The following is a 57081-nucleotide window of genomic DNA, read 5'->3' on the forward strand; positions in this document are numbered from 1 at the left end:
GCGATCGAGGTCAGCACCGTCTCGACGCGCCTGTAGGAGTCTTCCGTGCCGCCGACCATGATCGACGGGCCGTGGCGCGCGCCCTCTTCACCGCCGGAAACGCCCATGCCGATGAAGGTCAGGTCCGACCCCTTCAGCGCGTCGAAGCGGCGCATCGTGTCGCGGAAGTTGGCGTTGCCGGCATCGATCAGGATGTCGCCCTTGGCGAGGTAGGGCTTGAGGATTTCCATCTGCTGGTCGACCGGCTCGCCGGCCTTGATCATGATGATGATCGGGCGCGGCGGGCGGATGGCGGCGACGAACTCCTCGATGGTGTCGCAGGGCACGATCTGGCCCTGAAGCGCGCCGGCTTCCGCGTAGAATTTGTGCGTCGCCTCGACGGTGCGGTTGAAGACCGCGATCTTGTTGCCTTTTTCAGCGATGTTGAGCGCCAGGTTCGAGCCCATGACGCCGAGACCGATAAGGCCGATTTCCGCCTGTGACATTGCAAATCTCCTGTCCTGATCGCTCAGAAGCTCAACTGCACCTTCATGGAGCGATTGCGGTCGCCGGCGGTCTCAAAGGCAGTCACCGCCTCCTCGAGCGGGAAGACGCCAGTGAGAAGCGGCTTGAGGTCGACACGTCCCGCATTGATGAGATCAACGGCCAGGCCAAACTCCTCATGGAACCGGAATGTCCCTCGCATCTCGATCTCCTTCGCCACCACCAGGTTCTGCGGGATGGAAACGTCACCTCCAAGGCCGAGTTGCACCAGTACCGACCGAGGCTTCAGAACTTCGAGGCCAGAACGCACAGCCTGCGCATTTCCGGAGGCTTCGAAGTGGACGTCGAAATAGCCTTTGTTGGTAGCGTAGGCTGCGAGCTGATCGGGATTGCTGGCGACGTTGATCACCCGGTCGGCGCCGATGGACTCGGCCTTTTCGAGCACGCCATGCATGACGTCGGTCGCAACGATCTCACGCGCGCCGTGAACACGGGCGGCGATGATCGCGAGCGCGCCGATCGGGCCACAGCCGGTAACGAGCACCCTTTTTCCGAGCAGTGAGCCTGCACGCGCCACGGCGTGCAACGTGACGGCGAAAGGCTCGGCAAGTGCTGCCTCATTGATCGATACGCCGTCAGCAACTTTATGGCACTGCCACGCTTCGGCAGCCAGACGTTGCCTGAACGCGCCCTGGATATGCGGCATCGGCATGGCGCTGCCGTAAAAGCGCATGTTCAGGCAATGATTCTGTTGGCCGCGCTGACAATAGTCGCATGTCCCGCAGGGACGGCTCGGCGACACGGCCACCCGGTCACCGACAGAAAGCCCGGAGACGCCTTCGCCAAGCGCCCTGATCGTGCCTGCGACCTCATGGCCGAGGATCATCGGCTCGCGCAAGCGCACCGTGCCGAAGCCCCCATGGTTGTAATAGTGGAGATCCGATCCGCAGATACCGCCGGCCTCGATCTGAACCTCGATTTGACCAGAGCCCGGAACCTGGTCTTCCCGTTCCTCGATCCGCAAGTCCTTGGCGGCGTGAATGACGACAGCCTTCATGGCGAACCTCAAACAACAGGCGTGACGAGCGCAGCACCGGAGAAGTGCGCTGCGAGGTTTTCACGAACGAGCCGGCCCATCGCCTTTCGGGTTTCGATCGTGCCGGAGGCGTGGTGGGGCTGCAGCAGGACGTTGTCGAGCTTCAGGAACCGCGGATTGAGCATCGGTTCGCCTTCGAAGACATCGAGCGCCGCCGAACCGAGCGCACCGCTTTCCAATGCATCGAGCAAGGCATCCTCGTCGATGTTGGACGCGCGGGAGATGTTGATCAGCATGCCCTCGGGTCCAAGCGCCTCGATGACATCCTTCGAGACGATGTGCCGCGTGGCGGCGGAGGCTGCGAGCGTCACGAACAGGACATCGGAGCGTTCCGCAAGCGCAACCGGATCGGAGACGAAGGTCATGCCTTCCGCATAGGGCTTCTCGGAAACGTCGCTATAGGCGATGTCCATGTCGAAGCCGCGCAGACGCTTGGCTACTTCGAAACCGATGCGTCCGAGGCCGAGCACGCCGGCCCTTTGACCCCAGACACGTCTCTTTAGCGGATAAAGACCCTTGGCGGCCCAGCTGCCATCCTTGACCCAGCTTTCGGCGCCGATCATTCCGCGCGATTGGCAGAGCATCATCGCCACACCGAGATCGGCAACATCGTTTGTCAGGACGTCAGGGGTGTTGGTAACGCGAATGCCGCGATCACGGCAGGCGGCGAGATCGACGGCGTCATAGCCGACACCATAGACGGAGACGATTTCGACCTGGGGGAGCCTGCCGATCAGGTCAGCCGATGCGCCGAGTTCGCCGCGGGTCGCGATCGCCCGGACGCGGGCCCCATGCGCCGCGAGGAACGTATCTCCATCCTCGGCCTCGTAGATCTTGTGGACCACGTAGCGCGCTTCGAGATCCACCAGGTCCCAATCCGGATAGGGGCCCATCAGCAGAATTTCCGGCTTCGTCATCATTTTCCTCCCGTGGGTTCTTCATTGGCCGCGCGATCCGCACGAATGGCCAGCGTGTTCATCGCCAGCGCAACGATGCGCTCCAGCGACTGATCGATTTCGATGGTTATGACGTCCGCCTCCCCCGAGGGAAGCTCGAGAACGGCGAGTTGGCTGTCGAGTAGCGACAGCGGCATGTAGTGGCCCTTTCGCTCCGCCAGGCGTGTCGCGAGCATGGCCCTGGTACCCTGCAGAAAGACGAAGGTGACTGGCTGCCAGGCGCCATCCCGAAGCCGCTCGCGATAGGACCGCTTCAGGGCCGAGCACGACACGACGGTGGCAGTCGGGCTTGCCAGCCGTGCACCGATCTCATCCAGCCAGGGCCAGCGGTCGGCATCGGTCAGCGGGATACCGCTGCGCATCTTCTCGACGTTCGCCGCCGAATGCAGGCTGTCGCCCTCGATGAAGCTTGCGCCCAGATAGGTGGCAAGCCGTTCGCCGACCGTCGATTTCCCGCAGCCCGAGACGCCCATGACGACGACCGGACCGAAGCCGCGGCGGGCCTCAAAGGCTTGTTGTGATACCGCCGTCGACATAGAGCGTGTGTCCATTGACAAAGGAGGAAGCGTTGCTGGCCAGGAAGACGGCGGCGCCCACCAATTCTTCGACCTCACCCCAGCGCGCCGCCGGCGTGCGTTTTTCCAGCCAAGAGGAAAACTCCGCACTGTCGACCAGAGCCTGGTTCAACGGCGTCTTGAAGTAGCCAGGGGCGATCGCGTTCACCTGCAAGCCGTACTTCGCCCAGTCGGCGCACATGCCGCGCGTGAGGTTCCTGACAGCACCCTTGGTCGCCGTGTAGGGGGCGATCGACGGGCGAGCGAGCTCGCTCTGCACCGAGGCAATATTGATGATCTTGCCCGCGCCGCGGCCGATCATGTGTCGGGCCACTGCCTGGCCGACATAGAAGACGCTGGAAACATTCGTCTTCAGCAATTGCTCCCAGCGATCGGCGGGAAAGTCCTCGAGCGGCGAGCGGAACTGCATGCCGGCATTGTTGACGAGGATGTCGATGGCGCCGACATCGTGTTCTATCGCGTCGACACCGCGCTTCACCGCTTCCGCGTCCGTGACGTCAAAATCGCTGACGGCAACCTCGTACCCGAGAGTGCGGAGCGACCTTGCAGCATCGTCGAGCTTGCCGCGGTCACGACCATTGAGAACGATCGATGCGCCGTGCTCGGCAAGGCCCCGCGCAAGCGCGAAGCCAATGCCCTGGGAGGAACCGGTGATCAGCGCCCGCTTACCCTCAAGACTGAACAGTGAATGTGCCATCGTGGCTTCCTTTTGAGAATGATATCGTTCGTGCTCCCTCGCGCTTGTTCGGGAGCACTGACATCATAGACCGACGACCAGGCCCTTCGCCTTAAGAACCGGCTCGAGGTTGCTGACTTCGATGACGGATTTGCCTTGTTTATAGGCTGCGATGTAGCCGGCCTCGGCATCTTCGCGGGCCTGCGAAAGCCTTGCGACCTCCCTGACTTCGTTCCGGCGCACCACGACCAGGCCGTCCGCATCGCCGACAATGACGTCGCCCGGGTTGATCAATTCGCCGCCGACGATGATCGGGTCATTGGTCGCTGTCAGCGTCTCCTTGACGGTTCCCTTGATGCAGACGCTCAGAGAAAACACCGGGAAGCCGAGTTCTCGCAGCTGAAGGGTGTCGCGGACACCTGTGTCGGTCACAAGCCCGCCGATACCCTTGGCGAGGCAGGCGTTGGCGAGCACGTCGCCGAACGAACCGGCCTCCTCATATTCGCCGGCCGACACGACGATGATGTCGCCGGGCTGGGCGTAATTGATCGCAAGCTGGAGCATGATGTTGTCGCGTGGAGCGCATTTGACGGTAAATGCGGGACCACAAAGCTTCATGCGATAGTCGACGGGCTTGAGGCGGGACGAAAGCGCCCCGCGGCGCCCCTGCGCTTCGTGGATGGTCGCCGGCGAGAACTTCGAGATCGCCTCGAGGTCTCGCGCTGACGGACGTTCGGCAATGTTTTTGATATGGGTCATGAAGAGCCTCAAGGTCGTGACGGTGCGATGGCGGCAGTGGTCCCACCGCCCTCAGTGTCGAAATTGTCTGAAAGAAAGCGCGGTAGCCGCTATCCAATCACGGGATCGGATCGAACTTCAGTTCGCTGAGCGGCACGACCTTGTCGGTCCGTGTCATCTTGTATTCGGTGCCCTGGCCGAGCCACTTTTCCCAGATCTTGTTGATCTCGCCATCGGCATCGAGTTTATGCAGGACTTCGTTGACCTTGGCGACGAGCGCTGGTTGATCCTTGGGCATGCCGATACCGATCGGCTGGAACAGCATCGGTTCCTCGATCATCCGCATTTCCTTTCCGCGCGACTTCGATTCGTTGACGAGCTTCGTCGTCGTCATGGTGTTGGCCACCATCCCGCGCGCCTTACCCTGCTGGACTGCGAGGTATGCGGAGGCAGTGTCCTGGAAAGTCAGCGGCTCGGACTTGTTGAGCTTGATCGAAAGCTCGGACGTCGAACCCTTCGCCGACGCGATCCGCACCCCGGCAAAATCGGCCTTGGTCTTGCCCTCGTCCGAGGCGGGGACGATCAACATTTCCTTTGCGAGGTAGTACGGATCGCTGAAGTCGATCTGCTCGGCACGCCCAAGCGTGTAAGCGAGGTTGGCGACGGTGATGTCGACCCGACCGAGTTTGACCTCCGGTACCCGTGCCTCGACAGACACCGGCTTGACTTCGGCTGCAACACCCAGCGCCCCAGCGATCGCCTTGCAGAGATCGACGTCGAAACCGACCATTTCGCGGGTAGCCGGATCGGGCGCAGCAAATGGCGGTACATCGGCAAACGTGGCGCAGCGAAGGGTCTTGGATGACATGATCTTGTCCAGCTGATCAGCTTTCGCGGGCGCAATGGCGCTCGCTCCGGCAAGGACAACGCCCAGCGTGATGCATTTCCATTTCATTGCTGTTCTCCTTTGTTGATTTGGTTAGTGCCGCAAGTCCGCGAGGAAACGCTGCGCACGCGGGTGCTGCGGATTCTTGAAAAACTCGTCCGGGGTCGCAGTCTCGATGATCTGGCCGGCATCGATGAACCAGATGCGATCTGCAACATCGCGGGCAAAGCCCATTTCGTGGGTGACGCAGAGCATCGTCATGCCTTCAGCCGCCAGGCTCTTCATCACGCTCAGAACCTCGCCGACCATTTCTGGATCAAGAGCGCTGGTCGGCTCGTCAAACAGCATCACCGGCGGCTCCATGGCCAGCGCGCGGGCAATTGCCACGCGTTGCTGCTGGCCACCCGACAGTTGGCCCGGATAGGCCGTCTGCTTGTCGGCGAGACCGACGCGCTCGAGCAGCTTGACAGCCCTGGCGCGCGCCTCCGCCACTGGGACGCCTTTCACGCGGATCGGCGACATCGCCACGTTTTCGAGGACGGACAGGTGCGGAAACAGATTGAAGTTCTGGAATACGAAACCGATCCGGCTGCGCAAAAGATTGAGTTCCTTGGTGCGCATCGAGGCGTGAATGTCGTGGCCGTTGAAGGAAATGGACCCGCTGTTGATCTCTTCGAGGCGGTTCACGGTCCGGATCAGCGTCGACTTTCCCGAGCCGGACGGGCCGCAGATGACGACGACCTCGCCACGCCCGACTTCAGCATTGATGTCCTTCAGAACCTTGTAGTCGCCATAGCTCTTGCAGACATTGGAGATGCGGATTGCCTGCGGGTCGCGTTGCTCGATGACTGAGGTGCTCATGGCTGCTCCGTTATGATCTTGGTTGCCGGCGTGGTCTCAGCGATCGCGGCACTGACGGTACCCGCCCGGCGGCGTGCGATGCGCCGTTCCACCCGGTTAGCGACATAGGTCAGGCTCCAGCAGAGCACGTAGTAGACAAGGGCGAGAATGAGGAACACCTGGAACGGCTGTGTCAGCAGTTGGTTGTTCACCTGGCTCGCGGCAAACGTCAGGTCTGGCACGTTGATCACGTAGCCAAGCGTCGTGTCCTTGATCGTCGACACGAAGGTCGAGATGATACTCGGGATCATGTTGTAGAGCGCCTGCGGCAGGATGATGAAACGCATCGCGCCGAGGTAGCTGTGCCCAAGCGCTCGCGCCGCATCCATCTGGCCATGGCTGAGCGAGACAATCCCAGCCCGCACAACTTCGCTCAGGAAGGCGCCCTGATAAATCACGAGCGTCGTCAGCATGATCACGAAGCTCGGGACGTCGGTACCCGTCACGAGCGGCACGACAAAGTAGCACCACAGGATCAGCATCAGGAGGGGCACGCCGCGCGTCACGTAGACCAGCACGGTGACCGGCCAGCGCAACAGCGGCCATCTCGAAAGACGCGCCAGCGCGAAGATGATGCTGACGGGGAATGCAAACCCGATGCTCAACGCCGAAAGGATCAGCGTGTTTGCAAGGCCACCCAGAGGTCCGTTCGGGTATTGACCGATCAGGAGCAGAAGCCAGTAGTCGCGGATGATGGCGATGAGGTCGGTGATCATGCGCGCCCTCCTACCGCCGGGTTCGCCCGCATCGACAGATAGGCGCCGCCCGCCATGATGAGCAGGGAGATGAAGAGGTAGATGAGCGTCCCGATCAAATAGATTTCGAAGGTGCGGAAGCTCAGGTTCTCGATCTCCTTGATCGCATGCGTCAGTTCCGGCGCACCGATGACAAGCGCGAGGCTGCTGTTCTTGAAGAGTGAAACGCTGTGATTGATGAGCGGCGGCAAGGCGTTGCGCACGCCCTGCGGCATGATCACGAAACGCATGGCCGAGAGATAACCATGCCCCAGCGCCTGCGCCGCTTCCATCTGACCGGGACTGACGGCTCTCAGACCAGAGCGCAAATCCTCGCTGAAATAGGCAGCCTGGCAAAGCCCAAGGCCAATGATCGCAAAGATGACTTCGGCGTTGTGGCTGGTGAGCCAGCCGGTCAGCCAATCCGGCATCAGGGTAAAGATGCCGAAGTACCAGAGCATCAACTGAACCAGTGTCGGGACATTTCGATGGTAGGAAACGTAGGCGGCCACGACCCGGTCTCCGGCCGGCAGCGGCGAGAAGCGTATGGCGAGCAGCAGGATCGCAAGCGACATCGCGAGTGTCCAGGAGCCGACATAGATGATGAAAGTCGCCTCGATGCCGTGCGCGAGCATCGACATGAATTCCGGATTCGTCAGGATCACGGAAAGGTCAAACCCGTTCACGGCTTCGTCCCTTTCGCGCGGCTCGCGGGAATAGCAGGCCCTTGCGGCTTTGCGGTTTGCAGACCACCCATCACCTGAAGCGTGGGCGTGATCTCTATGTGTCCGACATTGACGGCCACAGGTGCGGCGACGGCAAAGGCGATGGCTTCGGCTATGTCGGTGGCTTGAGGCAGTTCGAAGCCATCGATGAAGCGCTCCCGAATAGATGGGTCGTCGCCGTGGACATGGGCGAAGATGTCGGTCGCGACCCGGCCGGGGCAAATCTCCGTCACCCTCACCCGCTTTCCGAAAGCGTCGATGCGCAGCTGGTTCGACAGCATGCTGACGCCTGCTTTGGTGGCATGATAGGTCGAGTTTCCGCCGAAATTATAGGCGCCCGCAATCGACGATATATTGATGACATGGCCGCGATCGCGCTTGACCATTCCGGGCACGACCATTCGGCAAAGGTGCAATACTGCACGGAGGTTCACATCCACGAGCAGGTCGATGTCGCCGTCGTCGGCCTCCAGGAACTTTTTGGGGCGATCGACACCGGCATTGTTGACGAGGATGTCGAATTCGACCTCCTTGGCAAGTGCCGAAAGCGCGTCGCGATCGGTGACGTCGATGGCATGCGGCACGCAGCCGGTGCGTTGGGCGAGCTGTTGAAGCGCATCCAGACTGCGAGCGACGGCATGGACCTCGAGACCTTCACGGCAAAATCGCTCCACCACGGCAGCACCGATTCCGGAGGATGCTCCTGTCACCAAAGCGGTCTTGTAATCTGAAAACGGCATCGCGCTCCCCTTTGTTTTGATAACCCTAGCGAAGCTTTGAGGGCTTGCCTAAGACCGATTATCTCTGGAGCAATAAGCAAGCCTTATGGAGCCCGACGGACCCCTGCTCACGGGCACTCTGGCGCCCTCCGCGCTCACGCGTGACGGCGTCCTTACCGGCAAACCGCGGGCCCGCGCGGTTGCAAAACGGCATCCAGCTTGTAACATGCTAAAAAACTTAGAAATGATCCGCGCGGGCCATGGACATCAGGCGCCTAAAATCCTTCATTGTCATCGTCGACAGCGGCAGCATCACGCGCGCCGCTGACATCCTTCACGTTGCCCAGCCCGCACTCAGCCAGCAGCTTGCGGCACTTGAAGATCACTTCGGACAGAAGCTCCTGATCCGCAGCCAACAGGGCGTGAGCATGACCGATGCCGGTCATGCGGTGTATCGCCACGCTCAGATCATCCTGCGGCAGATGGAGCAGGCCCAAGCCGACGCGGCGGCCGCGGGCAACTCTCTCGCCGGCCGTGTCTCCGTGGGTCTTGTGCCGTTCAGTAGCGCTGCAACGCTTTCTGGCGACCTTCTAGCAGAAACCAGAAAACGTCATCCGGGCATTCTTTTGCATCTGACCGAAAGTGTCGGCCAGACCTACAGCCAGATGATCATGAACGGCCGCCTGGAGATGGCGCTCCTGCATGGGACGGGACCGATCAAGGGGGTCCGCTTCGAGCCGTTACTTAGCGAAGAGTTCTTTCTCGTCGCTCACCGGGATTTTGCGATCGAGGATGGCGACAAGCCGGTCCCGGTCGCGGCCCTCGACGGCCTCCCATTCCTGCTGCCGCCTGCGTACAATTTCGTGCGTCGTGCCGTCGACACGGCCTTCACTCGGACGCGCACCAATCTCAAGGTTGTCGGTGAGGTGGAGATCGTGCGAACGCTTGCCCATGCGGTTGCCGGAGGCCTTGGGGCAACAATCATGCCCAAGGCAATCGCTGACCGGATCGTGAAAGAAACAAGTGAACCGTTGATATGCCGCGTGGTGACGCCGAGGATCGAGGAGACGCTTTCGCTCTGCGTCTCCGATCACACCCCGCTTTCGGAGCCGGCGGCAGCCGTGAAGGATATCCTTCTCGAGCTCACCGCCAGGCTCAAACCGTAGTTACTGATAGCCCTTCTGCCGTCTATCTCATCTCGGCGCAGAACTCGGCGATGCGAGCGCAGCCTTCGGCGAGTTGCTCCATGCTCGTTGCATAGGAAATGCGGAAATAGGGGCTCATTCCGTAGGCCGCACCCTGGACCGTTGCCACGTGGTGTTCGTCGATCAATGCCGTAACGAAGTCCACGTCAGTCTCGATCTGTCGGCCGCCCTTGGTCGTCTTGCCGATGAGCCCGGCGATGTTCGGAAAGATGTAAAAGGCTCCATCCGGTTGATGGCACCGCAGACCTTCGATCTCCGCAAGCTTCTTCAAAACGAAATCCCGGCGGGCTCTGTAGATTCTTGCCCGCTCGCGAAGAAGGTCCTGAGGGCCGTCGAGTGCTGCGACCGCCGCTGCCTGCGTCAGCGTTGAAATGCCACCGCTGTTCTGGCCGTTGACGTTGCTGATCGCCGAGATCAGGTCTTTCGGCCCGCCGCAGAAGCCAAGCCGCCAGCCGGTCATCGCGTAGGCCTTGGAGACACCGTTCATGGTCAGCACACGATCGTAAAGCCGCGGCTCGACCTCGGCGATGGTACAGAACTCGAAGTCGCCGTAGACGAGATGCTCGTAGATGTCGTCGGTCAGGATCCACACATGGGGATGGCGCAGCATGACCTCGGCGATCGCAGCCATTTCGTCACGCGAACACGCGGCACCCGTCGGGTTGTTCGGAAAATTGAGAATGAGCCACTTGGTGCGGGGTGTGATCGCGGCATTGAGATCCTCGGCGCGCAATTTGAAGCCCGTCTGTTCCGGGCATGAAACCGGAACCGGCACTCCGCCAGCGAGCTTGACGATGTCGGCGTAGCTCACCCAGGACGGGGTTGGGATGACCACTTCGTCGCCGGGATTGCAGGTGGCGAGGATCGCATTGAAAATCACCTGCTTGCCGCCGCCGGAAACCACGATCTGGCTCGGTTCATAGTCGAGATTGTTGTCGCGCTTGAACTTGCGCGCAATCGCCGCCTTCAGCGCCGCAGTGCCGTCCATTGGCGGATATTTCGTATCGCCGGCAAGGGCGGCGGCATGGGCCGCTTTAATCGCATGATCGGGCGTTGGAAAATCAGGTTCGCCCGAGGATAGGCTTATGACCTTCACTCCACGGGCGGCAAGCTCTCTTGCGCGCTGGGTCATCGCCGCGGAAGCGGAAACGGCGACGTTCTTCAATCGGTCGGCGGTAGCAGGCATGATCTCTTCTTTCGAGTGGTGGACGAATTGAGCTGGAGGCCGAGCAGGCCTGTCACACGACCTCGGCGGCCGGTGCGAGCACGCCGCCGGCGGCCTCGACTTCGCTGCGGACGATCCTGGCAAGCTCCAGGGATCCAGGCGTGTCGCTGTGGACGAGGATCGATCGGGCGGGAACGGCAATCGTGGCACCGTCGATGGTCTTCACGGTTCCTTCGACCAGAAACCGGCGCACGCGGACGCGAACGGCTGCCTCTTCCTTGACCAGGGCTCCCGGCTCGCCTCGCGCGACAAGGCGACCGCTCGCATCGTAGGCGCGGTCGGCGAGAAAAAGAGCGAGGGTCTTCAAATGGGCTCGTTTGGCGGCGGCCTCGATTTCGCTGCCGGGCATGGCAAAGACGATCAGTTCGCTATCCACCGCCCGGATTGCGTCCATCATCAGATCTGCAAGATTGGGATCCCGGCTGACCATGTTGCCCATGGCGGCATGAAAGCTGAAATGGGACACGCGTTGTCCCTCGCTACGCGCAATCGCGATCAGCGCCCCGAGCTGGTAGAGCATCTGCTGACGCAATTCGTCGGCCTGGTACGGCAGTTCGCGGCGGCCGAAGCCCGCGCGATCCGGCAGGCCCGGATGTGCTCCGATGCCAACACCATTCGCCTTTGCAAGGCGGACCATGCGCGCCATCGTGTCCGGATCGCCCCCATGGAAACCGCAGGCGATGTTGGCCGAGGACACGACCTTCATCATCGCTTCGTCGTCACAGAGCCGATAGGGCCCGAAGCCTTCGCCCATATCGGAATTCAGATCGATCTTCATTGATCACTCCTCTTGGCCGACAGATTGTCGTCAGGCCATGATGTTCAGAGCCCGGGTCACCATCGCCGAAGTGACACGGACATCCTCGAGAAAGCGCGCCATCGCCCTTTCGACATCGAGTGCTTCGCGATGCGTCGCCCGGACAAATCTCAAACGGCTGCCGATGCGCGCCTGACCCAGACGCCAGAGATCGGCATCAATGACGCCGGCGATCTTCGGGTAGCCGCCAGCGGTATTGGCATCGCTCATCTGAACGATCGGCTCACCGCCCGGCGGGACCTGAACCACGCCGGGGACTACGCCATGTGAGCGCATCTCGACGGGCGTCGTCGGCCTGATCGGCTCTCCGGAGAGGCGATAACCGGTACGGTCGCTCTTCGAAGAGATCTTCCAGGTCTCAGTCCAGAAACGGTCCGCGTCGTTTCCAAAGAGATCGTGCTCGCCGGCTGGCAATGCACGGATTAGCAGAGACCCGTCATCGGAAACCGGCAGGTGGTCAGAAAGAGCGAACGCAGGATCCACGACGGAAATACCGGCACGCGCCCGATGTCCATCTGTCGCGGCACAAAGTGAGAGCGTGTCCCCTACCCGCAGGTATCTGCCGTCGTTGCCGCCGAACGCACCGCGCAACGACGTGCTGCGCGAGCCCATGACCGGTTCGACATCAACGCCGCCTGCGACACAAACATAAGCGCGTGCCCCAGTCCGGGGCTGGCCAAGGTCAAGCACCTGGCCCTTATCGGCAACATAGGTGCACAAGGCCAGGAGCGGATGCCCGTCGAGGCCGGCGCCACAGTCCGCGCCCGCCACTGTGAAAACGACCGCACCGGTAAAACGAAGCCGGAAAGGAAAGGTCTGAACCTCGATGGCGGCAGCCCCGGGTGCGTTACCGACGAGCAGATTACCAAGCTTGAGGCCTAGGGGATCCATGGCTCCGCTCGCGGTGACCCCGATCTTCCTGTAGCCAGGACGGCCGAGATCCTGGACGGTGTTGAACGGGCCGGTCTCGATAACCTCGATCATAGTTCCACCCTTACAGGCACGAAGCGCACCGTATCGCCCGGCGCCATGATGGCCGGCGTTGGCGACGACGGGTCGAACATCTGCAGTTCGGCAAAGCCGATCGAATTCCAGCCGTTCGGACCGGTCAAAACGGCAACACCCGTCTGCATGCCGCCGATCGTCACACATCCCCTGGCCATGTTGATCGAGGGAACGGTCTTGCGTGGCATGTAGATGCGGGGGTCAAGCCCGTGCAGATAGCCGAATCCGGGAGCGCTCCCCACGGCGAAGACCCGATACGTCGCCTCGTAATGGATGCGGACGACTTCCCGGTCGCTGAGACCGGAGCGGTCGCAAAGTGCGGCAAGATCCGTCGCATGTTCGCCGCCGTAGCAGACGTCGATCTCGATCGTCTTGCCGTCAAGGTCGATGCTCTGAGCACCCTCCCAGGCTTCCATGATACGTGTGACGACCGGTTCCGGATCCTCGGGGATGTCCTTGAAGATCACGAGAAGATTCGTCATCCCCGGAACGATCTCGGAGAGATCCTCCCACGCCTCGACGGCCCGCGACAAAGCCCAGATGCGACGCTGCGACGCGAGGTCGAACTCGCCCAACGCTTCAAGAAGGAAGGCGCGGGCTCCGATCGCTGAGACCCGCGCGCCGACACGGGTCAATTGCAGAGCTGCCGGCGAGGACGTGGGCATGGCAAGCGAAGCGTTCATGATCGAGGCTCGATTTCAAAGAGAGGGTCGCCGAAGCCGACGATCGCGCCATGCTCTGCCACATGCCGTACGATCTGGCCGGAAGCAGGTGCGGCAAGCGGAAGCAGGATCGGGCCGACTTTCACGAAGCCGATCACGTCGCCGCTCTCCACCTCTTGCGGGTGATCTTCCGGCGCGGCGGACCGCGAGATGTCGTGCGACAGGAATTCACCCGCCATCGGCGCCTTCACGGCCACGAACGATGCAGGAACAACGGCGGACCGATCTTCGGCCGTGCGACCGACAATAGGCGACCGTCCGCGTGCAAGGAGAATACGAACACCTTGGGTCGGGCGTTCGATCTCAAGACCGTCGACGCCGGCGGCTTCGAGAGCCGCTGTCAGCTCAGCGATCGTGGCGGGGTCCGTGAAATCCACCTGGCTCATGCCGCGCTCCGTTCCTTCAACCACTTTTCCAGGTAGTGGATGTCCGTTTCACCGCGCGCGAACCCTTGATCCTCAAGGAGAGTGCGAAGCAAAGGAAGGTTGGTGGCGATGCCCTCGATGCTTAGCTCGGCAAGCGCCCCGCGCATTCTCGCGATCGCCTCGGCGCGCGTTTCGCCGTGAACGATCAGCTTGGCGACGAGCGAGTCGTAGTAGGGTGAGATCCGGTAGCCTTCGAAGACGTGCGAATCGACACGAATTCCCACACCACTTGGAAGTCTCAGCCCGGTGATGACGCCGGCGGAAGGCATGAACGTCGTCGGATCCTCCGCATTAATGCGGCACTCGATGGAGTGGCCAACGCAGCGGATGTTCTCCTGCGCAATCGTCAGCGTCTCGCCGAGCGCCACCTTGAGCTGCGCCTGGACGATGTCGACCCCGCTCGTCATCTCCGTGACCGGGTGTTCGACCTGGAGGCGGGTGTTCATTTCGATGAAATAGAATGCGCCACCCTCGTACAGGAATTCGAAGGTTCCGACGCCACGGTAGCCGATCTGTTTGCAAGCCGCGACGCAGGCGCTGCCGACCGCATCAATAAGGTCGTCTGCAATGCCGGGTGCCGGCGCCTCCTCCACTACCTTCTGGTGACGGCGTTGCATGGAGCAATCGCGGTGGCCGAGCCAGACCGCATTGCCATGCGTGTCGCACAGCACCTGGATTTCGATATGCCTTGGATGCTGGAGAAACTTCTCCATGTAAAGCGCCGGCGAACCGAAAGCCTTGCGCGCCTCTTCGCGCGTGAGTGTGACGGCTTCCTCGAGCGCCGTCTCGTTCGCCACGACCCGCATGCCGCGTCCGCCGCCACCACCGGCGGCCTTGATGATCACGGGGTAGCCAATCTCAGTCGCGATTTTGCGGATCGCCGCCGGGTCGTTTGGCAGTTCCTGGTCAGGACCGGGTACGCAGGGAACGCCAGCGGCCATCATCGCGCTTTTTGCCGCGATCTTGTCACCCATCGTTGCGATTGCCGATGCATCTGGCCCGACAAAGACGAGACCCGCCTCCTCGACCGCCGCACTGAAGGCGGCGTTTTCAGACAGGAACCCGTAACCCGGGTGAACTGCTCCAGCGCCGGAAAGCCGAGCCGCAAGCAGAAGCGCGTCCTTGTTGAGATAGCTCTTCGTTGCAGCTGCGGGGCCAATACAAAGCAACACGTCCGCACTCTGGCCATAGAGCGCATCGCGGTCAGCTTCCGAACATACGGCCACGGTCTTAAGCCCGAGTGCGTGACAGGCGCGCTGGATCCTGAGCGCGATCTCGCCGCGATTGGCGATGAGAACCGTGTCGAAGCGACGTTGTGACTGGTCGGGCCGATCCTGCATCACGCGATCTCCGCAAGCAGTTGGCCGGCCTCAACCTCGGTTGCATCCGCCACTAGGATACGGGTGATACGGCCGGCACGGGGCGCAGCGATCCGGTTCAAAACCTTCATCGCCTCGATGATGAAGAGTGTCTGGCCCTCTTCGACTTCGTCACCTTCTTTGATGAAGGCGGCCTCGCCGGGAGCGGGCGCGACATGGAGCACTCCGAAGATCGGCGACGTGACGGTGGACAATGCACCGGACGCTTGGGAGTCCCCAGCCACGCCAACTGGCCGAGCACCGTGAGGAGAGGCAACGGTGGATTGGCCGGAGACGCTCTCGCTGCCCCGCTCTCGAAAGATCCGGACGGTTATGCCCTTCTCGGTCACGGTCAATTCCGTGACGTTTGATCGCCCGACAAAGTCGATCAGGGTTTTGATTTTCGAAAGGTCCATTCTTCAACTCGGCATTCGGAGGACGTTGCCGCGTGATCTCGTTCGAGCGCGACAACTTCTGTCCTTTGGTAACACGAGCAATGAACCGATGGGGTCAGACGAAGTTTTGATGGACTGGCCTGCAAGCCAAACGCCCAAAGAAATATGAGCGTAACAGGTTCAGGCAGCCGCGCTGCGAGAGCCTGTTCTCGCACGGCTTGACGGGTAAAAAATTGCCGCAGGAGGGCCAGCGTGAGCGGCCGCCCGGTGGACACCTGCGGGCAAGCAGCGCATTGGTTTTTTTCCACCGCCAGCAGGTAACGCTCGTGCGCGATCGAGAAGAAACGCAAACAGCCGATGTTTTCGACCGGCCGGATGAAGCCGAGATTGATCTGGCCGTTTTCAGTCCACGAATGATGTCGCCGGTCGGGCCGCTGGAGATATGCAGTTCGATATCGGGATACTTGCGGCTGACCTTGCCCCGTTGAAATATGAAACCCTCTTCTCGTCACTGGCCCATGCTCGATCAGCGCTTTCAACCTGGCGCAGCGACTACAACGATCACCGACCGCACTCTGGCCTCGGCTGGCTGACACCTGCCGAGTTCGCTCAGACCGTCAACCCGCGACGTGATGCGGTGCTGCGCAGCCGAAATGGCTCCGCACCGCAACCCGTCGCTACCGCCGCAAATGCAGCAACCAAAAACCGCTGGAGCGAACTCAAAACCGGATAAAACTTGGGGGCAAGGTCAGCGGTTCAGAACGTCAAAAAGCCCGCGGACATTGCTGTCTTGCGGGCTTTTTTTATGATCTGGTTGCGGGGCCTGATAGCACTGAGACTTGCACTTCCGCGCCGCATCTAGAACAGTTGACCGGACGGGGTCGCCATTCGAGAGACGATCCTACAATAGCGCCTAACTTGCAACGGCAGCGCGGCATGACGAAAGTATTTGCTCCCATTGGCGCTTAGCCCCTTTTCCGCTTACACGGGCGAATCGTTTGTTTCCTGATGCCTTGCGAACCGCAGACACGATCCTTTGAAAATCGGCGTCGTCTGTCGGCTCAAACCGGACTCCCAGCCGAGCAAGACGACCATTCACTGCCCCGATGATTTCTGCAGCACCGTCCCAATCCTCTTTCGCTGCGAGCACTCCGCTTATCGCTGCGACAGCGAGGTTCACTACCATCGGGTAGTCATATCTCTCGCCGATAGCCAGGGCCCGGCCGGCGAACGCCGCAGCGTTCCTCCAATCGCTGCTGTGCAGTCTGAAATGGGCGAGGTTCTGCAATAGGTGGCCATGCCAATAGGTGTCACCCAGTTTGTCGAGCAGTTTGAGGGCATCAAGATAGTAGGCTTCGGCAGCAGCCTCGTCCCCTTCGGCGCGTGTTCCTTCCCCAATTGCAATAAGCGCAAGCACGGTTCCATGGTCGTCGCCGATGAGCTTCGCCAGTTCGAGTGATTCCACGATCAAAGCGCCGCCTGCGTCAGGGTCACCCGAGGTGGCTTTGGCAATGCCGGCAATAATCCCGGCACTCGCAATTCCGGCCTTGTTCCCCAGCTCGGAGTAGATACGGTGACTTTCAACGCCGCTTTCGCGCGCTGTTTCAGGCTCACCAGACATGTACCGGATCAAGGCGGCTGAGTTCAAAATTCGCGCCCGCGGCTCTGGTTCACCTGTGGTCCGCGCGTGTTGCAAAGCTTTGTCCGACCATGTTCTCGCTTCCGAAAACTGGCCCCTCGATATCCAAAGCCACGTCAGCGCCTCGATGAGCTTGGCGGATTGAAGGGCGCTGGATTGCCTCATCCGCCATTCGAGTGCCACCCGAATGTTCCCAGACTCTTGCATCAGGTGCTCGACAGAATCGCGCTGATTGAACCTCATCACGTTTGGCGCGGCTGACAGAACAAGCTCGGTAAAATGGTCCGCCTGACGGTCACGGATAGTTTCGTACTCGCCCGACCCGCGCAGCTTGTCGAGCGCATAATCGCGAACCGTGTCCAGCATGTTGAGACGCGGATGGCCCAGAGCTGTCGTTCTGAACAATAGGCTTTTGTCCAGAAGAGCTTCTACCTGGTCAACGACATCGATCTCGTCCTCGAACAAGGATACGACGGCACGAAGATCGAAGCCGCCGTTAAAGACGGCCGATGCATAAAAAACCCGGCGCTGGCTTTCCGTCAGGAGATGGTCGCTCCATCCGATCATCAGACGAAGGGTACGGTGACGAGGATCACTATCCCGCGCCTTGCTTCGAAGGTCTTGCATACTGTATTGAAGACGGTCCTCCAGCTCCGCTACACTGAGGAGCCCTACATGCGAGGCTGCCAGTTCAAGCGCCAGTGGTAGCCCGTCAAGTCTCCGGCATATTCTGGATACCGGCCCCAGTGTGTCATCTCCCAAGCTGAAGTCCGGTCGTTCGCGGCGTGCGAACTTCTCAAAGAGCTGCACGGATGGATTCTCGAGAATCCGGTCGAAGCCCTCCCCTTCGTCCGGTACGCTGAGGGGAGGCACGACGAATTCCGTCTCCGAGCGCAATTTGAGGGGCTCGCGACTGGTGCTCAGAACGGTGGTCGCCGGACATGTTTTGCGAATGGCATTTATGACCGGCGCAGCTTCGACCAAATGCTCGAAAGTGTCGAATATCAACAACACCTCAGCGCCACCCAGCGAGTTGCACACCGTTTCGATGGCGGAGATACCGGGCACCTCCTGCAGGCCTATGGCCTTGCAGATTTCCGAACCGATCAGATCCGGATTGTCAATTTCTCTCAACTGTACGAAAAACACGCCCCGTGAAAAGAAGCTTAGCGCTGATCTGCCAGCGCGGATCGCCAAGCTTGTCTTGCCCACGCCGCCGGCGCCTGTCAGCGTAACAATACGGCTCTGTTTATCCGCTAGTATTTGATTTAGCCGGGCTAATTCCAGGCCCCGACCGTAGAGAACCGGCAAATCGGACGGGAGATTGGTGCGATTCGCGCCGATCGATGAGATAGGTGCAAATTCGCTTGGTAGTCCCGGGACCACCAGATCGAACAGCGCTTCAGGATATCGAAGGTCCTTGAGGCGATGGAATCCGAGATCGCGCACTTCTACGGTCGCTCCGATGAGGCCTTCTGCCAGCTCATCGCGGACGACGTTCGAAATGACGATCTGACCTCCATGTGCCACCGATGCAATACGAGCCGCACGATGCACCTCTATTCCGGTCACGGTTACATCATGTCTTCTCACAGTTCCGGAATGCAGACCCATCCGGACCAATGGCTTGCATCCTTGAGCCCATTCTTCTTTCTTGAGAGCAAGTTGGGCGTCAATCGCTGCCTGAACCCCTTGGGCGGAGCCAGGAAAGAGTGCGAAAACAGAGTCGCCAACAACGTTTATTTCCTCGCCACCATAGGATTGGATGGCGTTGCGCAGCAACTCATTGTGCCGAAGGAGCATCTCATCATAGAGGTCGGGATAAGAATCCACCAGGTTTGTCGAACCCTCAATGTCAGTAAAGAGCATGCAAACGCTGTTGCCTGGCGATTGAGTCTGGCTTTCTACCGGGGGTACCATAACAAAACCTCTCTCGGCTTCGTTGACGGAGCCGCTCCGAACAAGGATGTCCGTCGAAGGCATTTGGTCAGAGCAAGTTGAGTGCAATGTATGCTCAGGCGCTTGGAGAAAGACGAACCACTTCCTTTGCAATTGAGGAGCTCATTCCATGAGCCGGCACGATGGGCGTTGGCCAGTTGACTTTCAGCCTGCCGGAAGTCCTCGATTTCCGGCCGAAGGCCGCATCGCCGAGCTTCGGCGACGGCCCTGCAAAAGACGTTGAACCTCATCAGGTCGGCCTGCAGTTCGCTCGAGCCGTCAAGAATATTCCAAACCGACGCAGTCGGCACCTTCAATTCTCCGATGAGCCAGTCAATTTCATTGCCGAGCCGTGGATAGCCCCGCCCGGAACAGCAAAGCCACTCGATGAACTCGGCTTCAATCTGTTGCCGATCCGCGCCACTCAGCGCATCGGGGGCCCGTTCCCTGCCATCACCCAGAAGGCCAAACAACTGAGGTGATCTGGATGCGCGGGGCGGACCTCTATCAACCTCTAGTAATTTCAAGACCTTGTTAGCGGCCTGAACGGCGTCGGTGCGCTTCGTATCTATCGCCGTTAAAAAGTCGCGCAGTTCGCCCGAGAGGTGGCGCCCGGCTTTCTGATAGGCTCTGGGCCAGGTCCTGAGAGTAAAATGAAGCAATTGAGCTGCCGAGATAACTTCCTCGGCTTCGGCTGCTCCTACGAGACCGTTCCTTATGGCCCGCCGCAGCGCGATCCGCATATTGATCAAAGGCTCCGTAAGCGACGGATAAGCCCTGTCCTCGCGGTACAGGACTGCCACCTCGTCCTCCGCGGATATTATCCGGTCTTTGAACAGCCGAAATATGATCCCTGCGCCATGCACACCTGCAGGAGAGCAATCCGCCGCTCGGAGCGCCCCCATGCTGGAGGCACCGACCACGACCGCCCCGTCCTGGACAACGTCAACGACTTCCCGTGGCGAAATGGAAAGTACGTTGCCAAATGCGCCGTCCAGGACCAGAAAGAACTCGTACTTCAAGATGCGACAAGCATAAAGGTCCCCCCGCCTCGCTGGCGGTCTTATGATCGCACCTGGCAATATGGACATGATGTCCGAAGCGGGCGCACTTGGCCCCAAAAACACGACTGGCGGCATCCGCATCGTGCCCATTACAGTAGGTGCCTTGCACTTCGCCAGCCAACCCGGCGGTGGTCGATCGTAAAGAGCGATAGACCGGGTACGCGCACCCTCACAACGGGCAGGTCCAGCGACTTTCGGCTCATGTCAATCACTATGACCTGCGTAAGTCCGACGGACTTCAGCCTCTCCAGGACAAATTCGATTTCTGACTCAAGATCTGGCAAGTTTGCATTGGCAATGGTGGAGAAGTCATGCTCGGCTACAGGAATCCCGGGCTCGGATACGCTGGCCCGCCGCGAAGGGGGGACTTGGTTGTACGAGTCACGGGCACCGTGAATGACCCCGAGCCTTGATTGGAATGACTCAAGGATAGCGTGTGTAACGGCGGCGCCGGCCTGAAGGTCAGCGCCCCACCCCGCAACGACCAGCGGCATCGGCCCCGCGGCACTACAAAAGGACGGGTCTATCAACGTGCTCGATATGACTGGTATGTCAAGGTCGCTCGTCAGATCTTCCAGGATGAGTCTCAGCTTTGATTCCTTGGCGCGCTCGGCAAGCGCCTTGGGTATTGGAGGAAGTGAATCCAGATCAATCCTGCGTCCAGCAGGCCCGGCGTCCCCCGCATGTCCATACTGTTCAAAGAAGTGGTGCTGACTGACCGCATCCCGTTCGACAACCTCCAGAAGCGCGCTGCGTACCGCCCGGCCACGAGTGAACCCGGCGGCCAAGCCATTGGTATCGACCTGATCCAGTATACCTTCCTTTGCAGGAGACCGCGCCAGGTCGGCTGGAACCCAGATCGGACGAGCCCGGATGAATTCCCAACCCTCGACCCATTCAATCCGCGAATCTGGACGATAACTGGTCAGAGGGGGAAGATCGAAGGACAGAGGATCGGCAACGTAGGCACCGGAAGCTTTAAGCTCAAGATAAGTGGAATATCGAGACTCGCGCTCGAACTCCTCTGCGCAAACCCTCTCGATCGACTCCATGATGGCACTGATGCGAGCCGTTTCTTTGTCCACCCCTTTGCCCAGATGGGTGGTCAAATCTCGTGCCAGGGGAGTGACCGCTGCAAACACAGGAATGCCCAGGACGTCGAGTGGTGTGATGTCGGCTATGCGTGTTACCGGGACTTGCTCGATTGTTGATTTGAGGAGCAGCTTGTGTTTGGCTTCTTCTAAGGCGCTGTGCCCCTCATTGCGGCGGTCGTACAACGGCCACCGGTCCAGCAGAGCGGACGACACCACGAATTCAGAATCCACAGATGACCTGATGGTTATTGTTGAGGTATATGTGGGTCCCAGTCGAACTACTTATCTTTTCGAGAACCGTCATTTCGGCGTCGCCCAGGTTTGCGATCGCATCATGTACCGCTTTCGGGAGCAAATTCGCGTCCACATCGGGAATGACATTCGAATTCTTCAGCCTGTCGAAATTTGACTGGAAGTCCGCCATTTGTGATCTCCTCAGGCTCTGAGTAGTTTTCGATGCTTGCTAGATTGCTGTCAGTGATCTTGGGAGAGGATGCCTCTCAATAACAATAGGATGCCACCCCTTATCTGTCCAGTACTACTCTTTAATACTAAAGAGCTACTTATATTTTGACCATTCTGAACTTGAAAGGCATCTGGAATGAGTTAGGATTTCCCGGGTTTGTTTGTTGTTCATGGGCTGGTGTCGCTATGGGTATGTTTGAAAGACGAGCGAATAGTGTCGTTGTGAGGGGTAGAATCGAACTCTGCATGCCCGCTCTTAAGGCGGCTTTTGGCGACCTTTGGCGAACCGAGCCTCAACGGGAAATGACGATCGCTTTCCTCGTCTTGCTGCATCAGATCATGCGGGCGTCGGTCCCCCTCATGCAATCCGCCGCGGTCAGATGCGATCAACTGGAAGGAACCGATAAGCTTGCCGCCTTGCTGGGAGAGTACTATCGCCATCATACTTCCGAAGAACTGCACCACGATACCTGGGCACTCGAGGACCTTGAGGCTGCAGGGTGCGATCCCAGGCGGGTTCTATCCATCACCCCTTCCGTCGAAGTCGCGCGCTTGGTCGGCAGCCAGTATTATTGGCTTCAGCACCATCATCCTCTCATGCTTCTCGGATACATTGCGGTTCTCGAGGCTTTTCCTCCTGCCGACAGTGTGATCGATGAGATTCGAGATCGTTCATGCCTTCCGAACTCAACGTTCAGGACTTTGAGAATTCATGGGGACCTTGATCCAACCCATAGCGCTGAGATCGACCACACGTTTGATACGCTGCCGCTGGATCAGGAACACTTGGAAATGGTTGGTTTGAGCGTTCTCCATAGCTGCGATGCACTCGCGGCAAGCGTGCGAGCGCTGCGCCCACTCAACTTTCTTAGCGGATCGACATCCGAATGAATCTGCCATTTGCCGTCGGTTTGATACTCCCTTCAGAGACATTGCTGTCGCTAAAGTCAGTACCGCAACCCGTCGCTACCGCCGCAAATGCAGCAACCAAAAACCGCTGGAGCGAACTCAAAACCGGATAAAACTTGGGGGCAAGGTCACTTGGGGGCGCGGATTTGCGGGCTCCAGAACGTCAAAAAGCCCGCCGACATTTCTGTCTTGCGGGCTTTTTGTTTGATCTGGTTGCGGGGGCCTGATGCCACAGAGACTTGTAACCGAAGTCCATGTGAGTCCATAATGACGAGGACCCAGAAATTGTTCGAAACGCGATCCCGAACGCCGTATTTGGGCGAGAAGTTTGAACTGCGCCGGGTTCCTCCTCGATGCTTTGGAGCAGGCGCTTCATGATCAGCCTCCCGCTGGACGGGACGGCTTCGCGTTGTCAAGGTCGGCCGTCCGGAGGCAGGCTGCGGTCGCCCTGGTAATAGTAGAACTCGTTCTGGAAGAACAAGCCCGCAGGCGGCAGGATGGCCGCGCCGGGTCCGCGTGTCCCGAGCAGGTAAAAGCCGGCACCGCCCTCTGCCGCTTGCGTCGCTGTCGGCGCTGCGAGCATCATGACAGCGACAATGGCGCCAGCATGTTTCTTCATTTCAATCCCCTCTTCGCATTTCAATCGTGCATCCCACCGGCAGACATCGAGCAGACCATGTGGTGCGCCCCCTAAAGGGCATTGATCGTGCGCCCTGGCGCGCCGAAGCGCGCCAGGGAAATCGAAGCCGCCCTCAGGTCGGCTTGGCTTAGCCGATCGGCATCGCCACTACTGCGTCTGCTGAAGCCTCAGGATCTGCGACTGCACGCCCTCGATGGTCTTGCCGACGTCGGCGCTCATGCCGAGTTGGCGGATCGGGAACTCCTTGAAGCTTGCCAGGTGCTGCACGGCGATATTGACGATCGGCGTCAGTGCCCAGGTCTTGTGCTCGGAGAGCTGTCGGTTGATGTCGCCGTCCTGACGCTCAAACGGATCCATCCGCAGGTTGGTGATCAGCGGACGACCATAGCTCTGCAGGGGGCTGTCCCACTTGCCGCCTTCCTTGGCCGAGAAGGTCACCTTGTAGTAGCCGTAGCGGATCGCGGTCAGCACCGTCTCGTCATAGTAAAAGACGAACTTGCGGTTCGAATTCTCCTGCTCGCCGCGGAAGAAGGCGCCCTGGTCGAAACCGTCGAGGTGGACCTTATAGTCCTTGCCATTGAAGGACGCCCCTTTGGCCAGGCGCGGCGCGAGATCATCGACGCCCGCCGCCGCCGCTATCGTCGGCATGAGGTCGGTCATGTCGACGATCTCGGATGAGACACGACGTCCCGAAGCACCCGGCCAGCGGACAACGAAGGGCGCCCGCACGCCGCCCTCCCAGGTCGTGCCCTTGTCGCCGCGGAATGGCGTCGTGCCGCCCTCCGGCCACATGTATTGGTAGGCACCGTTGTCGGTCGTGAAGACGACGATCGTGTTTTTGGAGAGACCCGTCTTGTCGAGTTCGGCGAGGAGCTGGCCGACGTGATCGTCTAGCTCGGCAAGACCGTCGCCATAGACGTCCTGGCTGCCGGCGCGCGAAACACCCTTCCTTTCGTCCTTCAGGTGCAGGAAGACATGCATGCGCGTCGGATTGTGCCAAAGGAAGAAGGGCTTGCCGTCCTTCGCCCGGTCATCGAGATATTTGATCGACTTGCCGAGCGCCTCCTCGTCGAAGGTCTCCATACGCTCCGTCGTCAACGGTCCTTCGTCCTTCACAGGGCCGCCGGCGGTGCAGGAAACGACGCCGCGCGGATCATATTTTGCCCGGAACTCCGGATTTTCCGGGCGGTCCGGGTCCTCGAGATCCTCATTGGCGTTGAGGTGGTAGAGGTTGCCGAAATACTCGTCGAAGCCGTGGTTGCACGGCAGGTGTGCGTCGAGGTCGCCGAGATGGCTCTTGCCGAACTGTGCGGTCGCATAACCAGCCGACTTCAGCACTTCCGCAATCGTGATGTCCTCGGCCTGCAGGCCGGCGGGCGAGCCTGGCGTACCCACGGTGGTCATGCCGGTGCGCACCGGCAACTGCCCGGTGAGGAACGCAGCGCGACCGGCGGTGCAACTCGGTTGCGCATAGAAGGACGTCAACCGCAGCCCCTCCTCGCCGATGCGGTCGATGTTCGGCGTCTTAACGCCCATGATGTCGCCGCCGTAGGACGAGACGTTCATCCAGCCGATGTCGTCGGCCATGATGACAAGAATGTTGGGCTTTGCCGCATCCTGCGCCTGTGCGGCTGGCACCAACGGCGCCTGCGCGGCCGTCAGGCCCAGACCGCCAGCAACGATCGCCGCAGCCGCGAGCATCGACTTCTTCAATGAGTTTAACCGAGTGACTTTCATGTTGAACCCTCGCTTTCAGGTTTCGAAACATTTGAGATCCGGCCTCTTGAAATTGCGGCCGGCCGTCCGTCCAATCGAGTTCGTTGAGCCGGACCTACTGCGCCACTGTTACCGGCGGCGGTGCCCATGTTCCGTTCTTCAGGCTGTCATCCGGGCCGTAGAGGCGCAGGTTCATGTAGAAGCCGCCCTCCGGCGCCGGCAGCCAGTTGGCCTTCTGGGCCGGGTCGGTAGGCTCGTCGTGCTGAATGTAAATCGTCAGCGAGTCGTCCCCGGCGGTGGTGATGCCCGGCGTTCGGTCACCAATCGAATAGCGCTTGATCGGGTTTTCGATGAAGGAACCGTCGGAGAGGTGGTACATCGATAGCGACCAGAAGGCGCTCACATGGGGCGTCTGGCCCTTCTCGAAGCGGACCGTGTACTTCCTGCTGCCATCGAAGGGCTCACCCTTATCATCGGTGCGACCGTCCATATAGATCGCTTCCTCGGATGCGTTGCCGCCCGTGTACCACTTGGCCCAGGCGGCGCGGAACAGATAGTCCGTGCCCATGATCCCGGACTTCGGGTTCCAGCGCCAGTTGTTGACTGCAACGCCGACAGTCTGGGCATTGACGTCCATGACGTGCAGGGCGAACTGGTAAGCCTTCTTCAGTCCGGTGATTTCCGGTTCAGTCAGGCTCTTGTAATCGTACTCCGTATTGCCGCTCCGGAAGCCGATATAGGCAAGGCTATCGGCCACCACCGCGTCTTGCGCGGGCTTTGGCGGCGTGTGCTTCAGCGCATGAGCGAGCTTGTCGTAGAATTCGAGCCCTTCGGGCAGATCGGCCGGTTTCTCATAGGCGACGCGCTGCGCGGAGTATTCCATGTCCGGCGGCACCTGCTGCTCCGATTTGCCGAAGTGGCTGAGCGGCGTCAGCCTGAGCTTGTCCTGAATCGCGCGAGCGTTTTCAACGTCGTCAGGACCATTTACCCCGATGCGACCCCAGATGGCAAAGTTGTTGTATTCACTGTCGATACGCTTGACGCCGGCCGGCAGTTCGCCCTTCCAGCCGGGACCGACCAGCGCATAGTGGCCAGCTTCGCGCCCGGTTGCACGTGAACCGACATGGCCAAAGGTGTCGCCGTTCACGTCCCAGAGCTGCATCACATAGTAGCGGTCCGGCTCGACCGCCGGCACCGTGAGCACAAGCGGCTCGCGGCTGACATCGCAGAAGGCCTGCGCATAGAGCGTGTCGTTGTTGGGCGTGGCGATCTGCTTGAACTCCGGCCCGCGCAGGTTCCGAACCAGCCCAAACTGGTTGACTTGCGCACGCGGATTGCCGGTCTTCTCTTCGGCATCGACTGGGGTGCGTCCGCGCATCAGATCTTCGAAGAACACGGCCGGGTAGCCCCACATGACCGCGTTCACGCCGAGATGGAAGGCCTGCGCCTCCCGTCCTTGCAATGCCCCAAGTTCCGGCGCCGGCGTGCGTTTGTCGGCTGCGTTCACCGGAGTACTCGGGGCAATGGAGAAGAGGAGGCCGACGAGCAGCCCGGTCGCCATGCCGACGCGCATGCACTTCATGTTCGTTTCTCCCTCGTGTGCCTAAACTGTTGTCGTGCGGAATTTTTCTGCAGACGCCGTTGCCGAATGCTGCTGGCGTCTGCAGGCCTTGTGGCGAGCAGCCAATCAAAGGCCGATGTTCTTCGGCGGATATTTCTTGAAGGTCGCCGCATGCGCCTTCATCTCGGCCGCCAGCGGCGCGAGGAAGGCGTTCAGGCGGTGGCCGACGGGATATTCCTCCTTCGGGTCGATGTAGAGGTTGAAGAGCCAGGGAGCGAGGCCCACGTCGGTGATCGTCGACATGTCGGTCCACAGCCAGTTGCCCTTCAGTTCCACGACCTTCAGGTGGATCTTGTACTCGTACATCCGCATCGCCATCAGGTCGGTCTGCGCCCAGATATAGACCTTCTCGCGGTTGGACTGGCCATCGTCGGCCAGCAGGAACGACGCCTGGTCGATGCCGTCGATATAGCGGTCGGTCGGAATCTTGTCCTTGATGCCGGCGAGCGCCAGCGAGGTGTTGTAGAGGTCCATGAGGTCGAAGAGCCCTTCGCTCTCGCGGCCCGGCTTGATCATCCCCTTCCAGTAGGCGATGCCCGGCACACGCACGCCGCCTTCCCAAGGCGTAGTCTTGGAACCTTTGAACGGCGTGAAGCCGCTGTCGGGCCATTGTCCCATGTCCGGACCATTGTCCGAGGTGACGAAGACGAAGGTGTTCTCGAGCACGCCGGCCTTGTCGAGCGCCTCGACGATTTCGCCGATATAGGCGTCGACCTCGACGACCGCGTCCTTGTAGGGATATTTGCTGCCGCTCTTGCCCTCGAATTCCTTCGAGGCGTGGTTGTCGCCGTGCACCTTCATGAAGGCATGTTCGAGGAAGAACGGCTTGCCGGCCTTGGCAAGATCGGCGATCTTCTTGACCGTGAACTCCTTGACGATGCGGTCGCCCTCGGCGACGTCCTCAATGCTGTCGATCTTCTGCACCTCTTCGGTCGGTCCACCCTTTGTACCGTGCACCAGCGCCTCGCTGCCCCCCTCTGACTGCAGCATCGCCAGCCGCTCCGGGTTGAGCACGAGGTCCGGATAGCGCCGCTTGTCGAAGGCCTGCGACAGCTCCTTCTGCGCCGGGTAGTAGCCATAGAACTCATCGAAGCCGACTTCGTGCGGCCGCATGCCTTCGGCTTCGCCGACGTGCCACTTGCCCGACAGAACGGTGGTGTAGCCGGCATCGCCGAGCAGCTTGGGCAGCGAGATCTCGTCGGCCCAGGGATTTTTGGTGATGTGGTCACCCGCGAGAATCGGGCGCGTGAGGCCCGTCCTTACCGGAAGCCGGCCCGTCAGGATCGCCGAACGCGTCGGCGTGCAGGTGGGCTGCGAATAGGTCGAAGTCAGTTTCAGCCCTGCGGCCGCCAGGCGATCCATGTTCGGGGTCGCCGCGCCGATCATCGCGCCACCGCCATAGGCACCCGGATCGCCATAGCCCATATCGTCGACGACCAGCCAGACGATGTTGGGCCGCTTGCCGATTTGGCTATAGAGCGCATCGAGCTTCTGTTGCGCGGCGGCCTGCTGATCGGCATGCACCAGCGCCGGCTCCATGCTTTCGCTGGTGCGCTCGGCCTTCGACAGCACGGACTGCGCAAGGGTCAGGCTCGGAATCGCTGCAAGCACCGCCGCCTGCAGAGCAAGGGTTCGGAGTTTCTTCAAGTTCACGTCTGTCTCCCGCTTCTGGCTTCAGTTCGAAAATCTTACCTGGACCTGCGCCCACAATCGGGCGCAGGCAAATGTCCATAACGTGCCTTTGGATAAAGTGGTCGCGAGACTAGAGCGTTTCCGGCTTAAACGGAGTCGCTGAAACGCTCTATCTCCTTGTTTCTACGCATTTCCTGACGAAAAACCGCTTCGCACTTTTCCTGGAAATGCTCTAGTTGCTCAGTTCGACCTTGACCGCTCCGATCTTGCCGTCGAATTCGAACGGGCGCTTGTCGAAATAGGCTTGTGAGACCGGCGAACCGAGGTCGGCGCCGACGTCGAAGGATTCGGTCGCGGTGAAGGCCGCCGGCACCGTCCGCGCCACTGTCGTCCTCGCCGCCTCCTTGCCGTCGACGGTGATCACCACTTCGGCAGGACCGGCCGGTTTCGGGATCGAGGTGACGATCTCGATCTGGTGCTTGCCGGCCGGGATCTTCGCCGTCCGCGCCTGATAGTTCTCGATGATCATCATGTTGTATTCGTAGACGAGACGACCGCCCTCCATGTAGACGCTGAGACCGCCGGCCGCGCCGCCAACCGCGTAAAGCACGCCATTGGCGTTTTCGCCGAACTCCGCATCGATCTTGACGCTGTTGCTCTCACGCCCGACACCGGGAGCCGCGAACTCCGGCATGCGGCGCGTTGTCTGGCTGAAGGTCCACTTGTCGTACTCCGACTTGATGCGATCTTCCGGATGCAGGCGCAGCCAGTTGCCCGCGCCGATCGGGAAGTCCTTGTTCTCTTCGGCGACCCCGAGGAAGCGCTTCTTCATTTCCTCGAGCTTCTGCGGGTTCTGCGTAGCCAGGTCCGTTGCCTGCGAGAAATCGGTCCGCAGATCGTAGAGTTGCCACTGGTCCTTGGCCGAATCCCAGTTGGCCACGCGCTTCGCCGATCCGGGCGTATCCCAGGGGATGAATGGCCCGGCAGTACCCGCGAACCAACCGTCGAGATAAAGACCACGGCTACCGTTGTTGTCGAAGAACTGTTCCTTCTTCTGCGGTTGCGCGTCGGCATCGCCGAAGGTGTAGGCCAAGCTCGTGCCGTCGATAGGCATCTGCTCGTAGCCGTTGACCGCTGTCGGCGGCTTGATCTTCAGAATGTCATAGATCGTCGGCGCGATGTCGACGACGTGATGGAACTGGCTGCGGAACTTGCCGTCAGGCTTGATGTGCCCCGGCCAGGAAACAACCATCGGGTTGCGGGTACCGCCGAAATAGGACGCCATCAGCTTCGTACCCTTGAACGGCGTGCCGCCGGCCCAGGCCCAGCCGGCATGGTACATGTTGTCGGTCTTGCCGGTGCCAAGTGTCGGAAGCCCGCCGAGCTTGTTCAGCGCGTCGATCTGCTGTTCGACGGTGTTGGCGATGTTGTTCTGCGCCAGAAGCTCGCTGATCGAGCCCTGCTGGCCCTCCGAGCTCGAACCGTTGTCGCCGAAGATGTAGAAGATCAGCGTGTTGTCCTTGAGGCCACGTTGCTCCATGCCGTCGATGAGCCTGCCGACCTGGGTGTCGGTGTGCTCGACGAACCCGGCGAAGAGTTCCATCAGCCGCTCCTGGAACGGGCGCTGGGCTTCGGGGATGCTGTCCCAGGACGCCATGGTGGGGTCGCGCTCGGTGAGCTTCGTGTCGGCTGGAATGATCCCCTTTTCGAGTTGGCGCTTGTAGGTGCGTTCGCGATAGGCGTCCCAGCCGCCGGCGAACTTGCCCTTGTATTTGTCGGCCCATTCCGGGAACACGTGGTGCGGCCCGTGCACGCCGCCCGGCGCCCAATACATCATGAACGGCTTATCCGGATCGAAGGCACGGCTGTCGTCCAGCCATTTCAGCGCCTTGTCGACCATGTCCTCGGTCAGATGATATTTCGGATCATCGTGCGGCGGCTCGACCGCGTCGTAGTTCTCGGTCAGGCGCGGCTCCCACTGCGAGGTCTCGCCGCCTAAGAAGCCGTAGAAATGCTCAAAGCCATAGGCGTTCGGCCAGCGTTCCTTCGGCCCGATCGAGGTCGTCTCGGTTGCCGGGGTATTGTGCCACTTGCCGAAGGCCGAGGTGTGGTAGCCGTAGTTTTTCAGCACTTCGGCGACTGTGGCCGCCGTCTTCGGGATGACGCCGGTGTAGCCGTCGAAAGCGACGGCGCGTTCGGCGATTGTGCCTGAGCCGACGCGGGTGTGGTTGCGGCCGGTCAGCAGCGAGGCGCGCGTCGGCGAGCAGATCGACGTGGTATTGAACCCGGTAAAGCTGATGCCTTCACCGGCAAGTCGCGTCAGCGTTGGGGTGCGGACCTCGCCGCCGAAAGCCTCGGAGATGCCGAAACCGACGTCATCCAAGAGGACGATCAGGATGTTCGGCGCATTTTCCGGCAGCCGCTGCGGCGCGGTCGGCCATTCCATCGTGGAGTCCTGCAGGCGCGGCTTGGCCACTCCTTTCATCGGTTCTGCCGGAAACGGCAGCACCGATCCGTCAGTCGGCACAGATTGGCCGTAGGCCGGCAGCGCAAGAGCCGCGAGCGACAGGGCCAGGGAGAGAGTGACTGGCCGAAGCGGATGTTTCAGCAACTGTAGCCGCCCTGATTTCAACGAACGTGGCATCGCTTTTCTCCTTGGAAAATTCGGTTCGAAACCTTCACACCTTGCCCCCGACACCCGGGTCGGGGACACCACATCATTTCGGCACCCGCCCTGGCTATGCTCAACCGCTCGCAAGCATCCGGCTGCGGGCAGCGATCGACCGTCGGGAGACAACTCCACAATGGCAAAATCGCAGCTGACGGCCGTCTCTCCACGAGACGCGTTTCACTCGCTTGGCGTGCCTCCGACTAGAAAGAGAAGTTAACCGAAAGGCTCATAACATCGTTCTCAAACCGGCGTTTGGCGGCAAATTCGTGCGCGTATTTCAGCTTGAAGTTCACCGGCGTTTCGTCAAATTTCGTGCTGTAGGTCAGGATGGGTCCGATGCCGAAAACACGGGCCTTCAAACTGTCCGCGCCAACCGTCGCCTTGAAGGAATCGGCACCCGCGCCGCTGTCCTCGCCGATTTGTTGGGACATGTAGCCGGCAACGCCGAATGCAAAGCCGCTCGGCAGATGCTGGAGCACCGCCCCTTCGAGATTGAGGATCGGTGCCGTCCGCCAATCGGTTGCGCTGTTCTCGAATGGAAATTCAAGGCTCATGGCGCCTGAGAATTCAAGGCCGTCGCTGGGGTCGAGATAGGTAGCGCTGACAACCGGCATGATCGTCAGCCGGTTCTTGCCGAAATTCAGGAAATCGTCGATCTCCGGCGGCGGTCCCAAATCGACGGTCGCGGAGTTGTACTTGCCCCAGGGAAGGAAGAAGGAAACACCGGCGCTGTAGTGGAAGTTTCCGGCGTGCCAGCCGATCACCGAGGTCAGGATGGGATCGCTGAAGCCGATGTTTTCGTCCTCCACCGCGCCGGAAAACTGCCCGACGGCGCCGGAGGCGTTGACAGTCCCGGAGCCGGCCGGGACCGAAAGCACAAAACCAGGCGTTCCACCGAAGATTTCGACGTCAAAGAAATGGGCGATATCGAGCCGATAAAGGTAAATGTCGACTTCCGGGCTGGCGACCGCAACACCACCGAGACTGAGCGTCGGCGCGTCGCCATGCCAATAGAAGAAGTTGTTCGTGACGATGGTACTGCCCGGCTTGCCTACCGCCCCGGCAAACGTATCCCGACTACCGAGCAGGTAGGCGCTTGTTCCCCCTTCGAGGGCATTCGCCGAACCGGCGGACACGGCTAGCACGGCGGCAGCACTTAAACAGATTCTGCTTTGCATCAATTTCCTCACTCCATCCTGCCGAAACCGCGACCGGATCACTTCGTTGCGAACAGGAATTTCACTGTCGCGCGTATCGTATCGCTGGGCGCCACCTGGCTGTCGGCGAAGTTATGTTCGTATTGCAGGCTGAACTGAACCGGCTGGTCGCCAAACTTCTGTAATTTGGAGAGCTGAATGCCGAGCGGAAGGCTGGAAAAACGGCCGTCCTCCCAGTCGTAGGCGATCTGCATCTCGGAAAAGCCGACCGACCAGCCGCCGCCGAGCTTGTGGCTCAGGATCGGCTGGAACGTACTGACGTTGACATCGGCCTGGCCCAGCGCCTGATCGCCGCCGATATGGAACAGGTTCTGATTGAAGAGGCCAACCAGCAGATCATCGGAGACGGGCGCGGTGAAGCCGAGCGCGGGACCGAGCGCCCACTGGTCGGCGCCTCGATGGGCACCGCCTGTCGGCAGCAGCGCGACTGCGCCGACGCCCCAGCGTCCCCAACTCTCGTTGAAGACCATCAGGTCGAAGATCGTGATGTCGCCAAGGCCGGGCTCCAGGGCCGGATGATCGGTGATGATCGGCGCGGTGATTCTGAAAATGTTGTCGATCCCGCCAAGCTCGAAGGGGATCGCGGCACGCAGCGCGATGACGTTGTCGCTGTCGTCAAGGTGGTGATAGGTCGGTGCGTACCAGTCGGCCAATTGCAGCGACATGATCGACGCCGTCGGGTCATTCGCCGCCTGGTCGAGCGACTGAGTGCCTGAAGCATCCTGCGCGAGGGCCGCTTCAACTGGCGACAGCAAAGTCGCAATCGCCGCCAGCATCAGCCCAAATCGGCGCGACCGCGTGCGGTCGTACCCCGCCGAGCCGCGAACCAGAAGTGTTGTGGGTGTTCTTGCAGCCATGCCGTCCCGTCTCGCATTGCCTCATCTCTCGCCAGGATAGCGTCAATTTTGGAAGACAACTGCCCAAAGCTGTGCAATTCATCTGGAATTCCAATGGCAGATTGAGCACCGATGACCGCCGCCGGGACTGGATCGCCCAATTCTGCTTTCATCTGCCGTTGAAAGTCGACGCAACTGTCCAGGTTTCGGGAAGGTTTACTTGATGAACATCCAACGTCGCGCAAACGGCACCGTGTCTGGAAAGCACCTGATGGCGAACGGCTCAGAGAACAAATTCCTGCGAGGGACCGACTGGCTGAAAAGCACGCCGACATCGTTCCAGGATGCGGTGCTGGCAAGGGGATATTTGGCGTCGTTCGCGCCGGGCAAGGTCGTCTATGACATCGGCGATCCGCCTGGCAGCATGATGGGCGTCGTTTCCGGTCACGTTGCGGTGTCGACAGTGACGCGCGACGGCCTGGCAAGGTTATCGCACATTCTGCGGCCCGGTGACTGGTTTGGAGCGGCGGCGGTCCTCACGCGGGAGCCCCGGCGGATACGCGTGTTGGCACAGGTTCCCTTGCAGATGTTTGTGCTGCCGCTGCGCGAAGTCGATGCGATCATCAGCGATCCCTCGATGAGAAGCGATGCATGGCGTCACTTCGCGCGGCTCATCGTCAGTAACCAGGATGTCGCTGTCGGCGCTGCCCGGGACCTGCTCATCCGGGACTCCGATATCCGATGCTTTGCCGTCCTGTTGCGTCTGGGAGGATATCGACGTGGCAAGGGCCTCGTCGAGAGCGAACCCGAACTCGACCTGGCGCAGGAGGAACTGGCGCATCTCGCCAACCTGTCCAGGAACGCCATCGGGACAATCCTTCGCGAACTCGAGCGAACGAAGGTCATCGAAATCGCCTACAAACGGCTCAAGCTTCTGAAGCCTTTGGCCCTGGTCCAACGGGTGAATGAATATGAGCAGAACCACCATTGAACATGAAGGACACGAAACAAGCCCCCGCACCCTGGCGCGTGTTGGCGCTGCTGTTCTTTGCCAACCTTCTAAACATCTTCGACCGCGCCATCCCGGCCATCGTCGCGGAGCCCATACGTCATGAATGGAACCTAACCGACTTCGAGTTTGGAAGCGTCATTGCGACCTTTACGGTGGTCTTCGCAGCCGTCGCGGTGCCCCTGGGACGGCTGGCCGACGTCAGATCGCGAAAGATGATCATCGGCTGCGGTTTGATCGTCTGGAGTATCTTTACCGCGCTTGGCGCTGCCTCCTGGAATTTTGCGTCCTTTGTGGCGACCCGTATCGGCGTTGCCATCGGCGAAGCAAGCTGCGTACCGGCCGCGAGTTCCCTGATCGGCGATCTCTTTCCTGCCAACAGGCGCTCCCGAGCGATCGGAACCTTTGCCCTCGGCGTGCCCGTCGGGCTCCTGCTCGCCTTTTCCGTCGTTGGGGCGATCACCAGCGCCTTCGGCTCCTAGCGTTCGCCCTTCGTCATCGCTCTGGCCCCGGGGCTCCTATTGGCCGCCCTGATCCTCAATATCCGCGAACCGGAGCGCGGCGCCGCAGAAACGGTCCGGATCGCCCCGGCGGCTGCCACCGGAAATTCCATCCGCAAGATCACCGGAATAACGACGCTGCGATGGATCGTCTTGGCCGGCATCACCAGCAACTTCGCGGCCTACGGGACGAACACGTTCCTGGTGCCGCTGCTGCAACGCTATTTTGCCTTGCCGCTTGCGACGGCTGGTATTTCGGCCGGGGTGATTGTGGGGCTCACCGGGCTTGTGGGCCTCACCCTCGGCGGCGGGATCGCCGATCGCCTGCATGAACGCACAGAGCGCGGCCGGCTGCTGATGGGCAGCGTGTGCCTTGCCTTCGCTGCGTGTGCGACGTGGTGTGGCCTGCTGCTTGGCCCCGAACAGCCCGAGCTGTTCGTGTTGGTGTTCGGTCTTGGATGGCTTGCCCAATACGCACTCCAGGTCTGTGCATTTCCGGCGATGCACGATGTCGTTGCGCCGCGCGATCGGGCCACCGCGATGGCCATATACGTCGCCGCATCATCGCTCATGGGTGGCGCTTGCGGGCCGGTGCTGATGGGCTTGCTCTCCGACAGTTATGCCCTGCGGGCGATGGCGGAAGCGGGCGGGACCGAGATGGCCGAGCAGTTCAGGGCAATCGGTCTGCATCGCGCCATGATACTCGTCCCGGTGTCTCTGCTCGCGGCGGCGGCCGCTCTTTGGCTTGCGGCGCGAAGCTTTCCTGCCGACGCGCGGGCGAGGATCGCAGCAAGCATTGCGTGCGTCTGCAATGAAGGCGAGCGATCCGCCGGCTGACTTTTGAGCCTGCCGCACGTGCCAAAACGATGCAGGACGACGCGCAATATCGCCTTTCTTCATGGCATTGAAGAATGAATGCAACCGCAAGATAGATTGCCCACTCTTGTGCAATCTATCTTCTGCGATCCTGCTACATTGAACCCGGCTGACCTTTGAGCAAGGCAAATCGCTGAGCCTGATCTTACGTCACGCTTATGTGTCCAACGCCGATGGCGAGAGTGGAGAGGCTATGTCTGTCAGTCTTTATTCCCAGCGTGTGCAACCAGCCGTATCGAATACCCTTGCATTGACCGGCAAACTGATGCTGGCGACAGCCATTGCCTTTGCGCCAAGCTTGTCGTCCCCATTTGGCACGACCGCGTTTGCGCAGGAGCAGGCCGCTGGCGCATCCGGCACGGCGGAAGCGCCGCCCCAGCCGCTCAGCGAAGAAGAGCTCGAGATTCTGGTCGCCCGCATCGCGCTTTACCCGGACGAACTCGTCGCACTCGTCACCTCGGCCTCTCTTTATCCGCTGCAGATCGTCGAAGCGGCACGCTTCCTCGAACAGCAGAAGGCGAACAAGGATCTGAAGCCCAAGGACAGTTGGGATGGCAGCATCATCTCGCTTTTGAACTATCCCGAGATCGTCAAGATGATGAGCGACGATCTCGACTGGACGCAGTCGCTCGGCGACGCGCTCGCCTATCAGCAGAAGGACGTGCTGGTCGCGATCCAGCAGTTGCGCGACAAGGCCGTTGCCGACGGCGTCATCAAATCCGACGACAAGATCACGGTAACGCAGGACAACGACAATGTGGTGATCCAGGCGGCCAATCCGGAAAAGATCTACGTGCCGCAGTATGAACCGGAGATGCTCTATGTTCCGGGCTACGCGCCCGCGCCGATCGCTTACTATCCCGACCCCTATCCGAACTACTACTACCCGACCGCGACCTTCTTCGCCGGCTTCGTCACCGGCGCCGTTTTCGGCGCCGTCGTCGACTGGGATGACTGGGGTGTTTGGGGCGGTCGCTGGAATGGCGACGATATCGATATCGATTGCAACCGCTGCTTCAATGATGTCGACATCAACGGCAAGGTGAACTTCAACGACGTCGATTGGAAGAATGTCGACCGCAACAAGATCAGCTTCGACAAGAACCAGTTCGCCAAGATCGACCGCACCTCGATCAGGAACGATTTCAAGTCCGTGAAAGACAACAACATCGCCAACCGGGCGAAAACGGTGCGCACCGATCACATCGGCTCGGTCAGGAACCAGGCCAACAGGATCTCGGTCGATGACGTGCGCAAGAGCAAGGTCGAGGCGCGACAGCAGATCGATTCCGGTCGGAACAAAGGCGCCGCCGGCAACAGAAAACCCGCCGACGCGGTGAAATCCAGGCCTGCCGTCGGCAACAAGGTCAGCAATGTCAAGCCGAGTGCCAAGATCGATCGCCAGATCAGCAGGCCGAAGCCCGGCGGCAAGATCGAGCGACCCGGCGGAAACAAGCCGTCGGCGCTCGGGCGGGTGCAAAGCGGCAAGGCGACGCAGGTTCATTCGAACCGGGGCGCCCAGGCGCTCGGCGGCGGTCACCGCGGCGGCGGCAAGCCGCACCGCGAGATCAAGCGCGGCGGCGGTCGCCACAGATGAGCTGGATGGAGAGAACGAACATGACCAAGAACATTCGCAACGTGCTTCTGACTTCGCTCGCCGGCTCCATTCTTTGCGGTGCATCGCTTGCGGTCGCCTGGGCGCAGGACGTCGCCACGTCGGCGGAGAGCCCGCTCGCAGAGTATGCTGCCCCCGTCGATCCGCCGGTGTTCGACACTGCAGAACAGGCAATCGAGGCGTTCAAGACCACCGTCGCGGCGGGAGACTTCGACAAGCTTGCAGACCTGCTCGGCCTCGACGTCGCCAAGGCAAAGGCCAGCGACGGCGTGATGGAGACCTTCGCCGACATTCAGGCTGGCGTGAAGGAAAAGATCGTCGTCGAGGACGTGGAGAGCCGCAAGATCCTGGAAATCGGCAACGCGCTGTGGCCGCTGCCCTTCCCGATCGCCAAGGGCGACGACGGCAAATGGGCCTTCGACACCTATACAGGCCTTGAAGAGATCGCCAATCGCCGCGTTGGCGAAAATGAACTTCAGGCGATCGCGACCGTCGGCGCCTATGCCGATGCCCAACAGGAATATGCGCTGCAGGACCACGACGGCGACGGCGTGCTGGAATATGCCCAGAAGCTGATCAGCAGCGATGGCGCGATGGACGGCCTCTTTTGGCCCTCGAGCCCCGGCGGTCCGGAAAGCCCGGCCGGCGCCGCACTCGCGGACGGCGCCGCCGTCGCCAAGGCCAGGGCTGGAAAAGGCTATTTCGGCTATCATTACCGCGTGCTCACCAGCCAGGGCGAGAACATCGCCGGCGGCAAATACGACTACGTGATCAACGGCAACATGATTGCCGGCTTCGCTCTCGTCGCTTGGCCGGTGAAATACGGAGTAACCGGCGTTCACACCTTCGTCGTCAACCGCAACGGCATCGTCTATCAGGCTGATCTCGGCGATCAGACACAAAGCGTCGCCGAAGGCATCCACCAGTTCAACCCGAACGACAACTGGCAGATCGTTGAGGATTGACGCCCATGAGTACTGAGGCCCCCGCTGACGGAGCAACCGGCAACGACGCGCGCGCCACTGCGCTTGCAGCGCGGCAGGCGAAGATTGCCGAGTTTCTCGCGTCTCGCGGCGGGCCGTTTTACGAGCTTCAGTCCCGGCTGCGGCTGTTGCACGAAAATGCGCTGCAATCCGGCAAGCGAGCGATACTGTTTGTGGCGCTTGCCTGGGGTGTTCCGTTCCTGTTGGGGTTGCCGCGAAGTTTTTCGCTCGACCACGGTCAGGGCGGCTACCTGACCGATCCGGGGGTCTGGGCAAAGTTCTTCGTCGCGGTCGCCGCCTTCGTGCTCGCGGAGCAACAGGTTGAGCGCGGCCTGCGCATCAAGCTCGCGCAACTCGTGCGCGCGCCACTGATCGCACCGACTTCGCTCCCCCGGGCCGCCGATACGATCGCGTCGGCGTTGCGGCAACGGGACTCTCGAACGGCCGAGGTGGTTTGCCTGGGTCTGGCGCTTGCTGCCGCACTGTTTTCCTACGGCAACCTCCACACCGCACAAGCCTCTTCCTGGGCCGTCCTGCATGGGCCGGATGGCAACACGATCACGGCGGCGGGGTGGTGGACGATTTGCATCAGCCTGCCTCTCTTCGTGTTTCTGCTGCTGCGCGGCATCTGGCGGCATTTTGTCGGGGCGCAATTGTTGCGCAAGATCGCCAAACTGGAACTCCGCCTCGTCGCGGCGCATCCCGACGGCAAGGGCGGCCTTGGTTTTCTCGCGCAGTATCCGAACGCCTATATGTTCTTCGTCTTCGGCATGAGTTCGGCAATCGCAGCGGCTGTCGCCAAGCATCTGCTGCAGGAGAGCCTCTCGATGACGACGTTCAGCATGATCATGGGCGGCTGGCTGGCTATCGTGCTTGCGCTGTTTGCCTATCCGCTATCGGCCTTTTCGCAGCCACTCGCACGCCTCAAGGAAACCGGCCTGCTGATGCTTGGCACCCAGGCCACGCGGTTTCATCGCGCGGCGGAGCGAAAGGTGCTGGGACGCAATGTGCTTACGGACGCAACCCCCGAGCCGGAAGAAGACATTGCCGACCCGACAAAACTGTTCGAAACGACACGCAAGCTCTCATCGATGCTGGTCAGCCGGACGGCAGTTGTGCCGGTGGCAGCCGCCGCTCTCATTCCGTTTGCCGTCGCCGGTGCGACGAAGCTACCCTTCAAGGAGGTCTTTTCGGTCCTGAAGAAGCTCTTGCTGCTGTGATGACGTCTGCGCTCGCCCACTGCGTGGTTTGAACACGAGTGTGCTCCAGTGTCGACCACGAAACGACGGCTTCGAGCGACTCATCGGTACGAGCATTCCCACCGAATGCCTACGGGGTCTACGACATGAGCGGCAGCGTCTGTGAATGGACGTCGGACTTCTGGACGACACGTCATCCCGACGCCGCCGCCAAGCCCTGCTGCATTCCTCGCAACCGGAAATCGATACGACGACGAGCCATATCGGCTTCCGGTGCATTCGGCGATCGGCCGGTACGTCGCCTTAGAACCGGAACATGCAAGGCGCTTAATTCGGGGCACCGTCCGCCTGGCTGCCGCTCGCCAGAGTTTCATCCAGCTTCGGCTTTTTCCTATGCGGCGTCGGCTGTTCGAGAATTTTCACCGGCGCGCTAATGGTGACCGCTGCGACCGTGCCAACATTCTTGGCCGCGCCGGCGACGACGGCTGTGATGCCATCGCCGAGCGAGACGTCCGAATCGGTCAGCGTCTGACCCTTCACGAGGCGCTGACCGATCAGTTGGACGATCTGCGGGCTCTCGGCGAATTTGCCATGATGCAGGCTGTCTTCCGTCTTGACCTTGGTGAGGTCGATCGCCGTGATGCCGGCGCGTTCGAGCTGCGTGCGATAGGGTTCCGCCGACGGGTCAATCGCTCCCAGGCGCGAGACATCGCCGGAGATAAGACTGGAGACAGCCAAGGCGCGGTCGTCCTGCGATACGAAAATCGTGAATTTCGGCCGCTTCTTGCCCATGTCCACCCATTGTTTGGCGAAGACGTCGAGGTCGATATCGGGCGAGGCGAGAATGACATTCTGGATCTTCGGCGCGATGCGCCCGTCGCGAATGCCCATTTGCCGCAGCGATTCCATCGTCAGCCACGTTCCCATCGAATGGGCGAGGATGGTCACGTCCTTCACATCCGGCGCATTCGCCAGGGTGCGCAAGGTGTTTTCGAGCGCGGTCCTCGAGTAGTTGGTGCTTTCCTTGTCGTAGTTGTAGGCGAGCACGCTGGCGCGGGACGGCCAGGTAAACAGGATCGGCGTCGTCTGCGCACCGGAATCATGCACGATCTGCGCCAGCCGGAAGACCGAGTCCTCATAGCGGTTGTTGAAGCCGTGCACGAACAGCAACACGTGGCCGTCGACCGTGTGCTGACGGAACCACCCATGGGCCGCCGCCGGCGAGGGCACTTCGCTCACACGCGTCACGGCGAAGTCGGTCTCCGGATTCGGCGGCAGCCGTCGCGGCCATTGCACGGTGCCGGGCTCACGGCGCTGTGGGATCGACACCGCCACGTCGGTCAGGTGCGGCGTCGCGCTGCGCTCGCCGGAAAACAGGGTCGCCGGATCGCCGGAAGGCTCGCGTGTCGTTGCCACCAGCATATCAACCTCGGACGTGGTGCCGGGTTTCGCCAGCGCCACTGGCGTCATGACGCCTTTCGGTTGTCCACCGCAGCCGGCCAGAACGAAGAGCAAGGCCAATGCTCCTCCCCGTCTTGCAACTCGGAAGGCTTCTTTGCGCGGCGTCCTGTTAAACATTCACATCTTTCCGGGAAACAAGATCGAAACACGGCGCCACTTGAGCGCGGTCATATGAAGGGTTGATGACGATGTATCTTGCATTGAGCAACGATCAATCCCCCCGTGGAGACCGAGCTATATTTCTCACCGGCATTTGCGTGGCAACATCTTTCTTCAACAAACCTCCGTTTTCTTTCGACGGGGGCCAGTTTCTCTTCCCCATCTCATGCTCAAGAACAATTTCCCCTACCTTTGCCCGGTTGACTGGGGCGAATGCCCCCTGCCACCATTGCGAACAATGGTTGTTGTGGGGGCAATAGCATTGCACGCCGTCCCTATCATCGCCGGCGATGGGCTCGCTTCTGGATCTATGCCTGTTGCACGGATTGGCCGGCGCGTGCTGTGGAGCTGGGCGCGATCGGCGCCGATTTGTCAGCCCGGCGCAGGTGCGAGGACCTCAGTTGTAGCGCGTTTCGCCATCGGCTGGCCGCTACGGCGCGACGAAATATACTGCCTTGGCATGTGCGTCATCTGGAGGGTCGCAACCGTGAATTGCCCAACCGTGCGCAATTGGCCCTCCGCAAGACTGCTATTTTGTGTCGGCTGCCGACTCGACAAAGGATGGTAACTGTGGGGAATTCGACCATGTTTCTGTGTGCTCCGACGTCAAGGGCCTTGCTCGTTGGTTTGTGCCTCTTCGGCAGCGCCGTGCCTGCCGTTGCGGCGAACTGTGACGCCAATGGCGGCCTTGCCTACCTGGGCAACATCAGAGATGGATCGAACTCCGTGTGGCTTTCCGGCACGTCTGCCGGGTCGTTCAGCCTCGAAGCCGCGCAAGGCAGTCAGACCGTCGACACCTGGTCCAAGACACGCCGTGGCCTTCACCTGTCACTCTCGCCCTTTGTCTCGAGCGGCAACGGCGGCACCCACAAGCTCTACAGCATGGGCGACAACAAGCCCTGTCTGCTCGACACACAGAACCAGAAACGCGATTTTAGGCTCCCTCCCCTGGCCGGCAACCCGGCTGTCGTCCTGCCGGGCCGCGTCGTTCCGCCGATCGGCATCCTGTTTCCCGATTTCGCGCCGCCGATCGGAACATTGCCCGGCGGGGTGGTGCCACCAATCGGATCGCTGCCGGGCGGCGTGACCCCGCCCATCGGGACGTTGCCGGGCGGTGTAACGCCACCGATCGGCACACTGCCCGGCGGCGTGACCCCGCCCATCGGGACGTTGCCGGGTGGCGTAACGCCACCGATCGGCACGCTGCCAGGCGGCGTGACCCCACCGATCGGCACGCTGCCAGGCGGCGTGACCCCACCCATCGGGACGTTGCCCGGCGGCGTGACCCCGCCCATCGGGACGTTGCCGGGAGGCGTGACGCCACCGATCGGCACACTGCCAGGCGGCGTGACCCCACCCATCGGGACGCTGCCGGGAGGCGTAACGCCACCCATTGGCACGCTCCCTGGGCCCGGGGTGGTAATGCCACCACCAATCATCATTGTCAGGCCGGGGACGGAATTGAGTGCCGCGCACAGGGGCGCTCGGACGGCGGCTGGCCAACCAGTCTACTATTGTGTCGATCCGCGATCATCGGCGCCCGACGGCAAGCCGAGGACCGACGAACTGCCGGTCTGTTCGCAGGAGATCCTGAGCGCCTACGAGCAACAGCGTCAGGCGCTGGCAAACCAGGTGCCACTGACCGAGGGCCGTCAGTTCGGCCAGCAAGCGCTGTGGAATTTCCGGATGGGAGGCCGTGCTCTTGGCATCTCGGACGAGCGCTATGGCCTCGACCTCGACACCAACCTCCAGAATGTGACGTTCTCGCTCGACCGCCGGTTCAGCGAAAATGTCGTCGCCGGCATTACATTCTCGTTGGAAACCAGCGACAGCGACGGTTTCGGTGGCGACCTGAAGGTGGATACCGACGGCTTCAGCGTTGGGCCCTATGTTGCCGTTCGGCTTTCACCGCAGTGGGCTGTGGATACGTCGTTGACCTACGGGCACTACAACAATGACATGGAATTGAGCGTCCTCGACGGCAGCTACGATACCGATCGGTACTCGGCTCAACTGAACCTGCACGGCCAATACAAGGTCGACGAATACTTCATCCGGCCGAAGGCGACGGTCTCCTTCTCCCACATCGTCAATGATGCCTATGATCTCAACGGGGATATTCTGAGCCTGCCGGTCAGCGTCGAACTGCCGGAGGAGAGCTTCAACTACGGCTATCTGGAAGCAACGACCGAGGTCAGCCGCGTCATGGAAACGCCCGACGGCACGCCGTTCATGGCTTTCGCGGAGGTCGGTGCCAAGTACGAGTTCGAGAGACCGAATGACGGGCGGATACTCACTGGCGATCTTTCACTCGCCACGCCTTCGCCGTGGTCCTTCTCGCTGCGGTCCGGCGTCCGTATGCTGCTATCCGAGGCGCTGCAACTGGAAGCGAGCGCCGGCTACCTGAGTTTTGGCCAGAACGACCTCGACGTGTGGGACGGCAAGATCGAACTTTCTGTCAGCTTCTGACCTCGGGCGGCAACCGGGATAGGCGGCATGCGCCGGAACGGGGCCGGCGCGCACCTCGAAATCGGGGACGCTGTAGTCCGTGAGCGACGGCGTTTGGCAATCGCCGCATTGGCCTGAAGCGCCTTCGCCTCCGTGATGCAGGACTACCTCGCCCGACTCCCCACCCGGAAGCGGGACAGGTCTGCGGACGCGATGGTCCGCGACATCCAGCGGGAGTTCCTCAACTCCGAGAGGTGGTTGTCCATGACGGTTCCGAAGGTCACCGACCGAGGCGTGACCTCGATGGTCACGGCAATAAAGAGCAAGCGCGCGAGGCGACTGATTGCCCGCAAGTTCAAGGGGGATAAATGATGCAAAAGACGACACCTCAATGACACCATCGTCGCCAAGCTGCCTTTCGCGGCATCGGCGGAAGATCGCTACGAGATCAAAGATGCCTCCATCGAGAACCTTGTGATCCGCATCGGCTCCAGGAGCAAGACCTTCACCCTGCTGGCCCGCTTCGGCGCATCGCCGAACCCCTCGCGGCGTCCAATCGGCAAGTTTCCAACCGTCTCGACGGCGGAGGCGCGCGCGATAGCTGACCACTGGAACGAGCAGGTCCGCCTCGGCGTCGATCCGGCTATCGAGGAGGCCAGAAGGCGGGACGAGGAGGTTCTTCGCCGCAGAAGCACTTTTGCCTCCGTCATGGAGGATTACATAGCCTACTGCCGACCCCGGAACGGAACAGAACCACAGAAAGGGTGGTCGGCGACATCCGGCGGAACCTTCCCAACCCCAATCGTAACCCCTGGATGTTGAAGCCCATCTCGGATGTCACCGACGCCGATGTGAGCTTCTTGATAACAGCGATGAAAAGCAGGGGTGCAAAGAGGCAGGCACGGGAGTGCCTGAAGCGCCTGCGAACCTTCTTCGAATGGGCGATGCTTCCGCACCGACGCGATGTCATTGGGCTCAAGGGCAATCCTATTGCCACCCTTACGCCGACGCGGATGGTTCTTCCGAACACCACCCGGTCGAGGCATTTCGGCTTTCTTGAAATAAAAGCCTACACAACAGTGGCAGCGCGCACACCGTACCCGTACGGGCCGTTCGCCCGTGCGCTGATCCAGCTTGGGCAGCGGCAGGGAACGTTGCCCTCGCACTTCTCGATTCTGACGACGACCTGGCGGCTGACGCCGGCAAGCGCCGCCAGCTCCCCCTGGCTCAGTCCCAGCAGGGCGCGGCCGGCCCTGAGGGCGGTCATCATCTCGTGTGTGGTGTCCATGAATCCTTGGAAAGGATTGGCACACCGTTGTCAACAATTGCGAGCAAGGATTCATTTCTGGGGCGATTCGAAACGGACCTGGCTTCCGGACGACCGGTTGGGGATAGCTCGACTTTGTGCAATCCATTCGATGCCAGACCATTACGTGTGGTTGAGCGCTCGCATTTTTTTCTACCGCAGGATTCATAAGACTCTCCTATGGTCCGTGGCATGTTAAGCGGGGCTGAGGTCACGCAACGACGCTCCAGGCCAATTTGAGCTGCTAAGCTCACAGTTTTACCCATCGCCTGTTCTTAAATCGGCTCTGAGTTAAGGAAACATATCGTAGAAAAGCGCGAGATCAGACCCTTTGAAAAAGAGCCCCGCTCGAAGGCGGGGCAGGTGCGCATCCCCAGCTTGAAGGATGCGAGGGAATCTGGGGCTTCTGCGAAGGCGTCCACCTGGGCGAGCGAAGCGCCGCCGAGAGGTTGCCTTGCCTATCCATGAGCCGGCGCTTCCAACACTAGGCAGCCGACACCTCCTGTTGAAGGAGCGCCGACCGCTTGCCGCGATGAAGGTCCGCTGCGAAGGTGCAGGCCGCCGTATGTCCCGGCGAAAGCACGTGGGCTGGCGGCAACGCCTTGGCGCAATCGTCGACCGCAAGTGGGCAGCGGGTTCGGAATCGGCAGCCGGAGGGCGGGTTGGTCGGGCTCGGCACCTCTCCGATCATCAACGGCCCTCGGCGGTTCTTTTCGATCCGTGGATCCACCTCGGGCGCCGAAGCCAAGAGCATCTGCGAATAGGGATGGCTCGGGCGGTCGTAAAGCTCCTGCGACGGACCATGCTCGACGATCTTGCCGAGATACATGACGTAGACGCGCGATGCCGCCTGCCGCACCAGGGCAAGATCGTGGGCAATGAACAGGCACGCGACGCCGAGATCCTTCTGCAGCCGCAGGAAGAGGTTCATCACCTGCGCACGGATCGAAAGATCGAGCGCGCTCACCGGTTCATCGCAGATCAACACCCGCGGGTTCACGGCGAGCGATCGCGCAATCGCCACGCGCTGACGCTGGCCGCCCGAAAGCTCGCGCGTGTGACGCTCCCTGACCACGGAGGCGAGGCCCACCTGATCCAGCAATTCCTTCGTGCGACGATCGCGCTCCTCGGGTGACCGGGTGCCGGCGATCACCAGCGCTTCGTCGAGCGCTTCGCCCACCGTCTGGCGGTCGTTGAGGGACGAATAGGGATCCTGGAAGACGTACTGCAGCGCCCGGCGGCTGTCGCGCAGGGCGGCTCCGGACAGAGTGGTGAGGTCGACACCGTCGAGCAGCACGCGGCCGCTCGTCGCCTTCTCGAGCCCGACGATGGTGCGGCCGAGGGTCGACTTGCCGCAGCCGGATTCGCCGACCAGGCCGACGATCTCGCCCGGATAGAGCTCGATCGAGACATCGTCGACGGCATGCACATACTTGCCCCGCTGAACGCTCTTGAAGCGCGTCTGGAGGTTTTCGACTTTGAGAACGGGTGCTTGTGTCATGCGGCAGCCTTTCCTTGATTGACGACGGGGCAAGCCACGAGAACGGCGCTGTCGTCCGACCGGACGAGCGGTGGGCGGCTGTTGCCGCATGCCGGGACGGCCAACTCGCAGCGCGGCGCAAGGGCACAGCCCCTGATCGGCGCACCAAGCGTCGGCGGGATGCCGGGAAGCCCACGGAACTCCGAACCGATCGGGTCCTCCCGCCTCGGGATCGCGTTGATCAGGCCCCTGGTGTAGGGGTGACGTGGACTGACCAGAACCTTGTCCACCGGGCCGCATTCGGCGGCACGCGCCGCATACATGACGACGATGTTGTCGGCAGCACCCGCGACCACGCCCATGTCGTGCGTGATCAGCACCATCGCCATGTTCAGCCGACGCTGGACGTCCTTCAGCAGCCGCAGGATCTGCGCCTGAACCGTGACATCGAGCGCGGTCGTCGGCTCGTCGGCGATCAGGAGCTTCGGCTCGCCGGCAAGCGCAATGGCAATGACGATGCGTTGTCTCAGACCGCCGGAGAGCTCATGCGGGTATTGCCGAAGCCGTGCCGCGGGATCGGAGATGCCGACGAGTTTCACGAGTTCCAGCGCGCGCGCTTCCGCTGCCCGCGGCGTCATGTTCAGATGCAGTTCTGCCATCTCGGCAATCTGCCGACCGATCCGGCGCACCGGGTTGAGCGCGCTCATCGGGTCCTGGAAGATGAAGCCGACAGACTTGCCGCGCAGCTTCTGGATTTCGGACTCGGGCAGGCCGATCAGTTCGCGCCCCTCGAGCTTGACGGAGCCGGACAGCATCGTCGTCACGCCGGTTGGCATCAGGCCGAGCGGCGCGAAGTTCATCACCGTCTTGCCACTGCCGCTTTCGCCGACGATGGCGAGACATTCGCCCTGTCGGACCGAATAGCTGACACCGTCGACGGGACGGACCGCCGATTTCGCGGTCAGCAAGTTGACCGTGAGGTTGCTGACATCAAGGAGCGGTTGGTCATGCATCGGAACTCTCCTTGCTCCAGCTTGCGACCTCGGCGCGACGCATCGCGAGCATGCGCCGGGTCAGCGGTTTCGGAATACGGTTGAGCGCGATCGACTCGCCAAGCGTGTTGAAGCCGATGACGGCCATGGTGAGAGCAAAGCCCGGCAGCAGAACCTGACGCGGGTCGGATTCGAGATAGGGCAGCGCATCAACCAGCATCTGCCCCCATTCCGGTGTCGGCGGCTGGATGCCGAGGCCGAGGAAGCTCAAGGTCGCGACCGCGAGTGCGGCCGTGCCGGCATCCGCCGTCGCGTAGACCATCACCGAACCGATGGTGCCCGGCAGAAGGTGGCCGAAGTAAATGCGCCAGGGGCTGGCACCGAGCACCCGCAGAGCCTCGATATGCGGCTTGCTCATGATGCTGACGGCGACCGCCCGGCTGATGCGGCCGCTCATCGGCCACCAGGCAAGCGCCAGCGCCAGCACCATCGTCCAGTACCCGGGACCCACAATGCCGATAACCGCCAGCGAGATGATCAGGCTCGGCACGGATAGGCCGACATCGACGACGCGCATCAGGAGGTCGTCGACCCAACCCCGATGATAGCCGGCGATCGTTCCGAGCAGGATGCCGATGGTCATGGCGACCCCAAGAACCGAACCGACGCTAACAAGCGAGGTGTTCGCTGCGATGATCAAGCGGCTGAAGGTGTCGCGTCCGAGGTGGTCGGTTCCAAGCCAATGGGCGGCGGACGGACCAAGCCCCGCGTCCAGCAGGTTCTGGGCGCTCGGATCCTGTGGCGCCAACCAGGGCGCGAAGGTTCCGAGGGCAACGAAGAGGCCGATGGTGATCAGTGCCGCGCGCGGCATCTTGTTCAATCGGGCCAGGATGGGATTGAGCATGTTCATGATCAGCTCCATTGGCGACGGATGCGCGGATCGGTCAGCAGGACTGCCAGATCGACGATGAGGTTCACCACGATGAAGAAAGTGAGGAAAATGAGCAGGCACGCCTGCACCACCATGAAATCGCGGAAGCGAACGCCGGCGAGGAAGTAGTCGCCCACACCCTGCCAGGCGAACAGCGGCTCGACGATGATGGCGGTCGCCGTCATCAGGCCGACCTGGGTGCCGAGCGCGTTGATGAAGATGGGCGTGATGTTGGGTAGCGCCTCGCGGAAGAGGATGGCGGTGCGGCCGAGGCCCTTGCTCTTTGCGGTCAGAACGAAGGGGCTGGTCATCGCTTCTTCCAGTCCCACCCGCACGACGCGACTGAGAACGGCTGCCGGCAGAACCGCGATGGTGAGCCATGGCAGGATCCAGCTCTTCGGGCCGTCGAAACCGAACGATGGCAGGAGCTGGAAGGTAACGGAGAAGGCGTAGATCATCAGCGCACCGACGAAGAAGGTCGGGGTCGATGCGCCAAGGAGCGCCAGACCGCGCGAAACGCGGTCCGGCAATTTGTAGGGCCAGAAGGCACCGAGGAACCCAAGCGCCAGACTGATGAGGGTGGCGATCACCGCCGAGCCCGCAATCAGCGTTCCGGTCACGAGCATCCGGTTTGCGAGATCCGCACTGACGTCCTGACCAGTTCGGTAAGAGATGCCGAAATCTCCGCGAACGGCATCCCCCAGCCAATCCACGTAGCGCATCAGCAGTGGCTTATTCAGTCCTATCTCTTCTTCAACTTGTTCAACATAACCGGGTGTGGCGACGGCTCCCCGCAGTTCGGCAATCAGGACGGCAACATTGCCAGGCGCCGACACGACGAGAGTGAAGCAAACCACGGACGCCATGAACAACAGGACCAGGGAATGCTTCAGCCGCTTGCTGATGAAGTGGATCAAGGTACCCTCCTATTCGTCCAGCAGAATGTTGTCGTAGGGCATGTCGTATTCGGTGACCGGGCTAGTAAAGCCGTGGAGCCGCTTGGAATGCGCCCAGATGCTCGGCACGTAGACGAGCGGCGCAATCGCGTCGTTGTCCCTGAGCCAGTCGTAAACCTTCTGGATGGTCGGCTGGATCTGATCCCCGGACGCGGCCGTCGCTGCATTGATCAACGGATCGAGGTTGACCGGGTCCGTAACCAGCTTGCCTTCGACGTCATTCTTGAAAGTCGACAGGCAGAGCGCCACGATCGAGCCGAACGGATCGTATGGTGCGCCGTAGGTCAGGAAGAAGCCGAGATCGTATTTCTGCTCCAGCATGTCCGTGTGCTTGGAGGCATGGTCGACCGAGCGGATCACCAGATCAATGCCGATCTCCTTCATCTCGGACTGGATGACTTCGGCAATCACGCGCGATCCTGGCACGGCGTCCGGGCTGACGACCAGTTCGAGCGTCAGCGGCTTGCCGTCCTTGGACCTTATGGGACTTCCGGTCCAGCCGGCCTTTTCGAGCAGCGCCGATGCGGCCGCGGCGTCGCGGACCGGTGCATCATATTGCGTCCCGGCATAGGGCAAAGCGCCTGAGAACATGTTGCCGGCAGGCTTGGCGTAGCCGTGGTAGAGCACCTTGGAGATCGCCGCGCGATCGATGCCGATGCTGACGGCCTTTCGCACCTGCGAATCCTTGAGCGCCTCGGCGCGGTCGGGGTTGAACGCCATCACCAGCGTGACGTTGCCCGGATCGACGACGACGTTGAAGCCGGCCCCCTCGAGCTGCTTGCCCTCTTCCGGTGTCAGCGGCGCAATCCAGAAACCGCCGATCAGGTCGATTTCGCCGGCGCGCAGAGCCGCGACCCGCGACCGGGCATCGGGAATAACCTTGGCCTCAAGGCGTTCATAGGACGGCAACTGACCCCAGTAGCCCTCGTGATGTTCGAAGACACTCTGGGTGTCGTCGGCGCTGATCTGGCGCCACGGCCCCGTTCCGACCGGGTCCTTGAACTTGCCGTCGGCGCCCACCGATTTGGGCGACAGGAAGCGCGTCGGCCGCGTATAGGAAAGTTCCTGCATCAGCGCCAGGACCGGCTCCTTGAAATGCAGGGTGATGTGGTAGTCGTCGACCACCTCCAGCGACTGGAAGTGCTTGGAGCAGTTCATCCAACTGAACTGGTCGAGACCCATCCAGCGCTCGAGATTCCACTTGCAGGACGCGGCGTCGAACTTGGTGCCGTCCTGGAACGTCACGCCCTGGCGCAAAGTCAGGTGCAGCGTCTTGCCGCCGTCCTCGATCTTCCAGTCGGTCGCCAGGCACGGCTCGATCTGGCCGCCCTTGCCGTATCTGACGAGCGGCTCGAACATCAGATCCTGGATCGCCCAGATGGCATAATGGCTCTGCGGATCGAGATTGCCGGCAGGCTTGGCGATGGCGACCCGCAGCGTGCCGGCAGCGCCCTGCGCATAGGCGATTTTCGACAGGGCACCCTGTGCGATGGCCAAGCCGATAGCGCCGGCCGCCCCTTGCAGGAACGTACGTCTATTCACTGACATGAGTTTTCTCCTCCGTTTTGGCGCTCCTCGCGCCGTCGATACAAGTGGCCTCCACACCATTTTGTATAGACATATCGAGTGTCTCATGCATACAATATTGCGTCAAGATCGTATTTTAGATTGTCGACATTTCAGACGACAAAATGCGAAATCGACGAACGTCGGGAGGAAGATGAGCTGCGACCATTGGCTCTCTCGCCGCGCTGGGCCTGCAACGAAGCGCTGAAGGCGCGAATCCTGGGCACCTAAGACGCCCGACGCTTTCAGCAATATCGATGATTATTGTATGCAATCTTGGAGGAACTGAATGCTGATCAAACTCATAAATCCGAATACCACTTCAACCATGACAGAGCTCATGGGTGACACTGCTCGAACGGTTGCTGCTTCTGGAAGCGAAATAGTCCTGGCGACGTCGCGCTCGGGTGCTGCCTCGATCGAGGGGCACTACGACGAGGCTTTGAGCGTGGTGGGGGTGATCGACGAGATTGCGCAAGGGAAACCAGCGGACGCTTACATCATCGGCTGCTTTGGCGAACCCGGCCTGCTCGCCGCCCGCGAAATCACCGCGTCACCAGTCCTGGGCATCGCCGAATCTGCCATGCATGCCGCGACGTTCGTGGCGACGAGTTTCTCGATCGTAACGACTCTTGAGCGGACTCGGATCATCTCCGAGCACCTCGTCCGCAGCTACGGGATGCAGAACCACTGCCGGCGCGTGCGCGCCACTGATGTGCCCGTGCTCGACCTAGAAAAGCCGGATTCGACAGCAGATGCCGCGATATTGGCGGAGTGTCAGAAGGCTCTCATTGAAGATCGCGCAGAAGCGATCGTGCTCGGTTGCGCAGGGATGTCGAACCTAGTGGAGCGCTTGCAGCAACGACTGGGTGTTCCCGTCATCGACGGCGTTGCCGCCGCCGTCAAGTTCGCCGAGGCGATTGTGGGCATGGGCCTGCGCACCTCGAAGGTCGGGGATCTGGCCTATCCGTTGCCGAAAGCCTACGCCGGAAAGCTCGCCGACTACGCCCCGGCCAGCCTCAAACTGCGCGAAAACGACAGCCTCGCAGCGCTCGCAACAGCCGTACGGAGCTAGTCATGGATTTCGATTTTACCGAACTGCCGGAAAAGGACCGCTACCGCCTGCTTTGCAGCTTTGTCGGACCGCGGCCAATTGCACTGGTCACCACCAATGACGAACAGGGCTGCAAGAACGCCGCGCCCATGAGTTTCTTCAACGTGTTCTCGCATGATCCGCCACTGCTGATCCTTGGCATGCAGACGCGGCCAGATGGCACGTCGAAGGACACCGTCGCCAACATCCGGCGGTCGGGCGAGTTCGTCGTTCATATGGTGGACATGGCGATCGCCAAGGAAATGATCGTCACCGGCGTCAATTTTCCAAGCGACGTCGACGAGATTGAAATCTCCGGGCTGACGAGCTTGCCTTCCGTCAAGGTCGCACCGCCGCGTATCCAGGAATCACCCTGCGCCATGGAATGCCGCGTGTCGCAGATCCTCGATTACGGCCGCCGCTCAATCGTCATCGGCGAAGTCGTGCAGATGTATGTCCGCGACGAATGCCTTGATGCGAGTGGCCGCTACGTGCTTCCGGAAGTCTACCAGCCTATCGCCCGCTTGCATGCCAACAACTACATCGTCGCCGACAACCAGTTCGTCCTGACGAAGCCTGACGAATTCGCCCACCACGATATCGCTGCCGGCTATGGAGAGCCGCCTCCTGAGGCGAATGGTGTGTCAGAAGAGAGCCGCGATCGAAAGATCGGCCGGCCGTAAACATCACCGGGTCGAAGCACCCTGTAAGGCGCTTCGACCCCAACGGACCACAGCGAGGCTCTCATGCCTCAAGTATCGACGATACTTTGCTCGAAGTCGTCTGCACCGGCTAGACGCACAACCACTAAGATATTAAATCGCGGGTTTAAGGTGTTTCGAGAGAACTTCATGTTCAAGGACGACCGATCCGCGGAGAAGCAGACCAGTTGGTGGCCGATCTATGTCGCTTTGCGCGATGCGATTGTCAGTCATCGGCTGGCACCCGGCACGAAACTGCCTGAGGACGAGCTGGCGTCGATCTACGACGTCAGCCGAACCGTCGTTCGATCGGCACTTCAGGCGCTCACCCATGACCGACTTGCGCAACTTCAGCCAAATCGCGGAACCTTCATCGCCAGCCCGACCAAACAGGAAGCCCGCGAGGTTTTTGAGGCGAGGCTCCTGATCGAACCGAGGGCTGCTTCAATCGCGGCCGAAGTTGCCAAGAAGTCGGATATCTCCAGGCTGCGCAAGCATATGCAGGCGGAGCACGAGGCGGTCAGCTCAGGGGACGCCAGCGATGCGATTGCTGCATCGGCGCAGTTTCACATAGAGATCGCTGAAATCGCCAATCACACGGCGCTCACGAACTTCGTTCGCGAGCTCGTTTCCAGTTCGTCGCTCGTCGTCGCGCTCTATTGGAAGAAGCGTGAGACCACATGCGAAAGCCATGCGCACGAAGCCTTGGTCGAGGCGATTGCGGATGGCGACGGCGCGCGGGCGGCCGCGCTTATGAAAAGCCACCTCAAAGACGTTCTGTCGGGGCTGGATGTTGGCCTGGCGGCGGCGAAGCAGGAACGGCTGGCGGATATTCTGCGCGTACGCTGAGCTTTCCGAATGGATAAGGGCAGCGAGCTATTCGGCGCCGCCCTTCGACTCAGCCGTTGCTGCTGGAACAATCGAGCTGACGACAATGAGGGGTTTCCCGGACGATGCTGACGCCGGAAGCGCAAGCCTTATCCACTGTTGGCGCCCGCGGACGATGACAACAAATAGCCGGGCAATCTGTTCCGGGCCGCGATCCTCCGAGATCTTCTCAGCATCTGTTTTGTCAAACAGGGCTTTCTGGAATTCAACCGGGTCCGTGTCAGGCAGTGCCAGGGTGCACGTATCGACCGCCCTGCCATCCAGCGATGCCTCGGTGACGCCAATGATGGTTCCCGCGGGCAGGTGACCATCCGGCTTGATAGTTAGCCAGACCCGCACCATCGATGGTTTGGCGATTGGTGCCAGTTCGTCAAAGCCGACTTCCCCGAGGCTCTCCCATTCGCGACGATGAGCGTCTTCACTCATTCGCAGAAAGTTCGGCCCGTCGGCCAGGCAGATACGGTGGAATTCTTCGAAGACCTCCGCGGACCCGTCGACGGCTACTGCCGACAGCGGCAGGGATGCAATGAGAATGGCCCCGAGAAGGGCAGTTCGACCGTGCACGATGGAACTCGTCGTTCTTGTGAAACTGGGCGTTTCGACACAACGCCCGCGGTTGCCGATGGTTCCTTTGGGCACACCGCTGGCAGGCACCCGTTGCCGGCTTTTCTCGCCGGCAACGGGCTTATCCGCCTACATCATGCGCTTGATTTCCGAATACGCTCCGTCAGTCTTGAGGGTGACGGTCACCGGCTCGGTGGTGCGGTTGCGCCAGAACCAGCCGTGATTGCCGTCGAAGGCCGCTTCGAGCACGCCGCTGTCCTCCGCAGCACCGCGCCCTTTTTCGTAGCTGATGTTTTCGCCACCCCCATCTCCATGGGCATCGAAGTTCACCTTCGAGCCGTTTGCGGTCCAGGAGAAGTTTGCTTTCGCGCCCTTCAGCATGGCGAGTTTGACCTCGGCACCCTCACCCGGCTGCAGCGTCACCGAGATTTCGTCCTGGCGAACTTCCTGCGCATAGGCGCTGGAGATGCCGAATTCGCGGATGATGCGCTCCATCAGACTGGAGCCCTGCTGGGGCGCAGCATCGATCGCCGGCGAGGTGGCGTTGTCACCGCTGGCTTGCCTGTCGCGTTCGGCCTCCTCGGCGAGCTGGGTCTTGATCTCGCCCATTTCGGTGAGGCCGAGGGCCGAGCCTGCGCCAGTCGGGTCGATGCCGTATTCCGACGGGAGGACAACGCTTACCAGGATGGCTGCGGCCGCAAGCGCGGCGAAAACGGTCGAACGGAGAAGCTGTGCGGAGCTCGGGAGATCATCGGGCGACGGTGCTTGTGAATTGAACATGTTCTGTCTCTTTCTTGGGAGTTAGGATGCGAAATAGCCGGTGAGCTGGTAGCCGATCAGCACGAAGCCGGCGGTCATCATCAGCACGTTGGCTGCGTAGGCATGTTTCAGGAAGCTTGGGGTTTTCCGCCAATAGCTCATGGCGATCAGGATCATTCCAAGCGCGATAAGCTGGCCAATCTCCACGCCGACATTAAAGGCGAGAAGGTTTGGAACGAGCCCATCGGGAGAAATGTCGTATTCGATGATCTTGGTGGAGAGACCGAAGCCGTGGAAGAAGCCGAAGACCAGCGTCGCGACCTTGGTGTTCGGCTGGAAGCCGAGCCATCGTTGGAAGGCACCGAGATTATCGAGCGCCTTGTAGACCACCGAAAGCCCTATGATCGCGTCGATGATGTAGCTGTTGATGCCAATGTTGAAGTAGACGCCGAGCAGCATCGTTGTCGAATGGCCGATGGCAAAGAGGCTCACATAGATACCGATGTGCTTCAGCCGATAGAGGAAGAAGATCACGCCGAAGAGAAACAGGATGTGGTCGTATCCCGTGACCATGTGTTTGGCGCCAAGATAGATGAACGGGATGATGTTGATCCCGGAGATCTCCTGGATATAGCCCTTGTCGCCCTCGGCGACGGCGTGGGCAGTCGCCGTGCCTGCCAACGCGAGCAGAGACAAGGCAGCAAGGATGAACCGGAGGACATGCGAGCCGGGCGCAATCCTGCGCCGCCCGCCTCCAACTGGTGCTAGCTTCATATGTAGAATCCGTTATTTCGTTAAACCCGCCGCCGGAGCGGCAATCGTCAGGTCAACGTCACGGGGCGAGGCGGGCGATCGATGCCGTAGGGCGGCCGACCCGTCAGGTCAGGGCTTAGAACAATATAGGTGGCACCGGGCAGCGCCCGCGTTCCCGCGTGATCGAAGGCCACCAACTCCGCCTTGTCGTGGGTGTGATCGGCGTGGTGGTGGTCAGCAACATCCCCCGTTGCATCATCGACATCGCCTTCATCATGCGAATGATCACCGTGATCCTGGTGATCACTGGAAACCATCACCTCGACACTCGCGGAATGAAGGCGCGGTGCGTGTGAACCTGGGGCGGAGAACGCATATAACAGCATGGCGATGCTTGCCGCGAAGGCGGCAAGAACAGTCAGTAATCTCTGTCCCGGGCGAAGCATCATGAGCGCACTGATAGCCGTGTTCGCGAATTCCGGCAAGATTCCCAGTTGAAATATCCCCTCCAGGGGGATAGGAACTAGTCATGGAACAACATCGGCACGACACCCATCCCGAGATCGTCAAGCGGCTCAAGCGGGCCGAGGGACATTTGAAAAGCGTCATCGCGATGATCGAGGCGGGAAGACCCTGCCTCGATATCGCACAGCAGCTCCATGCGGTGGAGAAGGCGATCACGCAAGCGAAACGGACTCTGATCCAGGACCATCTGGATCATTGCCTCGAAGAGACGGTCGGGGCCTTGCCCCGAGACCAGCGCCAATCGATCGATGAGTTCAAGTCGATCACCAAGTACCTTTGAGGTTTGTCCCAATGCCCGCTTTCGCCGACCTGATCCAGCAGGGGTCCGCCCATGCCTGGTTGTTTGTTCCGAGCGCCATCCTGCTCGGTGCACTTCATGGGCTCGAGCCTGGCCACTCGAAGACCATGATGGCCGCTTTCATCGTCGCCATACGAGGCACGGTCGCGCAGGCGGTCCTGCTCGGGCTTGCCGCGACCGTCTCGCACACGATCATCGTCTGGGGGATTGCGTTTGCGGGCATGTACGTCTGGCGAGGGGTGGATTCCGAGGTCTTCGAGCCGTATTTCCAGCTCGCCTCCGCAGCCATCATTGTCGTCATTGCACTGTGGATGCTGTGGCGGACCTGGCAGGACCAGCAGCGAGCCAAAGCGGCGGCTGGCCACGACCATCACGGGCACCACGATCATGCCCACGGCCAGCCACATGGTCATGGTCACGACGACGTCCGCAAGATCGATACCGGACACGGCGTCTTCAGCGTCGAGGTCTACGAGGATGGCGTGCCGCCACGCTGGCGCATTCGCTCCGAACGCGGCCACAACTGGAATTCGGCACACGATGTCAGCGTCGTGACGGAACGTCCGGACGGATCGCGACAGACGTTCAGCTTTGTCAAGCAAGGCGGCTTCCTTGATGGCTACCTAGAATCGATCGAGGAGATCCCGGAGCCGCATGAATTCATGGCACGGGTGAGCATCGGCCAAGGCGATCATTCCCATGACTACGATCTAGCTTTCGTCGAGGGGCATGGCCACGATCATATCCACGAGGAGCTTCGGGGGCTGCAGGTCGCGACGGACGGCTATCAGGACGCCCATGAGCTGGCGCATGCCAACGACATTCATCGCAGGTTTGCCAACCAGAACGTGACCAACGGGCAGATCGTGCTCTTCGGATTGACCGGCGGGCTTATTCCCTGTCCGGCCGCCATCACCGTGCTGCTGCTCTGCCTGCA

54 protein-coding genes and 4 pseudogenes (1 of these 58 only partly in view) are annotated in these 57081 nt (G+C 60.9%); 17 read left to right on the top strand and 41 right to left on the bottom strand.

The annotated features are described in order from the left end of the window. The 11 genes from BC363_RS20380 to BC363_RS20430 form a co-directional block, all read right to left on the bottom strand. Positions 1 to 485 (bottom strand): NAD(P)-binding domain-containing protein (locus BC363_RS20380; protein WP_161952481.1); only part of this gene is annotated, 485 nt, incomplete at its 3' end. A 23-nt stretch (positions 486 to 508) separates the two neighbouring features. Continuing rightward, entirely contained in the window at positions 509 to 1540 is a 1032-nt protein-coding gene (locus BC363_RS20385) for an L-idonate 5-dehydrogenase (protein WP_065784143.1), read from the bottom strand. A gap of 8 nt (positions 1541 to 1548) precedes the next feature. Further along, positions 1549 to 2496: a 2-hydroxyacid dehydrogenase gene (locus BC363_RS20390; protein WP_065784144.1), complete on the bottom strand. Its 948-nt coding sequence runs from the start codon at positions 2494 to 2496 to the stop codon at positions 1549 to 1551. Further along, complete coding sequence (locus BC363_RS20395) at positions 2496 to 3071, bottom strand: gluconokinase (RefSeq protein WP_065784145.1); 576 nt, start codon at positions 3069 to 3071, stop codon at positions 2496 to 2498. Before BC363_RS20395 ends, BC363_RS20390 begins: the two co-directional genes overlap by 1 nt. Then, positions 3040 to 3807: an SDR family oxidoreductase gene (locus BC363_RS20400; RefSeq protein ID WP_065784146.1), complete on the bottom strand. Its 768-nt coding sequence runs from the start codon at positions 3805 to 3807 to the stop codon at positions 3040 to 3042. The genes BC363_RS20395 and BC363_RS20400 overlap by 32 nt, the downstream gene beginning before the upstream one ends. A 63-nt stretch (positions 3808 to 3870) precedes the next feature. Next, positions 3871 to 4545, bottom strand: coding sequence for a 4-carboxy-4-hydroxy-2-oxoadipate aldolase/oxaloacetate decarboxylase (locus BC363_RS20405; protein WP_065784147.1), 675 nt, complete (start codon positions 4543 to 4545; stop codon positions 3871 to 3873). 97 nt (positions 4546 to 4642) lie between these two features. Further along, positions 4643 to 5479, bottom strand: a complete 837-nt coding sequence (locus BC363_RS20410) for an ABC transporter substrate-binding protein (protein WP_065784148.1) — start codon at positions 5477 to 5479, stop codon at positions 4643 to 4645. Positions 5480 to 5503: 24 nt separating this feature from the next. Next, positions 5504 to 6271, bottom strand: a complete 768-nt coding sequence (locus BC363_RS20415; RefSeq protein WP_065784149.1) for an amino acid ABC transporter ATP-binding protein — start codon at positions 6269 to 6271, stop codon at positions 5504 to 5506. After that, positions 6268 to 7026: an amino acid ABC transporter permease gene (locus tag BC363_RS20420; protein ID WP_065784150.1), complete on the bottom strand. Its 759-nt coding sequence runs from the start codon at positions 7024 to 7026 to the stop codon at positions 6268 to 6270. Before BC363_RS20420 ends, BC363_RS20415 begins: the two co-directional genes overlap by 4 nt. Beyond that, positions 7023 to 7730, bottom strand: a complete 708-nt coding sequence (locus tag BC363_RS20425) for an amino acid ABC transporter permease (RefSeq protein WP_065784151.1) — start codon at positions 7728 to 7730, stop codon at positions 7023 to 7025. Before BC363_RS20425 ends, BC363_RS20420 begins: the two co-directional genes overlap by 4 nt. Further along, complete coding sequence (locus BC363_RS20430; protein ID WP_065784152.1) at positions 7727 to 8509, bottom strand: SDR family oxidoreductase; 783 nt, start codon at positions 8507 to 8509, stop codon at positions 7727 to 7729. Before BC363_RS20430 ends, BC363_RS20425 begins: the two co-directional genes overlap by 4 nt. Before the next feature lie 239 nt (positions 8510 to 8748). Between BC363_RS20430 and nac the strand changes: the two genes are divergently transcribed. Then, a complete protein-coding gene (gene nac / locus BC363_RS20435) occupies positions 8749 to 9654 on the top strand; it encodes a nitrogen assimilation transcriptional regulator NAC (protein ID WP_065784153.1) in 906 nt (301 codons plus the stop codon). Between the two features lie 22 nt (positions 9655 to 9676). Here nac and BC363_RS20440 read toward each other — a convergent pair whose 3' ends face one another. The 8 genes and pseudogenes from BC363_RS20440 to BC363_RS35530 all read right to left on the bottom strand — a co-directional run. Further along, complete coding sequence (locus BC363_RS20440; RefSeq protein ID WP_065784154.1) at positions 9677 to 10879, bottom strand: pyridoxal phosphate-dependent aminotransferase; 1203 nt, start codon at positions 10877 to 10879, stop codon at positions 9677 to 9679. A 52-nt stretch (positions 10880 to 10931) separates the two neighbouring features. After that, positions 10932 to 11696 carry a 5-oxoprolinase subunit PxpA gene (locus tag BC363_RS20445; protein ID WP_065784155.1) on the bottom strand — a complete coding sequence of 255 codons (765 nt, stop codon included), beginning with the start codon at positions 11694 to 11696 and terminating at the stop codon, positions 10932 to 10934. Positions 11697 to 11726: 30 nt separating this feature from the next. After that, the gene (locus tag BC363_RS20450) at positions 11727 to 12719 is read right to left on the bottom strand and encodes a biotin-dependent carboxyltransferase family protein (protein ID WP_065784156.1); all 993 of its coding nucleotides are present in this window, start codon (positions 12717 to 12719) and stop codon (positions 11727 to 11729) included. Beyond that, positions 12716 to 13405, bottom strand: coding sequence for a 5-oxoprolinase subunit PxpB (pxpB, locus tag BC363_RS20455; RefSeq protein ID WP_244512770.1), 690 nt, complete (start codon positions 13403 to 13405; stop codon positions 12716 to 12718). The genes BC363_RS20450 and pxpB overlap by 4 nt, the downstream gene beginning before the upstream one ends. A 14-nt stretch (positions 13406 to 13419) precedes the next feature. Beyond that, positions 13420 to 13848, bottom strand: a complete 429-nt coding sequence (locus BC363_RS20460; protein ID WP_065784158.1) for a hypothetical protein — start codon at positions 13846 to 13848, stop codon at positions 13420 to 13422. Next, entirely contained in the window at positions 13845 to 15227 is a 1383-nt protein-coding gene (gene accC, locus BC363_RS20465; RefSeq protein WP_065784159.1) for an acetyl-CoA carboxylase biotin carboxylase subunit, read from the bottom strand. The genes BC363_RS20460 and accC overlap by 4 nt, the downstream gene beginning before the upstream one ends. Further along, complete coding sequence (locus BC363_RS20470; protein WP_065784160.1) at positions 15227 to 15661, bottom strand: acetyl-CoA carboxylase biotin carboxyl carrier protein subunit; 435 nt, start codon at positions 15659 to 15661, stop codon at positions 15227 to 15229. Before BC363_RS20470 ends, accC begins: the two co-directional genes overlap by 1 nt. Positions 15662 to 15945: 284 nt before the next feature. Then, positions 15946 to 16118, bottom strand: a pseudogene (locus tag BC363_RS35530) (LysR substrate-binding domain-containing protein); the annotation flags it as partial. 15 nt (positions 16119 to 16133) lie between these two features. Between BC363_RS35530 and BC363_RS20475 the strand changes: the two are divergent. Continuing rightward, positions 16134 to 16373 (top strand): annotated as a pseudogene (locus BC363_RS20475) (integrase core domain-containing protein); the annotation flags it as partial. Between the two features lie 180 nt (positions 16374 to 16553). On the opposite strand, the gene BC363_RS20480 reads toward BC363_RS20475, so the two are convergent. Then, positions 16554 to 19199 (bottom strand): adenylate/guanylate cyclase domain-containing protein, encoded by a 2646-nt coding sequence (locus BC363_RS20480; protein WP_065784162.1) that lies wholly within the window; start codon positions 19197 to 19199, stop codon positions 16554 to 16556. A gap of 161 nt (positions 19200 to 19360) precedes the next feature. Here BC363_RS20480 and BC363_RS36030 point away from each other — a divergent pair, with 161 nt between their 5' ends. Next, on the top strand, positions 19361 to 19699 hold the full coding sequence (locus tag BC363_RS36030; protein WP_244519928.1) for a hypothetical protein: 339 nt from the start codon (positions 19361 to 19363) through the stop codon (positions 19697 to 19699). A 168-nt stretch (positions 19700 to 19867) separates the two neighbouring features. Here the strand turns inward: BC363_RS36030 and BC363_RS36035 are convergent. The 3 genes and pseudogenes from BC363_RS36035 to BC363_RS20495 all read right to left on the bottom strand — a co-directional run. Beyond that, positions 19868 to 20371: pseudogene (locus BC363_RS36035) on the bottom strand (TfuA-like protein); the annotation flags it as partial. Continuing rightward, a complete protein-coding gene (locus tag BC363_RS20490) occupies positions 20371 to 21558 on the bottom strand; it encodes a YcaO-like family protein (RefSeq protein ID WP_244519925.1) in 1188 nt (395 codons plus the stop codon). The gene BC363_RS20490 and the pseudogene BC363_RS36035, both read right to left, overlap by 1 nt. A 37-nt stretch (positions 21559 to 21595) precedes the next feature. Then, positions 21596 to 21799, bottom strand: coding sequence for a hypothetical protein (locus BC363_RS20495; protein ID WP_065784164.1), 204 nt, complete (start codon positions 21797 to 21799; stop codon positions 21596 to 21598). Between the two features lie 146 nt (positions 21800 to 21945). Here BC363_RS20495 and BC363_RS20500 point away from each other — a divergent pair, with 146 nt between their 5' ends. Beyond that, entirely contained in the window at positions 21946 to 22731 is a 786-nt protein-coding gene (locus tag BC363_RS20500; protein WP_244519926.1) for an iron-containing redox enzyme family protein, read from the top strand. 430 nt (positions 22732 to 23161) lie between these two features. Here BC363_RS20500 and BC363_RS35535 read toward each other — a convergent pair whose 3' ends face one another. The 7 genes from BC363_RS35535 to BC363_RS20535 form a co-directional block, all read right to left on the bottom strand. After that, a complete protein-coding gene (locus tag BC363_RS35535; RefSeq protein WP_065784166.1) occupies positions 23162 to 23368 on the bottom strand; it encodes a hypothetical protein in 207 nt (68 codons plus the stop codon). Between the two features lie 168 nt (positions 23369 to 23536). Further along, entirely contained in the window at positions 23537 to 25090 is a 1554-nt protein-coding gene (locus tag BC363_RS20510; RefSeq protein ID WP_083223534.1) for an arylsulfatase, read from the bottom strand. 130 nt (positions 25091 to 25220) lie between these two features. Next, a complete protein-coding gene (locus tag BC363_RS20515) occupies positions 25221 to 26687 on the bottom strand; it encodes a DUF1254 domain-containing protein (protein ID WP_065784168.1) in 1467 nt (488 codons plus the stop codon). 105 nt (positions 26688 to 26792) lie between these two features. Continuing rightward, positions 26793 to 28379: an arylsulfatase gene (locus BC363_RS20520; RefSeq protein WP_244519927.1), complete on the bottom strand. Its 1587-nt coding sequence runs from the start codon at positions 28377 to 28379 to the stop codon at positions 26793 to 26795. A gap of 211 nt (positions 28380 to 28590) precedes the next feature. Further along, positions 28591 to 31002, bottom strand: coding sequence for an arylsulfatase (locus BC363_RS20525; RefSeq protein ID WP_065784169.1), 2412 nt, complete (start codon positions 31000 to 31002; stop codon positions 28591 to 28593). Positions 31003 to 31229: 227 nt separating this feature from the next. After that, positions 31230 to 32207, bottom strand: coding sequence for a transporter (locus BC363_RS20530; RefSeq protein WP_083223535.1), 978 nt, complete (start codon positions 32205 to 32207; stop codon positions 31230 to 31232). Between the two features lie 38 nt (positions 32208 to 32245). After that, complete coding sequence (locus tag BC363_RS20535; RefSeq protein WP_202618593.1) at positions 32246 to 33103, bottom strand: hypothetical protein; 858 nt, start codon at positions 33101 to 33103, stop codon at positions 32246 to 32248. Between the two features lie 346 nt (positions 33104 to 33449). Here BC363_RS20535 and BC363_RS20540 point away from each other — a divergent pair, with 346 nt between their 5' ends. From BC363_RS20540 to BC363_RS33660, 7 genes and pseudogenes are all read left to right on the top strand, one after another. Then, positions 33450 to 34073 carry a Crp/Fnr family transcriptional regulator gene (locus BC363_RS20540; protein WP_161952482.1) on the top strand — a complete coding sequence of 208 codons (624 nt, stop codon included), beginning with the start codon at positions 33450 to 33452 and terminating at the stop codon, positions 34071 to 34073. Between the two features lie 2 nt (positions 34074 to 34075). Next, complete coding sequence (locus BC363_RS36380) at positions 34076 to 34573, top strand: MFS transporter (RefSeq protein WP_202618594.1); 498 nt, start codon at positions 34076 to 34078, stop codon at positions 34571 to 34573. 39 nt (positions 34574 to 34612) lie between these two features. Further along, complete coding sequence (locus tag BC363_RS36385) at positions 34613 to 35428, top strand: MFS transporter (RefSeq protein WP_202618595.1); 816 nt, start codon at positions 34613 to 34615, stop codon at positions 35426 to 35428. Positions 35429 to 35732: 304 nt separating this feature from the next. Next, the gene (locus tag BC363_RS20550; protein WP_065784201.1) at positions 35733 to 37064 is read left to right on the top strand and encodes a DUF3300 domain-containing protein; all 1332 of its coding nucleotides are present in this window, start codon (positions 35733 to 35735) and stop codon (positions 37062 to 37064) included. Between the two features lie 20 nt (positions 37065 to 37084). Then, positions 37085 to 38047 carry a DUF2950 family protein gene (locus tag BC363_RS20555; RefSeq protein WP_065784173.1) on the top strand — a complete coding sequence of 321 codons (963 nt, stop codon included), beginning with the start codon at positions 37085 to 37087 and terminating at the stop codon, positions 38045 to 38047. A 5-nt stretch (positions 38048 to 38052) separates the two neighbouring features. Then, complete coding sequence (locus tag BC363_RS20560; protein ID WP_065784174.1) at positions 38053 to 39285, top strand: hypothetical protein; 1233 nt, start codon at positions 38053 to 38055, stop codon at positions 39283 to 39285. 80 nt (positions 39286 to 39365) lie between these two features. Then, a pseudogene (locus tag BC363_RS33660) lies at positions 39366 to 39571 on the top strand (SUMF1/EgtB/PvdO family nonheme iron enzyme); the annotation flags it as partial. Positions 39572 to 39591: 20 nt separating this feature from the next. On the opposite strand, the gene BC363_RS20565 reads toward BC363_RS33660, so the two are convergent. Then, positions 39592 to 40842 carry an alpha/beta hydrolase gene (locus BC363_RS20565; protein ID WP_065784175.1) on the bottom strand — a complete coding sequence of 417 codons (1251 nt, stop codon included), beginning with the start codon at positions 40840 to 40842 and terminating at the stop codon, positions 39592 to 39594. A gap of 627 nt (positions 40843 to 41469) precedes the next feature. On the opposite strand from BC363_RS20565, the gene BC363_RS20570 reads away from it, so the two are divergent. Further along, on the top strand, positions 41470 to 43353 hold the full coding sequence (locus tag BC363_RS20570) for an autotransporter domain-containing protein (RefSeq protein WP_065784176.1): 1884 nt from the start codon (positions 41470 to 41472) through the stop codon (positions 43351 to 43353). A gap of 1048 nt (positions 43354 to 44401) precedes the next feature. Here the strand turns inward: BC363_RS20570 and BC363_RS36240 are convergent. The 6 genes from BC363_RS36240 to BC363_RS20610 all read right to left on the bottom strand — a co-directional run bounded on the left by BC363_RS36240 (position 44402) and on the right by BC363_RS20610 (position 50545). Continuing rightward, positions 44402 to 44620: a helix-turn-helix domain-containing protein gene (locus BC363_RS36240; protein WP_348272170.1), complete on the bottom strand. Its 219-nt coding sequence runs from the start codon at positions 44618 to 44620 to the stop codon at positions 44402 to 44404. Between the two features lie 502 nt (positions 44621 to 45122). Then, a complete protein-coding gene (locus BC363_RS20590; RefSeq protein ID WP_065784180.1) occupies positions 45123 to 46139 on the bottom strand; it encodes an ABC transporter ATP-binding protein in 1017 nt (338 codons plus the stop codon). Further along, positions 46136 to 47131 carry an ABC transporter ATP-binding protein gene (locus BC363_RS20595; protein ID WP_065784181.1) on the bottom strand — a complete coding sequence of 332 codons (996 nt, stop codon included), beginning with the start codon at positions 47129 to 47131 and terminating at the stop codon, positions 46136 to 46138. Before BC363_RS20595 ends, BC363_RS20590 begins: the two co-directional genes overlap by 4 nt. Further along, positions 47124 to 48032 carry an ABC transporter permease gene (locus BC363_RS20600; protein WP_065784182.1) on the bottom strand — a complete coding sequence of 303 codons (909 nt, stop codon included), beginning with the start codon at positions 48030 to 48032 and terminating at the stop codon, positions 47124 to 47126. The genes BC363_RS20595 and BC363_RS20600 overlap by 8 nt, the downstream gene beginning before the upstream one ends. Continuing rightward, positions 48023 to 48958 carry an ABC transporter permease gene (locus tag BC363_RS20605; protein ID WP_065784183.1) on the bottom strand — a complete coding sequence of 312 codons (936 nt, stop codon included), beginning with the start codon at positions 48956 to 48958 and terminating at the stop codon, positions 48023 to 48025. Before BC363_RS20605 ends, BC363_RS20600 begins: the two co-directional genes overlap by 10 nt. Positions 48959 to 48967: 9 nt before the next feature. Further along, positions 48968 to 50545: a nickel ABC transporter substrate-binding protein gene (locus BC363_RS20610; protein WP_065784184.1), complete on the bottom strand. Its 1578-nt coding sequence runs from the start codon at positions 50543 to 50545 to the stop codon at positions 48968 to 48970. A gap of 307 nt (positions 50546 to 50852) precedes the next feature. Here BC363_RS20610 and BC363_RS20615 point away from each other — a divergent pair, with 307 nt between their 5' ends. The 3 genes from BC363_RS20615 to BC363_RS20625 all read left to right on the top strand — a co-directional run bounded on the left by BC363_RS20615 (position 50853) and on the right by BC363_RS20625 (position 53206). Next, positions 50853 to 51638: an aspartate/glutamate racemase family protein gene (locus BC363_RS20615; protein ID WP_065784185.1), complete on the top strand. Its 786-nt coding sequence runs from the start codon at positions 50853 to 50855 to the stop codon at positions 51636 to 51638. Positions 51639 to 51640: 2 nt separating this feature from the next. Continuing rightward, complete coding sequence (locus tag BC363_RS20620) at positions 51641 to 52339, top strand: flavin reductase family protein (protein WP_065784186.1); 699 nt, start codon at positions 51641 to 51643, stop codon at positions 52337 to 52339. Positions 52340 to 52507: 168 nt separating this feature from the next. Beyond that, complete coding sequence (locus tag BC363_RS20625; protein ID WP_065784187.1) at positions 52508 to 53206, top strand: GntR family transcriptional regulator; 699 nt, start codon at positions 52508 to 52510, stop codon at positions 53204 to 53206. Positions 53207 to 53233: 27 nt separating this feature from the next. On the opposite strand, the gene BC363_RS20630 is transcribed toward BC363_RS20625, so the two are convergent. The 4 genes from BC363_RS20630 to BC363_RS33675 form a co-directional block, all read right to left on the bottom strand. Continuing rightward, complete coding sequence (locus tag BC363_RS20630) at positions 53234 to 53809, bottom strand: hypothetical protein (protein WP_065784188.1); 576 nt, start codon at positions 53807 to 53809, stop codon at positions 53234 to 53236. Between the two features lie 129 nt (positions 53810 to 53938). Next, positions 53939 to 54589: a transmembrane anchor protein gene (locus BC363_RS20635; RefSeq protein ID WP_065784189.1), complete on the bottom strand. Its 651-nt coding sequence runs from the start codon at positions 54587 to 54589 to the stop codon at positions 53939 to 53941. Positions 54590 to 54610: 21 nt separating this feature from the next. Further along, the gene (locus BC363_RS20640) at positions 54611 to 55342 is read right to left on the bottom strand and encodes a HupE/UreJ family protein (RefSeq protein WP_065784190.1); all 732 of its coding nucleotides are present in this window, start codon (positions 55340 to 55342) and stop codon (positions 54611 to 54613) included. Positions 55343 to 55389: 47 nt separating this feature from the next. Beyond that, the gene (locus BC363_RS33675) at positions 55390 to 55806 is read right to left on the bottom strand and encodes a hypothetical protein (protein WP_244512760.1); all 417 of its coding nucleotides are present in this window, start codon (positions 55804 to 55806) and stop codon (positions 55390 to 55392) included. A 44-nt stretch (positions 55807 to 55850) separates the two neighbouring features. On the opposite strand from BC363_RS33675, the gene BC363_RS20645 reads away from it, so the two are divergent. Together BC363_RS20645 and BC363_RS20650 are read left to right on the top strand one after the other, a co-directional pair. Beyond that, positions 55851 to 56126, top strand: coding sequence for a metal-sensing transcriptional repressor (locus BC363_RS20645; protein ID WP_065784191.1), 276 nt, complete (start codon positions 55851 to 55853; stop codon positions 56124 to 56126). An 11-nt stretch (positions 56127 to 56137) separates the two neighbouring features. Beyond that, positions 56138 to 57081, top strand: the 5' portion of a protein-coding gene (locus BC363_RS20650; protein WP_065784192.1) for a nickel/cobalt efflux transporter. It continues 277 nt past the right edge of the window; the window shows 944 of its 1221 coding nt (coding positions 1–944); its start codon is at positions 56138 to 56140; the stop codon falls past the right edge of the window.

It is taken from the genome of Ensifer sp. LC384 (genome assembly GCF_001695865.1).
GTDB lineage: Bacteria > Pseudomonadota > Alphaproteobacteria > Rhizobiales > Rhizobiaceae > Ensifer.

Bases quoted from the DNA above. Each gene is read 5' to 3' on its own strand.
- BC363_RS20640 (WP_065784190.1), bottom strand. From the start codon at position 55,342: ATGAAGCTAGCACCAGTTGGAGGCGGGCGGCGCAGGATTGCGCCCGGC.
- BC363_RS20625 (WP_065784187.1), top strand. From the start codon at position 52,508: ATGTTCAAGGACGACCGATCCGCGGAGAAGCAGACCAGTTGGTGGCCG.
- accC (WP_065784159.1), bottom strand. From the start codon at position 15,227: ATGCAGGATCGGCCCGACCAGTCACAACGTCGCTTCGACACGGTTCTC.
- BC363_RS36380 (WP_202618594.1), top strand. From the start codon at position 34,076: ATGAAGGACACGAAACAAGCCCCCGCACCCTGGCGCGTGTTGGCGCTG.
- BC363_RS20420 (WP_065784150.1), bottom strand. From the start codon at position 7,026: ATGATCACCGACCTCATCGCCATCATCCGCGACTACTGGCTTCTGCTC.
- BC363_RS20480 (WP_065784162.1), bottom strand. From the start codon at position 19,199: ATGGTACCCCCGGTAGAAAGCCAGACTCAATCGCCAGGCAACAGCGTT.
- BC363_RS20390 (WP_065784144.1), bottom strand. From the start codon at position 2,496: ATGACGAAGCCGGAAATTCTGCTGATGGGCCCCTATCCGGATTGGGAC.
- BC363_RS20445 (WP_065784155.1), bottom strand. From the start codon at position 11,696: ATGAAGATCGATCTGAATTCCGATATGGGCGAAGGCTTCGGGCCCTAT.
- BC363_RS35535 (WP_065784166.1), bottom strand. From the start codon at position 23,368: ATGAAGAAACATGCTGGCGCCATTGTCGCTGTCATGATGCTCGCAGCG.
- BC363_RS20430 (WP_065784152.1), bottom strand. From the start codon at position 8,509: ATGCCGTTTTCAGATTACAAGACCGCTTTGGTGACAGGAGCATCCTCC.
- BC363_RS20615 (WP_065784185.1), top strand. From the start codon at position 50,853: ATGCTGATCAAACTCATAAATCCGAATACCACTTCAACCATGACAGAG.
- BC363_RS20550 (WP_065784201.1), top strand. From the start codon at position 35,733: ATGCTGGCGACAGCCATTGCCTTTGCGCCAAGCTTGTCGTCCCCATTT.
- BC363_RS20590 (WP_065784180.1), bottom strand. From the start codon at position 46,139: ATGACACAAGCACCCGTTCTCAAAGTCGAAAACCTCCAGACGCGCTTC.
- BC363_RS20530 (WP_083223535.1), bottom strand. From the start codon at position 32,207: ATGCAAAGCAGAATCTGTTTAAGTGCTGCCGCCGTGCTAGCCGTGTCC.
- nac (WP_065784153.1), top strand. From the start codon at position 8,749: ATGGACATCAGGCGCCTAAAATCCTTCATTGTCATCGTCGACAGCGGC.
- BC363_RS36030 (WP_244519928.1), top strand. From the start codon at position 19,361: ATGGGCGTTGGCCAGTTGACTTTCAGCCTGCCGGAAGTCCTCGATTTC.
- BC363_RS20635 (WP_065784189.1), bottom strand. From the start codon at position 54,589: ATGTTCAATTCACAAGCACCGTCGCCCGATGATCTCCCGAGCTCCGCA.
- BC363_RS20535 (WP_202618593.1), bottom strand. From the start codon at position 33,103: ATGGCTGCAAGAACACCCACAACACTTCTGGTTCGCGGCTCGGCGGGG.
- BC363_RS20410 (WP_065784148.1), bottom strand. From the start codon at position 5,479: ATGAAATGGAAATGCATCACGCTGGGCGTTGTCCTTGCCGGAGCGAGC.
- BC363_RS20600 (WP_065784182.1), bottom strand. From the start codon at position 48,032: ATGGAGCTGATCATGAACATGCTCAATCCCATCCTGGCCCGATTGAAC.
- BC363_RS20460 (WP_065784158.1), bottom strand. From the start codon at position 13,848: ATGAGCCAGGTGGATTTCACGGACCCCGCCACGATCGCTGAGCTGACA.
- BC363_RS20620 (WP_065784186.1), top strand. From the start codon at position 51,641: ATGGATTTCGATTTTACCGAACTGCCGGAAAAGGACCGCTACCGCCTG.
- BC363_RS20595 (WP_065784181.1), bottom strand. From the start codon at position 47,131: ATGCATGACCAACCGCTCCTTGATGTCAGCAACCTCACGGTCAACTTG.
- BC363_RS20560 (WP_065784174.1), top strand. From the start codon at position 38,053: ATGAGTACTGAGGCCCCCGCTGACGGAGCAACCGGCAACGACGCGCGC.
- BC363_RS20470 (WP_065784160.1), bottom strand. From the start codon at position 15,661: ATGGACCTTTCGAAAATCAAAACCCTGATCGACTTTGTCGGGCGATCA.
- BC363_RS20405 (WP_065784147.1), bottom strand. From the start codon at position 4,545: ATGACCCATATCAAAAACATTGCCGAACGTCCGTCAGCGCGAGACCTC.
- BC363_RS20610 (WP_065784184.1), bottom strand. From the start codon at position 50,545: ATGTCAGTGAATAGACGTACGTTCCTGCAAGGGGCGGCCGGCGCTATC.
- BC363_RS20400 (WP_065784146.1), bottom strand. From the start codon at position 3,807: ATGGCACATTCACTGTTCAGTCTTGAGGGTAAGCGGGCGCTGATCACC.
- BC363_RS20565 (WP_065784175.1), bottom strand. From the start codon at position 40,842: ATGTTTAACAGGACGCCGCGCAAAGAAGCCTTCCGAGTTGCAAGACGG.
- BC363_RS36240 (WP_348272170.1), bottom strand. From the start codon at position 44,620: ATGGACACCACACACGAGATGATGACCGCCCTCAGGGCCGGCCGCGCC.
- BC363_RS20525 (WP_065784169.1), bottom strand. From the start codon at position 31,002: ATGCCACGTTCGTTGAAATCAGGGCGGCTACAGTTGCTGAAACATCCG.
- BC363_RS20385 (WP_065784143.1), bottom strand. From the start codon at position 1,540: ATGAAGGCTGTCGTCATTCACGCCGCCAAGGACTTGCGGATCGAGGAA.
- BC363_RS20645 (WP_065784191.1), top strand. From the start codon at position 55,851: ATGGAACAACATCGGCACGACACCCATCCCGAGATCGTCAAGCGGCTC.
- BC363_RS20415 (WP_065784149.1), bottom strand. From the start codon at position 6,271: ATGAGCACCTCAGTCATCGAGCAACGCGACCCGCAGGCAATCCGCATC.
- BC363_RS20515 (WP_065784168.1), bottom strand. From the start codon at position 26,687: ATGAAGTGCATGCGCGTCGGCATGGCGACCGGGCTGCTCGTCGGCCTC.
- BC363_RS20495 (WP_065784164.1), bottom strand. From the start codon at position 21,799: ATGGCGGACTTCCAGTCAAATTTCGACAGGCTGAAGAATTCGAATGTC.
- BC363_RS20450 (WP_065784156.1), bottom strand. From the start codon at position 12,719: ATGATCGAGGTTATCGAGACCGGCCCGTTCAACACCGTCCAGGATCTC.
- BC363_RS20440 (WP_065784154.1), bottom strand. From the start codon at position 10,879: ATGCCTGCTACCGCCGACCGATTGAAGAACGTCGCCGTTTCCGCTTCC.
- BC363_RS20510 (WP_083223534.1), bottom strand. From the start codon at position 25,090: ATGCTCGCGGCTGCGGCGATCGTTGCTGGCGGTCTGGGCCTGACGGCC.
- BC363_RS20555 (WP_065784173.1), top strand. From the start codon at position 37,085: ATGACCAAGAACATTCGCAACGTGCTTCTGACTTCGCTCGCCGGCTCC.
- pxpB (WP_244512770.1), bottom strand. From the start codon at position 13,405: ATGCCCACGTCCTCGCCGGCAGCTCTGCAATTGACCCGTGTCGGCGCG.
- BC363_RS20570 (WP_065784176.1), top strand. From the start codon at position 41,470: ATGTTTCTGTGTGCTCCGACGTCAAGGGCCTTGCTCGTTGGTTTGTGC.
- BC363_RS20395 (WP_065784145.1), bottom strand. From the start codon at position 3,071: ATGTCGACGGCGGTATCACAACAAGCCTTTGAGGCCCGCCGCGGCTTC.